Below are 57,671 nucleotides of genomic sequence, written 5' to 3'. Positions count from 1 at the left end.
GGTCGATCTTGCCCCGCAGCCGCGCGCGGCCCGTGGTGAGCTCGAAGGCCGGCTCGACCAGCAGCGCGTCGCCGGCGTCGGCGTAGTACGCCGCGAGACGCTCGATCATCTGCTCGGCGCGGCGCCGCAGCTGCAGCGCCGGCCAGCCCTCCCCCAGCGCGAGCTCGGGCCACCGCCGGTCCAGCTCGGCGCGCAGCCGGTGCAGCGGAGCGTCCGGCAGCGCCTCGGCGATCTCGTGGACGAGCGTGCCGAGCGTCTGGTGGGTCGCGTCGGGCGCGGTCGCTCCCGCGGACTCGAACGCCCAGCGCAGCGCACAGGTCGACACCGTCTCGACCTTCGACGGCGACACGGTGACCAGGTCGTCCGGCCCCCACAGGGGCGCGTCGCTGGAGGTGGCCGCGACGCCGTACCAGGTGCGGGGGTCGGCCTCCGCGACGCCCGACGCCGCGAGGTCGGCCAGCAGGGCGGCCGCGGTGCGGGTGCGCGGGGCCCGCGTGTCGTCCCCGGTCGCGGACGCGCCGTCGGCCGTCCCGGCCGCCTCTCCCCTGCTCACCGCCTGCACGAGCTCCGCGCGCGCCGCGGCCACGACGCCCCGCAGGTCGAGCGGCGGCCCCACGTTCACGCGCCGCGGGCCCTCGCCCCGGTGCTCCCCGCCCGGGCCGTCGGGCGGCGCGACCAGGTCGAGGAACGCCGACGGCGCGTCCTCGGCGTCCTCGACCGCCGTGACGATCAGCCGGCGCCGGGCGCGGGACACCGCGACGGCGAAGGCACGCAGCTCGTCGGCGAGGACCTGCCGCCGGGCCTCCGCGCCCACGCCCTGCGCGTCCTCGGACCGGCCGGCGAGCAGCTCGACGAGGGCCTGCGACCCCAGCAGGGAGTCGCGCAGCCGCAGGTCCGGCCACACGCCGTCCTGCACGCCCACGACCGCCACGACGTCCCACTCCCGGCCCGCGGCACCGGCCGGGGTGAGCGCCTCGACCGCGCGGGCCCCGACGGCGCCGGCGGCGAGCGAGTCGGCGGGCAGGTCCTGCGACGCCAGGTAGTCGACGAACGCCACGACGGGCGCGCCCGGCATCCGGTCGACGTACGTCTCCGCCGCACGGAACAGCGCCAGCACGGCGTCCAGGTCGCGGTCCGCGCGCACCCCCGCGGGGCCGCCCGACAGCGCCATGTCGCGCCAGCGGTCCGCCAGGCCCGTGGCCGCCCACACCGCCCACAGCACCGTCTGCGCGGTCGCGCCCGGTGCCGCGGCGGCCGCCCGGCCCGCCGCGAGGACGCGTGCGACGACGACCGGGCCGCGGCGCACCGGCGCGGGCAGCGTCTCGGCGCGCGCCGGGTCGTCGAGCACCTCGACGAGCAGGGCGTCGGACGAGCGACCGCCGCCGCCCGCGAGCTCCTCCGCGCGCAGGGCGCGGCGCAGCCTGCGCAGCGCGACCGCGTCGAGGCCGCCGACCGGCGACGTGAGCAGCAGGGCCGCCGTCTCGGCGTCCAGGGCGGAGGACGGCTCCCCGAGCTCGGCCGCGAGCATCCGGTCGAGGCCGCCGTCCCCGGCGCACACGCGCAGGGCCGCGAGCAGCGGCGCGACGGCCGGCTCGTCGCGCAGCGGCAGGTCGGAACCGAGCAGCGCGACCGGCACCGACGCGGCCACCAGGTCGCGCCGCAGCGAGGAGAGCCGGTCACCGCTGCGCGCGACGACCGCCATCCGCTCCCAGGGCGTGCCGTGCAGCAGGTGCTCGGCACGCAGCTGCCGGGCCACGAACGCGGCCTCCTGCGCCGGCCCCGCCAGCACCGCCGCCTCGAGCCCGACCGGTGCCGCGCCGGCCGCCGGCACGTCGCCCTCGCCCGCCGGGCCGTCTCCTACGGCCCCGTCGGCCTCGGCCGCGGGCGCGGCGTCGTCGTGAGGCCGCTCGTCGGCGCCGTCCGGGGCGCCGTCCGGGGCCTCGTCCGGGGCAGCCGCGGGCCGCGCCGACGCCCCGCGGTGCAGCGCGCCGGAGACCGTGGCGATGCGCGCGGTCACGGCGCGGGTGGCCTCGCGCAGCGGCTCCGGCTGGCGCCAGGCCGTGCCCAGCACGACGGTCCGGGCGTCGAAGGCCCCCACGGCGCCGGGCCGTGCGGGGGCGGACGCCCGGCCGACGAGGCCCGGCGCGGCACCGCGGAAGCCCTGCACCGCCGAGTCGGGGTCGGCCAGCAGGACGAGCCGGGCCCCGGTGTCGTGCAGCACGTGCAGCAGCCGGGCCGTCGCGACGGTCGCCTCCTGGTAGTCGTCGACCACCACGAGGTCCCAGGTGGGCCGCGGCACCTCGGGGAGCTCCTGCTCCCACGCCTCCAGCGCGTGCGCGGCCTCGTCCACCACCCCGGCCGGGTCGTACCGGGCGCCGGAGTCGGGCGTGCCGACCCGGAGGGTCGTGACGTCCAGGTACTCCTCGTACAGCTGCGCCGCCATCACCCACTCCGGGCGGCCGTGGCGGCGGCCCAGCGCGTCGAGGTCCACCGGACCCAGGCCCCGCTCGGCGGCACGCATCAGCAGGTCGCGCAGCTCCTGGCGCAACCCCCGCAGGCCGAGGGCCTCGGCGGGCAGGTCCGGCGGCAGCCGGAGGTCCGACCCCTCGCCGGACAGGTGCCCCTCCAGCAGCTCCGCGAGCACCAGGTCCTGCTCCGGGCCGGAGACGAGGGTGGGCACGGGCTCGCCGAGGGCCACCTCGCGGTGCCGCAGCACCGAGAACGCCGCGGACGCCGCGGTGCGCACCATCGGCGCGCCGATCGTGCGGCCCGCGCCGGCGGCGACCTCGTCGCGCAGCCGGGCAGCCCCGCGTCGCGACGCCGCGAGGACCAGGACGCGGGACGGGTCGGCGCCCGCCGCGACCGCCTCCACCGCGACGCTCCGCGCCACCGTGGTCCGCCCGGTCCCGGCAGCGCCGACCACGAGCGTGACGGGCGCGCTGCGGGCCGTCTCGACCGCGGCCGCCTGGGTCTCGTCCAGGACGAGCGCCGCGCCGTCGCGGGCGGGCGGCGGCGGGGCGAGGCGGACCGGTGCTGCGGATGTCACGGGGCCGATTCGACCACAGGCCTCCGACAGCCGCGGCCGGCCCGCGACCCCCTCGCGCCGCCTCGCTGGAGCGCCGGGCGCGTTCACCCTGCGCGGACGACGCCGCCGCAGCGGTCCGTCCTGCATAGGATCGGGGCGTCCCTACCACCCGGCGCCGCACACGGCGGCGTCGCTCGCGAAGGAGTCAACGTGGAGATCACGATCGGTGTGCAGAACCTGGCGCGCGAGCTGGTGGTCGAGACCGAACAGCCGGCCGACGACGTGGCGAAGGCCGTCCAGGACGCCCTCGCCGACAGCGGCACGCTGGAGCTCACCGACACCCGTGGCCGGCGCATCATCGTGCCGACGGCCACGATCGGCTACGTCGAGATCGGTGCCGAGGAGCAGCGCCCCGTGGGCTTCGGCTCGCTCTGACCACCGCGCACCGCCAGGTGCACGACGAGGCAGCGGCTCAGGCGGCCAGCCCGAGGCGGTCCATCCGCCGGGTGTGCTCGGCCGTCAGCCGCTGCAGGAGCCAGGCCAGGACGTCCGCGTCCTGACCTGGCTCCGTCGTCGTGCCGGGGGCGGCCGCCGCGTCGCCGGTACCGGCCGCGCGGGCCCGTGCTGCGAGCCGGGCCAGCCTCGGGTGCTCGCCGAGGACCGTCTGCACCAGCCCGAGCGCCTCGCCCACGACGCGGCGCCCCCACAGCGCCAGACGTGAGGCCAGCACGCTGTCGCCCGCCGCGGCGTCCGCGAGCAGGGTCGTGGCCCACCCGCCGGGAGCGGGCTCGTCGTACGCCCGGGCGAACGCGCCGGACCCGGCGCCGGACAGGCCCGCCGCGAGCTCGCGGCACAGGTCCTGGGCGACCCCGTGCCCCACGACCCCCTTCAGCAAGCCCTCGGACCAGCTCCCCGGCGACGTCCGGGCGTCGAAGTCGGCGAAGGCGCCGGCGAACGGCGTCATGACGGCCGCGGCGGACCGGCCGTCCGCCGCCACCAGGCCCAGCAGCCGACCCTGCCGCTCGAGGCTGCCGGCCGCCGCCTCGGCGAGCGTCTGGCGCGTCGCCAGGTCGACGGCGTCCACCGAACGGCTGGCCAGCAGCCCGAACGTCGCCAGCTCCGTGTAGGCGGCCAGCCCGACGAGCTCCTCGAGCAGCGCGTCGGGAGCCGCCGCGCCCGGGTCCTGCGGTCCCCCCGTCGTGCCCGTGCCTGACCAGGTCCCCGGTGTGCTGCGCTGCTCGTCCACGCGGTCAGGATAGGCGCCGCGCGCGACCCGCCGACGGCGGGCGGCGCCCGTCCGGCCCGTGCAGGGCCCGGTCGCGTACGATGGAGGGGTACTTCGGTTGCCCGGTCGTCACGTGCTGACCTGACCGCTCCGACCCGCGAGCCTCGTCCCGCGGTGCTCGTGCGACTTTCCTCCACGATCGGCTGCCGACCAACGCGGCGCTCCGCGCGACCGTCGTCGGCCCCGGCTCGACCGGTGGGCCCGGCGGCACGCGCGCGCCGACGAGCACACGAAGGCACCAGTGACCAGCACCGACATCACCACTGACCAGGCGGGCGCCACGCCCGACGCCCCCGACTACTCCAGCGCGGCCGCGATCCAGGCCCAGGACGTCAGCTTCGCCGACTTCGGGGTCCGCCCCGAGATCGTCGAGGCGCTGCGCGAGCACGGCATCACCCACCCGTTCCCCATCCAGGCGATGACCTTGCCCGTGGCCCTGCAGGGCCACGACATCATCGGCCAGGCCAAGACCGGCACCGGCAAGACGCTGGGCTTCGGCGTCCCCCTGCTGCACCGCGTCGTCGCGCCGGGCGAGCCGGGCTTCGACGAGCTGCCCGCCCCGGGCAAGCCGCAGGCCCTGGTCGTCGCCCCCACCCGCGAGCTCGCGGTCCAGGTCGCCAACGACCTCGCCACCGCCTCGAAGAAGCGCTCCGTGCGCATCGCCCAGATCTACGGCGGCCGCGCGTACGAGCCGCAGATCGAGATGCTCAACACCGGCGTCGAGGTCGTCGTCGGCACCCCCGGGCGCATGGTCGACCTGATGAACCAGGGCCACCTCAACCTCACGCGCGCCAAGACCGTCGTGCTGGACGAGGCCGACGAGATGCTCGACCTCGGCTTCCTGCCCGACGTCGAGAAGATCCTGGCGCGCACGCCCGCCGTGCGGCACACGATGCTGTTCTCCGCGACCATGCCCGGCCCCGTCGTCTCGATGGCCCGCCGCTACATGTCGCAGCCGACCCACATCCGTGCGGCCGAGCCGGACGACCAGGGCGCCACCGTCAAGAACACCCGCCAGGTCGTCTACCGCGCCCACGCGCTCGACAAGGTCGAGGTGCTCGCGCGGCTCCTGCAGGCCGAGGGCCGCGGCCGCACCATCGTCTTCGCCCGCACCAAGCGCACGGCGGCGAAGGTCTCCGACGAGCTGCGCGACCGCGGCTTCGCGGCCGGCGCCATCCACGGCGACCTGGGCCAGGGCGCCCGCGAGCAGGCGCTGCGCGCGTTCCGGCACGGCCACATCGACGTCCTCGTCGCGACCGACGTCGCGGCGCGCGGCATCGACGTCGACGACGTGACCCACGTCGTCAACTACCAGTGCCCCGAGGACGAGCGCACGTACCTGCACCGCATCGGCCGCACCGGCCGCGCGGGCAACAAGGGCACCGCCGTGACGTTCGTCGACTGGGACGACGTGCCGCGCTGGCAGCTCATCGACCGCACCCTGGACCTGGGCTTCCCGGAGCCGGTCGAGACGTACTCCAGCTCGCCGCACCTGTTCACCGACCTCGGCATCCCCGAGGGCACGAAGGGCCGCCTGCCCAAGGAGAAGCGCAAGCTCGGCGGGCTCGACGCGGAGGAGCTCGAGGACCTCGGCGAGACCGGCAAGCACGCGGGCGGCGGCGAGCGCGACCGCGGTCGCGGCGGCTCCCGTGACGGCGGCTCCCGTGGTGGGTCCCGCGGCGGCGAGCGTCGTGACGGCGACCGGTCGCGCGGCGGCCGCGGCGGCTCCGGCGGCTCCGACCGTGGCGGCCGTGGCGGGGACGCGTCGTCGCGACGCGACGACGCCCCGCAGGGCGGCGAGCAGGCCGACGGCGGCCAGCGCCGCCGGCGCAGCCGCAACCGCCGCCGCACGCGCGGCGGCGCCCCGGTCGAGGGCGGCTCGTCCGCCCCGCAGGCGCCCTCGGAGGGCTGACCCCGTTCGCCACGAGCGTGCTGACATGTTCCTCGAGACACCGTCGAGAGGAACATGTCAGCACGCTCGTTGCGTGTGGGCGGGGCCGCCTAGGCTGCCGGCATGCGCCTGACGTTCTCCGCACCCCTGTGGCAGTGGCAGGTGCGCAGCGACTCGTGGTGGTTCGTCACCGTGCCGCCGGAGGAGTCCGACACGCTCGCCGAGCTGCCGCTGCCCCCGCGCGGGTTCGGCTCGATCAAGGTGCGGGTCACGCTCGGCGCGACCACCTGGTCGACGTCCGTCTTCCCCAGCGACGAGCAGAAGGGTTACGTGCTGCCGATGAAGAAGGCCGTCCGCCAGGCCGAGGGCGTCGGCCCCGGCGACACGGTGCGGATCACGCTCGAGCCCGTCGGGCTCTGACCGCCCGGCCACGACGCCGGTGGGTGGTCCCTCAGCGCACGAACTCGTCGCGCCCGGCCACCCAGGCGGACACCGCCTGCGCCACCGACCCGGCCAGGAGCAGCAGCAGCGGCACGGTCCACGACCCGGTGACGTCGTGCGCGAACCCCAGGCCCAGCGGCCCGAGCGCGGCCAGCACGTAGCCGGCGGACTGCGCCATCCCGGAGAGCTCCGAGGTGCGCGCGGCGCTGTCGGCCCGCAGCACCATGAGGGTGAGGGCGAGCCCGATGCCCGACCCCTGCCCGAGCCCGAGCAGGACCGCCCAGACGATCGCGCCCCCGGGCGCGAGGGCCAGCCCCAGCAGCCCCGAGGCGATGAGCACGACCGACGTCAGGCCGATCGCCCGCTGCCGGCGCATGCGCCCGGCGAGCACCGGCGCCACGAACGAGCCGACGATCCCGAGCATGTTGGTCAGCGCGAGGATCCAGCCGCCGGCCGCGGCGCTGCGGCCCGACGCGACGAGGATCTCCGGCATCCAGGCGTTCATGGCGTAGAACGCCATCGACTGCGTGCCCATGAACACGGTCACCGCCCAGGCCAGCGGGCTGCGCCACACCGACCGGGCCGCGGCGGCGTCGACCGCGGCGTGCACCGGGGCGACGCGCGCGGACGGGTGCAGCGCCCGGGGTGCCCAGACCGCCGCACCGAGCACGGCGAGCAGGCCCCACGACGCGAGCGCCGCCCGCCAGTCGAGACCGGCGGCGGAGGCGAGCGGCACGGTGAGCCCGGCGGCGAGCGCCGCCCCGCCGGAGAGCGCCATCGAGTACAGGCCCGTCATCAGGCCGACCCGCTCGGCGAAGTCACGCTTGATCAGCGCCGGCAGCAGCACGTTGGCGAGGCCGATCCCGCAGCCCACGGCCAGCGTGCCCACCAGCAGGGTGCCCACGCCGGGCACGAGGCGCAGCGCGAAGCCCGCGCACAGCAGCAGGAGGCTGCCGAACATGGACCGCTCGAGGCCGAAGCGGCGGGCGAGCGCCGGGGCCACGGGGGCGAGCAGGCCGAAGCAGAGCACGGGCAGCGTCGTGAGGACGCCGCCGGCCGTCGCGCTCAAGTTCTCCTCGGCGAGGATCTCCCCGATCAGCGGCGAGACGGCGACGACGCCGGGGCGCAGGTTCAGGGCGGCGAGGACGATGGCGAGGGCGGCCCCGGCGCCGATCGGGCGGCGCATGCTCACGCGTCCTCCCCGGGGGCGTCGGCGACGAGGTGCGCGCGCACGGCGTCGATGGTCGCCGTCACGGCCCGCTCCGCGGCGTCCGGGTCGCCGGCCGCCACGGCGGCGACGACCTCCCGGTGCCCGGGGACGTCGCGGTGGTGGCGGCCGTGGGCGTCGGTGGCCAGGGTGCGGACGAGCACGTGGTCGAGCCCGTCGTACAGCTCGGTGAGCAGCGCGTTCCCCGCCGTCCGCACGAGCTGGGCGTGGAACGCGACGTCGGCCGCACGGAAGGTCCGGTCGTCCGCGGTGCGCGCCGCGGACTCCTGGTCGGCCAGCGCGGCCCGCAGGGCGGCGAGGTCGGCCTCGTCGTGCCGGGTGGCCGCGACGCGGGCTGCGCCCCGTTCGAGGAGCGAGCGCACCTCGAGCACCTGCAGCGCGTCGGCGGTCCGCGCCCGGCGGCCGAGGGCGGCGTCCAGCCCGCTGGCGGCCCGCACGTAGGTGCCGTCGCCGCGCCGGGGCGCGAGGATGCCGGCGTGCTCCAGGGCGCGCACGGCCTCGCGCACCGTGTTGCGACCGACGCCGAGCTGCGCCACCAGCTCGGGCTCGGCGGGGATGCGCGACCCGACGGGCCACTCCCCGCGTTCGATCAGGCCGGTCATCCGCTCGACGACGAGCTCGGAGACCTTGCGGGGCGCGGCGATCGGGGGAACGGGGGAATCGGGCACCGAAAGACCCTAACATCCCATGTTTCGGCTCCCCGGGGCGGCCGGCAGCCGCCGACGCCCCTACTGCGCCATCCTCACGAACTCGGTGACCGCCGTCGCGATCCCCTGGACCGCGATGGCCGCGAGCAGCAGCCCGGCGATGCGCGTGACCAGCGTGACGCCCGAGTCCTTGAGCACCCGGTGGATGACGTTCGCGAACCGCATCGAGAGGTACAGCGACAGGTGCACCAGCACGATCGCCACCGCGATCGCGACCAGCTGCGGCGCCCCGCCGTCGTCGGACACGCGCGTCTGCTGGACGAAGACCATGGTGGCGACGATCGCGCCCGGCCCCGCGAGCAGCGGCGTGCCCAGCGGCACCAGCGCGACGTTCACGCCCTTGTTGCCCGACGGCGCGGGCTCCTCCATCTTGCCGGTGAGCAGCTCCATCGCGACCAGGAGGAGCAGCAGCCCGCCCGAGGCCTGCAGCGCGGGCAGCGTGATCCCCATGTAGTGCAGCACCTGCTGGCCGAACAGCGCGAAGACGACGATGACGCCGAACGCGACGAGGATCGCCTGCCGCGCGGCACGGTTGCGCTGCTTGGCCCCCATCGCGGACGTCAGCCCCAGGAAGACGGGGACCGTGCCCGGCGGGTCCATGATCACGAACAGGGTGACGAACACCTCCGTGAAGAGCGCGACGTCCATCACCTGGTTCACGGCCGGACCACGGCCAGCAGCCCCCGGTCCTCGATGTCCGCCAGCACCTCGGGCGCGGTGGTGTGCTCCCCGATCCGGTTGAGCTTGCCGGTCCCGTGGTAGTCGCTCGAGCCGGTCACGAACAGCCCCAGCTCCCGCGCCAGGCCGCGCAGCCTGGCGCGGGTGGCGTCGTCGTGGTCCCGGTGGTCGACCTCGAGCCCCGCCAGGCCGGCCGCCGCGAGGTCCGCGATCGTCTCGTCGGTGACGACGCGCCCGCGCGCCCCCGCCCCGGGGTGCGCCAGCACGGGCACTCCCCCGGCCGCCAGCACCGCGCGCACGGCGTCGTCGGTGCGCGGCGCGTAGTGCGGCACGTAGTACCGCGCGCCGGGGTGCAGCATCGTCGCGAACGCCTCGTCGCGCGACGTCGCGACGCCCGCCGCGACCAGCGCGTCCGCCAGGTGCGGGCGCCCCACCGTGGCGTCGTCACCGGTCTGGGCGAGCACGTCGTCCCACGTCAGCGGGAAGTCCTCGCCGAGCCGCTCGGCCATCCGGCGCGCTCGCGTCAGCCGCGCGTCCCGCGTGCGCTGCCACTCGGCGCGCAGGGCGGCGTCGGCCGGGTCGTGCAGGTAGCTCAGCAGGTGGACGCTGATGCCGCCCTGCGGCGTCTGGACGCGGGTGGAGACCTCCGTGCCGCGCACGAGCGCGACCCCCGTGCGCCCGACCGCGGCGGCCGCCTCGTCCCACCCGGCCGTGGTGTCGTGGTCCGTGAGCGCCACGACGCCCAGCCCCGCCACGGCCGCGGCCTCCAGCACCTGCGCCGGCCGGTCCGTCCCGTCGGAGGCCCGCGAGTGGGTGTGGAGATCGATCACGCGCCAAGTGTAAGGACGCCGTCGTGAAGACGGCGCCACAACCTCTCCACCGGCCCCGCCGCACCTGCACGCGGCACGGCCCGAGGCGTGCGGGACCATCGTGGGGATGGACTCGCAGCCTGCCCTTCCCGCCCGCCCTCCCTCCTCCGCGCACGGCGTCGTCTTCGTGCACGGCATGCGCACGTCCTCCGCGATCTGGGAGCGGCAGCTCGACCACGTGCGCGACGCCGGCCACCACGCCGTCGCCGTCGACCTCCCCGCGCACGGAGCCCGGCACGCCGAGAGGTTCTCGATGCCGGGCGCGTTCGACGTGATCGACGACGCCGCCCGCTCCTTCGACCCGGGCACGCCGGTCGTCGTCGTCGGGCTCTCCCTCGGCGGGTACACTTCCCTCGCGTGGGCGGCGCAGCACGCCGCCGGCACCTCGCCGGGCACCGCGCCGCACCGCGCCCCGGACGCCGGCCGGCCACGCCTCGCCGGCGTCGTGGCGGCCGCCTGCACCGCCGACCCGAAGGGCAAGCCCGTCGCCCTGTTCCGCGACGTCGCCCGCGCCACGGTCGCCGGTCGCGCCGCCGTGCGGCGCGGGGCGAGGGACCTCGCCCGCTCCTGGCAGACGGCGCTCACGGGCGGGGGCGGGCCGGCGGGCGGCGCCGACCTGGGCGCCCTGCTCGGCGCGACGGCGGACCACGGACCGCGCGGCGGCACCCACCGCCCCGGCTGGGACGTCGTCACCGACGCCCTCACCCACCTCGCCGGGCGCTCGTCCGTGGCGCACCTGCGCGCCATCCGGGTGCCGGTGTGGCTGGTCAACGGGGCGCGCGACCAGATGCGCCTCGAGGAGTCGCGCCACCTGCGGGCCACCGAGCGCGGCTCGCTGGTCGTCGTCCCGCGGGCCGGCCACGACGTCAACTCCGACGCCCCCGAGGCCTTCAACCACGTGCTGACCCGCGCGCTGGCGGACTTCGCCCGCGCCTGACGTCCGAGCACGGCCCCGCCGATCCGGTGGGAGACTGGTGGACATGACCGACGCAACCCCTGTCGCCGAGACCGCAACCGCCGAAGAGATCGCCGAGCGGGTGAACAACCGCTCGCAGCGCCCCGACTCGGCCGCCTTCAAGGCGTTCATCACCTCGCAGTGGGGCCCGCGTCCCGACCTCGGCGTCGAGGCCGGAGCGGCCGCCCCGTTCACCGCTGAGCGGCGCGCGCAGCTCTCCGCCCGCTTCCCGGGCGTGCGGCTGGTCGTGCCGGCGGGCTCGCTCAAGGTCCGCTCGAACGACACCGACTACCGGTTCCGGCCGCACTCCGCGTTCGCGCACCTCACCGGCCTGGGGACCGACCAGGAGCCCGACGCCGTGCTGGTGCTGCACCCCACCGCCGCGGGCGAGGGCGACCCCGGCGCCGACGGCACGGGCAGCGACCACCACGCCGTCCTGTACGTGCGCCCGCTCGCCGCGCGCGACACCGAGGAGTTCTACGCCGACTCGCGCTACGGCGAGTTCTGGGTGGGCGCCCGCCCGTCCCTCGACGACGTCACGACGCTCACCGGCATCGAGGCGCGCCACGTCGACGAGCTGCGCGACGCCCTGGCCAAGGACGTGGGCGCCGACGGCGTGCAGGTGCTCGTCGTGACCGGCGCCGACGAGGCGGTGGAGACCCTCGTCGAGGCGATCCGCACCGAGGCCGGCGCGGAGGCGGAGGCTGCCGACGAGCAGCTCGTCGAGGCCGCCTCCGAGCTGCGCCTCGTCAAGGACGAGCTCGAGGTCGAGCAGATGCGCGAGGCCGTCGCCCGCACGATCGAGGGCTTCGAGCAGGTCGTGCGGTCGCTGCCGCGGGCCGTCGAGCACCGTCGCGGCGAGCGCGTCATCGAGACGACCTTCGACGCGCACGCGCGGCTCGAGGGCAACGCCGTCGGCTACGAGACCATCGCCGCCGCCGGCGAGCACGCCACCACCCTGCACTGGACGTCGAACGACGGCGTCGTGCGCCCCGGCGAGCTCGTGCTCGTCGACGCCGGTGTCGAGGTCGACTCCCTCTACACCGCGGACGTCACCCGCACCCTGCCCGTGGACGGCGAGTTCACCGACGTGCAGCGGCGCGTCTACCGGGCGGTGCTCGACGCCGCGGACGCCGCCTTCGCCGTCGCCCGGCCGGGCTCGAAGTTCCGCGACCTGCACGCCGCGGCGATGGAGGTCATCGCCGCCCGCCTCGAGGAGTGGGGCCTGCTGCCGGACGGCGTGACCGCCGAGGTGTCGCTGTCGGCCGAGGGCCAGCAGCACCGTCGCTGGATGGTGCACGGCACCAGCCACCACCTGGGCCTGGACGTGCACGACTGCGCGCAGGCCCGCCGCGAGCTCTACCTGGACGGCGTCCTCGAGCCGGGCATGGTCTTCACCATCGAGCCGGGCCTGTACTTCAAGTCCGACGACCTGGCCGTGCCGGCCGAGTACCGCGGCATGGGCGTGCGCATCGAGGACGACGTGCTCGTGACCGCCGACGGGAACGAGAACCTGTCCGCCGCGCTGCCCCGCACGCCGGAGGACGTCGAGGCCTGGATGGCCCGCCTGCGCGGCTGAGGCCTCGCGTCGGTTCGGCAGGACGGGCGTCGGTTCGGCAGGAGCTCCTGCCGAACCGACGCCCGTCCTGCCGAACGGATCCCGCCGTCCACAGGGTGTCCGTGGCCAGGCCCGGGCTCCGACATCCTCGGAGGGTGACCGAGGAGAACCGCATCGGCACCACCCGCGACCTCCCGCGTCGGATGCGCACCGACGCCGTCCGGGCAGGGAGGCTCGAACGCGTCCGCCGTGGCGTGTACCGGGCGGTCGAGGACGACCGTGACGAGCACGCGTCGACCGCTGCTCGGCGTCTCGCGGCCGACCGCGCCCGGGCCGTCCACCTCGGGCTCGCCGCCGCGCATGCCTTCAGCCACGAGACCGCTGCCCTGCTCCACGGCCTGCGCCTCTGGTCCCTGCCGCGATCGACCCACGTCGTGCAGGCCTACCGCCGTTCCGGTGCCGCCGCCGGCGACGTCCGACGCCACCGGGTCGCGCTGCCGGACGGCCACCGGACGACGGCGGGCGGCCTGCCGGTCACGTCGTTGGCGCGGACGGTCGTCGACTGCTCCCGCGCCATGCATCCGCTCGAGTCACTGGTGATCGCCGACCATGCGGTCGCGAAGGGTGTCGACCTCGCCGAGTGCGCCGAGATCCTGGCCGCGACGCGCCAGCGCAACGGCACCGCGCTCGCGCGGTGGGTGCTCGAGCACGCGGACGGGGGCGCGGACTCCGCCTGGGAGACCTGGCTGCGCTACGTCGCCCTGCGCGCCGGGCTCCCCCGCCCCGTCACCCAGGCGCCGCTCCCGACCGCCGGACGCGTGTACCACGCCGACCTCGGCTGGCCCGAGTGGGGCGTGTACGCCGAGTTCGACGGGCGGTCGAAGTATCGCGACGACGGGATCCGTCCGGGGCACGACGCGTCCGACGAGCTCTTCCGCGAGAAGCAGCGGTTCGACGCCATCCGCGCGACAGGGGTGAGTCCGGTGCGCGTCACCGCCACGGGCGGAGCGGGCGTCCGTCGCGTGACGGACCTGCTCGCCGCGCGGTTCCCGGAACCGGTCCGGCGCGGGTTCCGGGTCCACCGTCTGCTCCCTCCGCCGCCCTGAAGCACGGCCGGACGGTTCGGTTCGGCAGGGCGGGCGTCGGTTCGGCAGGTGCTCCTGCCGAACCGACGCCCGTCCTGCCGAACGGACCGCGTCGGGTCAGGGCTGCGGCGGGCGGTACGGGTCGTCCGGCTCCGTCGACCCCGTCTCGGGCTCGTCGGCCCGGCCGGGCTGCGCCTGCGCCGGCGGTGCCGGGTCGGCCTGGGGTGCGGCGGGCGCCTGGCCCTCCTGCCCGGGCTGCGCGGGCTCGGCCGGCGGGGCCGGCTGGGCAGCGGGGTCCGACGCCGGGCGCATCGCGCCGTACCGGGGCTCGCCGGTGGGGGTGGTCCAGCGCGGGTCGGGCGTGCGGGGTGCCGCGGGCGCGGCGCCGGTCGGGGGGGCTGCCGGGGCGCCGGGCTGCACGGGTGCCGCCTCCGTCGCGCCGACCGTCGTCCCGCGGCGGGCCTTGCCCAGCCCGCCCGGCGACTGCGTGAGCATCGAGCGCGCCTCGGAGGCCTGCTCGGTGGCGCACAGGATCGCGTAGGTCGACGCGACGATCTGCGACGACGACGTGAAGTCACGACGCCCGCCCGTGAACGCGTACGACAGCACCGAGAAGAGCAGGCCGAAGCCGGCGCCGAGCGCGATGCCGACGAACAGCACGCTGCTGCTGCCGGTGCCGCCGAACAGCGACAGCAGCAGCCCGACGAAGAACCCGAACCAGGCACCGGAGAGCGCGCCCGCGAGCGCCACCCGGCCGTAGCTCAGCCGCCCGGTGACCCGCTCCACCATGCGCAGGTCCGTCCCCACGATCGTCACGTGCTCGACGGGGAACTTGTTGTCCGACAGGTAGTCGACCGCCTGCTGGGCCTCGAGATAGGTGTCGTAGGCGGCGACCTCGTCACCGCGCGGCAGGGTGGGGACGCGGGGCACAGGATTCGGCCTGCTGAAGGTCATTCGCCCAGTCTGTACCACCCGGAGCGGAGTTACCACACACGGCCCCGCCGGGGGAACCCCCTGGTCGCACCGGCCGCGCCTCCCAGGACCGACGCCGGTGCCGCGCGTAGGCTGACCCGCGTGGACGCGACGAGCCCCCGCGGAGGTGCGCCGAAGCACGAGGTGTGCCGGAGCGAGGCACCGCAGCGACCACGCAAGGAGGGAACGCCATGAGCGCGGCAACCAGGATCTTCGTGGCGCGCCTCGCCGGCACCCAGGTCTTCGACCCGATCGGTGACGAGGTGGGGCGCGTGCGCGACGTGGTCGCCCTCGTCCGCGCGAAGGGCGCCCCGCGGGCGGTCGGCCTGGTCGTGGAGGTGGCCGGCCGGCGACGGGTCTTCCTCCCGCTGACCCGGGTCACGAGCGTCGACGCGGGTCAGGTCATCTCGACCGGCCTGCTCAACATGCGCCGCTTCGAGCAGCGGGCGATGGAGACGCTGGTGCTCGGCGAGCTCCTGGACCGCCGGGTCCGGCTGACGGACGGCTCCGGCGAGGCCACGATCGAGGACCTGTCGATCACGCGCCAGCGCACGGGCGACTGGCTGGTCGACCAGCTCTTCGTACGCCGCCGGCTGCCGGCCCGCGGGCTGTCGCTGCGGCGCCGCGGCGAGACGCTGATCGTGCCGGTGGACGCGGTGACCGGCCTGGCGGGGTCGACGCGCGAGGAGCAGGGCGCCGCCCGGCTGCTCGAGGCCTACGACGGCATGCGACCGGCCGACCTCGCCGACGCGCTGCACGAGCTGGGCGACACCCGCCGGCAGGAGGTGGCGTCGGCGCTCGACGACGAGCGGCTGGCCGACGTGCTGGAGGAGATGCCCGAGGACGACCAGGTGGCGATCCTGTCGCGGCTGACCTCGACCCGCGCCGCCGACGTGCTGGAGGCGATGCAGCCGGACGACGCCGCGGACCTGCTCAACGAGCTGCCCGGCGAGCAGGCCGCCCGGCTGCTGGAGCTGATGGAGCCCGAGGAGGCGAAGGACGTCCGGCGTCTGCTGTCCTACGACGAGGACACCGCGGGCGGGCTCATGACGACGGAGCCGGTCATCCTCGGCCCGGAGGCGACCATCGCGACGGCGCTCGCGCAGATCCGCAAGCAGGACCTGCCGCCGGCGCTGGCGGCCATGGTGTTCGTGGTGCGGCCCCCGCTGGAGACGCCGACGGGGCGGTTCCTCGGCGTCGCGCACTTCCAGCGGCTGCTGCGCGAGCCGCCCCACGCGTCGGTCGGCTCGGTCCTCGACACGGACACCGAGTGGCTCACGCCCGACGCCCCCGTGGGCCGCGTGACGCGCCTGCTCGCGGCGTACGACCTGCTCGCGCTGCCCGTGCTCGACGGCGAGAAGCGCCTGCTCGGGGCCGTGTCGGTGGACGACGTGCTCGACCACATCCTCCCGGACGACTGGCGCGAGCAGATCGACGAGGACCTCGAGGAGGTGCCGCGTGGCTGACCGCCTCGACCAGCCGAAGGAGATCCGCCGCTCCTTCATCCCGCGCCCGCAGATGGACCAGGACGCGGTCGGCAAGGCGACGGAGGGCATCGCCCGGTTCCTCGGCACCCCGCGCTTCCTCGTCTACCTCACGGTGTTCTGCGCGCTGTGGCTGGCCTGGAACGCCTGGGGGCCGGAGAGCCTGCGGTTCGACTCCGCGGCGAACGGCTTCACCGCGCTCACGCTCATGCTGTCGCTGCAGGCCAGCTACGCCGCCCCGCTCATCCTGCTCGCGCAGAACCGCCAGGACGACCGCGACCGCGTGATGGCCGAGCACGACCGGCAGCGGGGCGAGCGCAACCTGGCGGACACGGAGTACCTCGCCCGCGAGATGGCGGCGCTGCGGATCGCCCTCGGCGAGGTCGCGACGCGCGACTTCGTCCGCTCGGAGATCCGCAACCTGCTCGAGGAGCTCGACGAGCGCGACGCCCCCGGCGACGGGCCCCCGCGCGCCTGACGGGCCCGCGCGACGGGCGGGCCGCCGGGTGGACCGGGCCACCTAGGATCGGACCATGAGCACCGCCCCGGGCCGCACCGAGCTGGCCGACCGAGTCCGCACCGCGCTGGCGTCCGTCGTCGACCCGGAGATCCGCCGCCCGATCACCGAGCTGGACATGGTGCGCTCGGTCGAGGTGCACGACGACGCCGGGCCCGACGGCGCGCGGGTGACCGTCGGCATCGACCTCACGATCGCCGGGTGCCCGATGAAGAGCACGCTCGTGCGCGAGGTCACCGCCGCCACCGTGGCGGTCGAGGGGGTGTCGTCGGCCGACGTCGACCTGGGCGTCATGACGGCCGAGCAGCGCCAGGCGCTGCGCTCCCGCCTCCGCGGCGGGGCCGGCGACCCGGTCATCCCGTTCGCCCAGCCGGGCTCGCTGACCAAGGTGTACGCGATCGCCTCCGGCAAGGGCGGCGTCGGCAAGTCGTCGGTGACGGCGAACCTGGCCGCGGCGATGGCGGCGGACGGCCTCAGCGTCGGGGTCGTGGACGCCGACATCTACGGCTTCTCCATCCCGCGGATGCTCGGGGTGGACCGCCAGCCGACGCGCGTGGACTCCATGCTGCTGCCCCCGATCGCGCACGGGGTGAAGGTCGTGTCGATCGGCATGTTCGTGCCCGCGGGCCAGCCCGTCGTGTGGCGCGGGCCGATGCTGCACCGCGCCCTGGAGCAGTTCCTCGCCGACGTCTACTGGGGCGACCTGGACGTGCTGCTGCTCGACCTGCCCCCGGGCACGGGTGACATCGCCATCTCGGTCGCGCAGCTGCTGCCGGGCAGCGAGATCATCGTCGTCACGACGCCTCAGGCCGCGGCCGCGGAGGTCGCGGAGCGCGCCGGGTCGGTCGCCACCCAGACCTCCCAGGGCGTGGTGGGCGTGGTGGAGAACATGTCCTGGCTGGAGCAGCCGGACGGGTCGCGCCTGGAGGTCTTCGGTTCGGGCGGCGGCCAGCAGGTCGCCGACCGGCTCACCGCCGTCGTCGGCACCGACGTGCCCCTGCTGGGCCAGGTCCCGCTGGACGTCGCCGTCCGCACCGGGGGCGACGACGGCACGCCGGTCGTCCTTGCCGAGCCGGGCTCGGCGGGCGCGCGGGTGCTGCGCGACGTCGCGCGGTCGCTGTCGAAGCGGTCGCGCGGGCTCGCGGGGATGCGGCTCAACCTCGACCCGGTCTCCCGCTGAGAGGTTCGTCACCGGTTCTGGGGCTCTCCTTTGCCCGACGTGCGGGACGGCGCTACGGTCCTAGCGTCCCACCTCGCCCCGACCCGACGTCATGTCCGGGTCCCCGGGATCGTCGTCGCGGCCCCGCCGCCCCCGACCCCTTCGCCGGCGCGAGGCCGCCCGACGTAGGGAGATCATGACTGCCACCGCGGGAACGCGTGCCCAGAACCCGGAGAACGAGCCGACCGCCGCGCCGACCGGCGCGCCACCCGAGCCGTCGGGCGGCCGATCGTCGCTCAACAAGGTCGTCTTCGGCACCTCGGCAGTCCTCATCCTCGCCTTCACGATCTGGACGATCGCCGCACCGTCGTCGGCGGAGCACGTCATCGGCGTCGTCGTGGGGTGGATCTCCACCTGGTTCGGGTGGTGGTACTTCCTCCTGGCCGCCGCGATCCTCGTCTTCGTGATCCTCGTGGGGCTGTCCCGCTCCGGGAAGATCAAGCTCGGCCCGGACCACTCCAAGCCGCAGTTCAACCTGTTCACGTGGTCCGCGATGCTGTTCGCCGCGGGCATCGGCACGGACCTGATGTTCTACTCGGTGGCCGAGCCGGCGGCGCAGTACCTGGCCCCGCCGGTCGGCGACGGCAGCACCGTCGAGGCGGCTCGCCAGGCGGTGGTGTGGACGCTGTTCCACTACGGCCTCATCGGGTGGGGCATGTACGCGCTGGTCGGCATGGCGCTGGCCTACTTCACCCACCGGCGCGGCATGCCGCTGTCCCTGCGCTCCGTGCTGCAGCCGCTGTTCGGCGACCGCGTGTGGGGTCGCCTGGGCGACGTCATCGACGTCGTCGCGATCATCGGCGCCATCTTCGGGCTCGCGGCGTCGCTGGGCATCGGTGTGTCCATGCTCAGCCGCGGGCTGCACGAGCTCACGGGCATCCCGGACGGCACGGCCGTGCAGATCGCCCTCATCGCCGTGGCCGTCATCATGGCGACGGTGTCCACCGTCTCCGGCGTGGCGCGCGGCGTGCGTCGCCTGTCCGAGATCCAGGTGATCCTCGCGATCCTGCTGCTCGTGTACGTCACGGTCACCGGCCGGACGGACTTCCTGCTCAACGGCCTGGTCCAGAACCTCGGTGACTACGTGGCCCGGATGCCGGCGATGACGCTCGACATCATGGCGTTCGACGCCCCGCAGGAGTGGCTCAACGCCTGGACGCTGTTCTTCTGGGCCTGGTGGGTGGCGTGGGCGCCGTTCGTCGGCCTGTTCCTGGCGCGGATCTCCCGCGGCCGCACCATCCGCCAGTTCGTCGTGGGCACGCTGACCGTGCCGTTCCTGTTCGTGCTGGGCTGGGTGTCGGTCTTCGGCAACAGCACGATCGACATGATCGCGAACGGCGGCCCCGCCGGGGCGGCGTTCGGCGAGGCCACCACGACGGACTACGCGTACGGCCTCTTCGGGCTGCTCGAGCAGGTGCCGGCCGCGCCCGTGGTCATCGGCGTCGCGATCCTCACGGGGCTCCTGTTCTACGTGACGTCGGCCGACTCCGGCGCGCTGGTGCTGGCCGGCCTCAGCGGCCGGCCGCGCTACGGCACCGACGACCCGCCGCCGTGGCAGCGCACCTTCTGGTCGCTCGTGACCGGGCTCCTCACGCTGGCGATGCTGCTCGCGGGCGGGCTCCCGACGATGCAGAGCGCCACCCTGATCATGGGGCTGCCGCTGTCCTTCGTCATGGTCGCGATCATGCTGTCGCTGTACCGGACCCTGCAGTCCGAGAACCGCAAGCACGACACCCTGCGCGCCGTGCTCCCGTCCACGCTCTCCGGGCGCGCCACCACCGCGGGCGGCGCCGCGGCCTGGCGCCGGCGGCTGGGCCGGCTGGTGTCCCACCCCGGCCCCCGCGCGGCGCGCACGTTCGTCGAGGACGTCGTGCGGCCGGCGCTGACGGAGGTCACCGACGAGCTCACGCACCGCGGCCTCCTCGCCGACCTGGTCGAGCACGAGGGCCCCCGCGGGGTGCCGTGCCTGTGCCTCGCGGTCGACCACCCCGGCGCGGCGCCGTTCCGGTACCAGCTGGAACCGTCCGAGGCCCCGACGCCGTCGTTCGCGCGCATCCCGCAGGACGACGACACCTACCTGCGCGTCGAGGTCCACCTCACGGACGGCTCCCAGGGCTACGACGTGCTGGGCTGGACCAAGGAGCAGCTCATCGGGGACATCCTCGACCAGTACGAGCGGCACCTGGCCTTCCTGGAGGCCGACGAGCCCGCGGACGCCGCCCCCGACCCCGCCTGACGTCCGCGACACGAGCAAGGAGAGACATCGTGACGACCACACTCTTCGTCGACGGCGCCTGGGTGGCTGCCGCCGACGGTGCCACCCGGGAGATCCGCTGCCCCGCCGACGGGACCCTCGTCGGGGTGGTGTCGGAGGCCTCGGCCGCCGACACCGAGCGCGCGATCGCGGCGGCGCGACGCGCCTACGACGCCGGCCCGTGGCGCGACACCACCGCGCCCGAGCGCGGCGACCTGCTGCTGCGCGTCGCCGACCTGCTCACCGAGCGCAAGGCGGAGTTCGCGCGGGCCGAGTCCCTCGACACGGGCAAGCGCCTGGTCGAGTCGGACATCGACATGGACGACATCATCGCCTGCTTCCGATACTTCGGGAAGATCGCGGCGACCGACGCCGGCCGCCTCGTGGACGCCGGGAGCGCCGACGTCCTCAGCCGCGTCCAGCACGAGCCCGTCGGCGTGTGCGGGCTGGTCACGCCGTGGAACTACCCGCTGCTGCAGACGGCGTGGAAGGTCGCGCCGTGCCTGGCGGCGGGCAACACCTTCGTGCTCAAGCCGTCCGAGCTCACGCCCCACACGTGCATGCTGCTCATGGACGTGCTGACCGACGCGGGCGTGCCCGCCGGCGTCGCGAACCTCGTGCTCGGCGCCGGCCCGACCGCGGGCGGCCCGCTGTCCGAGCACCCCGACGTCGACCTGGTCTCCTTCACCGGCGGGCTCGTCACGGGGCGCCTCATCGCCGCGAACGCGGCGGCCACGGTGAAGAAGGTCGCGCTCGAGCTCGGCGGGAAGAACCCGAACGTCGTCTTCGCGGACGCCGACTTCGACGCCGCCGTCGACAACGCCCTCAACGCCGCGTTCGTGCACTCCGGGCAGGTCTGCTCGGCCGGCGCGCGCCTGGTGGTCGAGGAGCCGATCCACGACGCGTTCGTGGACGCCCTCGTGCGCCGGGCGCAGCAGATCCGCCTGGGTGGGCCGTTCGACGACGCCGCCGAGACCGGGCCGCTCATCTCGGCGGCGCACCGGGAGAAGGTCGACGCGTACGTGCAGCAGGCGGTGGCCGACGGCGCCGTCCTGCGCTGCGGCGGCGCGGCCCCCGGCGCCGAGCACGGCGAGGGCCTCACGGACGGCTTCTACTACCTGCCGACCGTGCTCGACGGCGTGCGCCGGGGCAGCGCGGCGGTGGTCGACGAGGCGTTCGGGCCCGTCGTGACGGTCGAGACGTTCACGACGGAGGACGAGGCCGTCGAGATCGCCAACGACACCACCTACGGTCTCGCGGGCGCCGTCTGGACCCAGGACGCCGGCCGGGCGCAGCGGGTGGCGAACGCGCTGCGGCACGGCACCGTCTGGATCAACGACTTCCACCCCTACCTGCCGCAGGCCGAGTGGGGCGGGTACAAGCAGTCGGGCACCGGTCGCGAGCTCGGCCCGTCCGGCCTGGCCGAGTACCAGGAGGTCAAGCACGTCTACCAGAACCTGCGACCGGCGGTGACCGGCTGGTTCCCCGACCACTCCGCCGAGCCCACGAAGGAGCGCTGAGGCACGTGACGACCACGTCGACCACTTCCACCGACACGTTCGACTACCTCGTCGTCGGCGGCGGGTCCGCGGGCGCAGCCGTGGCCGCGCGCCTGTCGGAGGACCCCGAGGTCACGGTGGCCCTGCTCGAGGCGGGCCCGTCCGACGTCGGCGACGACGCGATCCTGCGGCTCGACCGCTGGATGGCGCTGCTCGAGTCCGGCTACGACTGGGACTACCTCATCGAGCCGCAGGACCACGGCAACTCGCACATGCGCCAGGCGCGCGCCCGCGTGCTGGGCGGCTGCTCCTCGCACAACTCCTGCATCGCGTTCCACGCCCCGGCCGAGGACTTCGACCAGTGGGCGGCGATGGGCGCCGAGGGCTGGGAGGCGGAGGTCTCGCGCCCGTTCTACCGCAAGGTGGAGAACAACGACCAGCCCGGCGAGCACCACGGCCACGACGGGCCGGTGCGCATCCGCCAGGTGCCGCCGCACGACCCGTGCGGCGTCGCGCTGCTCGACGCCTGCGAGCAGGTCGGCATCCCGCGCGTGCAGTTCAACGAGCCGGGCACCGTGCTGCGGGGCGCGAACTTCTTCCAGATCAACTGCCGCGAGGACGGCGTGCGCTCGTCGTCGTCCGTGAGCTACCTGCACCCGGTCCTGCAGCGCGAGAACCTCACGATCCTCACCGACCACCGCGTCAAGCGGATCACGTTCGACGCGGACCGCCGGGCCACCGGGGTGGACGTGCTCGACCCGGACCTCATCCGCACCAGGCACGTCGCGGCGCGCCGGGAGGTGGTGCTGTCCGCGGGCGCCATCGACTCGCCGAAGCTGCTCATGCTGTCCGGCATCGGCCCCGCCGAGCACCTGCGGGAGGTGGGCGTCGACGTGCTGGTCGACTCCCCCGGCGTCGGCTCGCACATGCAGGACCACCCCGAGGGCGTCATCTCGTGGGAGGCGAAGCAGCCGATGGTGACCTCCTCCACCCAGTGGTGGGAGATCGGCATCTTCACCCGCACCCCCGCCGCCGCCGAGCGGGGCGACAACCGGCCGGACCTCATGTTCCACTACGGCTCCGTGCCGTTCGACATGCACACGGTGCGGCACGGCTTCCCCACCGCCGAGAACTCGTTCTGCCTCACGCCGAACGTCACCCACGCGCGCTCGCGCGGCACCGTGCGGCTGCGCAGCCGCGACTTCCGGGACAAGCCGAAGGTCGACCCGCGCTACTTCACGGACCCGCACGACATGCAGGTGATGGTGGAGGGCATCAAGCTCGCCCGCGCGATCGTCGCGCAGCCGGCGATGAGCGGGTGGGCGGGGCGCGAGCTGTTCCCCGGCCCGGACGTCAGCACGGACGAGGAGATCGCGGACTACGTCACCAAGACCCACAACACCGTGTACCACCCGACGGGCTCGGTCCGCATGGGTGCGGCCGACGACGCGAGCTCCCCGCTCGACCCGCAGCTGCGGGTCAAGGGCGTCACCGGCCTGCGGGTGGCCGACGCCTCGGTGATGCCCGAGATCACGTCCGTGAACCCCAACATCACGGTGATGCTCATCGGCGAGCGCTGCGCCGAGTTCGTCAAGGCGGAGCGCGCCGCCGTCTGACCGCGTCCGCACGCTCTGCGCACCGTGTCCGCGTGCCGGTCGTCGCCCTGACGGCGTCGGCCGGCACGCGATACTGGGGGCCATGACGTCCCCCGAATGGCTCGAGTCCTGGTCCGACGACGAAGGCGCCCGCCGGGTGCGCGACCTGTTCACCACGACGTTCACCCCTGAAGGCGCGGGCGACGCCGAGGGCGACGCCCGGCCCGACGGGGTCTGGTCCGCGCCGGGTCGCGTCAACCTCATCGGCGAGCACACCGACTACAACGGCGGCCTCGCCCTGCCCACCGCCCTGCCGCACCGCACGTACGTGGCGCTGCGGCGCCGAGACGACGACGTCGTGCGCCTGGGCTCCGCGCAGGCCCCGGGCGAGCTGTGGACCGCACGGCTGGCCGACGTCTCCCCCGGCGCCGTGTCCGGGTGGGGCGCCTACGTCGCCGGCGTCGCGTGGGCCCTCGACAAGGCGGGCCACGGCCCCGCGCAGGGGGGCGGCGGCTTCGACGCCGTCGTCGACTCGTGCGTGCCGTTCGGTGCCGGGCTGTCGTCGTCGGCCGCGCTCGAGTGCGCGGTCGCGGTCGCCCTCGACGACGTGCACGGGCTCGGTCTCGCGGGCGACGACGCCGGGCGGGCCGCGCTCGTGGACGCCTGCGTGCGGGCGGAGAACGAGATCGCCGGCGCCCCGACGGGCGGCATGGACCAGGCGGCGTCGCTGCGCTGCACGGCCGGGCACGCCCTGCTGGTCGACTCGCGGCCGGGGCTGTCGGCGCTGGAGTCCGGCACCTCGGTGCCCTTCGAGCTCGCGCCCGCCGGCCTCACGCTGCTCGTCGTCGACACCCGCGCCGAGCACTCCCACGTGGACGGCCAGTACGCCGAGCGGCGCGCCACCTGCGAGCGTGCGGCGGCGCTGCTCGGCACCGAGACGCTGCGCGACGTGGACGCGGACCGCCTGGACGAGACCCTCGCGGCGCTCGAGCCGCACGACCCCGACGGCGTGCTGCGCCGCCGGGTGCGCCACGTCGTGACGGAGATCGCGCGCACGGAGCGGTTCCGCGACCTCGTCAGCGAGGGCCGGGTGGGCGATGTCGGCCCGCTGATGGTCGCCTCGCACACGTCCCTGCGCGACGACTACGAGGTCTCCGCGCGCGAGCTCGACCTCGTCGTGGACTCGGCGCTCGGCGCCGGGGCGCTCGGCGCCCGGATGACGGGCGGCGGCTTCGGCGGCTCCGCGATCGCCCTGGTGGGGGCCGACGACGTCGACGCCGTGGTCGCCGCCGTGCAGGCGGCGTTCGACGACGCCGGCCTGCGTGCGCCCGGCTTCCTGCTCGCCCCGCCGTCCCAGGCCGCGGGCCGGACCGCCTGACGCCGGGGCCGCCCCGGCCCCGGCCCGGCCCCCGGCCGAGATGCTTGCCGGGGGCCTCCTGCTTACGGTGCGAAGGTCCCACCGCCACCCGGGCGGTCGGGGGCCGATCGTTCGAGGAGGAACGATGACCGCACGCAGAGCAGTCCTCAGGGCCGGGGCCGCCGGCCTGACGGCGCTGGCCGCGGCCGGCGCGGCCGTGAGCGCGATCGCCACCTACGACCCCCCGGACCGGTCCGGGGCGCACGCGAGCGACCAGCGGGGCCACGGTCACGGCCACGGCAAGGACCGCGCCCGGAACGTCATCTTCATCCAGGGGGACGGGATGGGGCTCTCCACGCGCGAGCTGATCCGGATCGCGACCGAGGGCAAGGACGGTCAGCTGGCCATGGACACCCTGGACCACGCGGGTTGGACGGCGACCGACTCCGCGGACCCCGAGGACGCCGTCACCGACTCGGCGGCCGGTGCGACCGCGTTCGCCACCGGGGTGCGCACGTTCAACGGCGCGGTCGGCGTCGACGCGGACGGCAACCCCGTGCCGACGCTGCTCGAGCGGGCCAAGGAGGCGGGCAAGGCGACCGGGCTGGTCTCGAGCGCGCAGGTCACCGACGCGAGCCCGGCGGCGTTCGGCGCCCACGTGACCGACCGGTACGACCAGAGCGAGATCGCCCGGCAGTACCTGGAGGAGTCGCAGCCCGACGTCCTGCTCGGGGGCGGCGAGGACTTCTGGTACCCGGCCGGCGACCCGGGCGCCTGGCCCGACAACCCGGCGGAGGACCCCGGCGAGGAGAGCAAGGGCACCGAGGGCAACCTCGTGGAACGGGCGCAGGAGCTCGGCTACGAGTACGTGAGCGACGCCGACGGTCTCGCCGCGGCCGACGGGGACCGCCTGCTCGGGCTGTTCGCGAACGAGGAGATGTTCCAGCAGGCCAACGAGGGCGAGGGCGACGTCTTCTCGCCCGCGGTGCCGCTCGTCGACATGGCGGCCAAGGCGCTCGACGTGGTCTCGGCCGACCGCGACGGGTTCTTCCTCTTCCTCGAGGAGGAGGCGATCGACGAGTTCGCGCACAACAGCAACGCCACCCGCACCGTCGAGGCCGGGCAGTCGCTGGAGGAGACGGTGGAGCTCGCGCTCGACTTCCAGGCCCAGCACCGCGACACGCTCGTGCTCGTGGTCGGCGACCACGCGACGGGCGGGGTCGCGATCGAGAACGTGGACGCCGAGGACGAGGGCGGCGCGGGCGCGACCGCCGAGGACGGCCCGTTCCCGGTGCCGGGCACCGACCTGGAGTTCACCGTCGACTGGACGACGGGCGGGCACACCGGCGAGGCGACGCCGATCACCGCGCAGGGCCCCGGCGCCCAGCGGCTCGGCGGCGCGCAGCTCAACACGGACGTGCACGACGCGGTGCTGCGGGCGATGTTCCCCCGCGGCCACCGCTGACCGCGGCGGGCACGGGACCGGTGGGAGCCGCCCAGGCTGCTCCCGCCGGTCCCGTACCCGCCACCGGTGGCACTGCTAGAGGTCGTAGGTGGCGACGACCGGGGCGTGGTCGCTCCACCGCTCCTCGTACGTGGGCGCCCGGTCGACCTCGACCTTCACGGCCCGCGGCGCGAGGGCGGCGTTGGCGAGCTGGTAGTCGATGCGCCACCCACGGTCGTTCACGTACGACTGCCCCCGCCACGACCACCACGTGTACGGGCCGGGGCCCTCCCCGCCGTGCGCCCGCCCGAGGTCCGCCCAGCCGAGCTCCCCGAGCCAGCGGTCCACGTAGGCCCGCTCCTCGGGCAGGAACCCCGCGTTCTTGAGGTTGCCCTTCCAGTTCGCGATGTCGACCTGCTGGTGCGCGATGTTGAGGTCGCCCGCGACGACGGCGGGCGCCTTGGCGGCGGCGAGCTCGGCCAGCCGGGCGGTCACCTTGTCCAGGTGCGCGTACTTGGCCGTCATCGTGTGCTCCTTGCCGGGGGCGTTGGTGCCCGAGTGCAGGTAGGCGGAGACGACCGTGAGCAGCCCGCCGCCGGGCAGCTCGACGTCCGCCTCGACCCAGCGGCCTGTGTCGACGGGCGGCTCGGGCTCCCCCGCCGGCCCGTGCGCGGCGAGGCCGGCGCGGACGGCGTGCAGCGGCAGCCGCGAGGCGACCGCGACCCCCGCGCGGCCCTTGATCTCGCTGGGCAGGTGCGCCACGTGCCAGCCCTCGAGGTACTCGCGGGTCAGCTCGTCGGGGGCACGGACCTCCTGCAGCAGCAGGACGTCGGGGGTACGGGCGGCGATCCAGGTGTCCATGCGGCGCCGGAAGGCGGCGCGGATCCCGTTGACGTTGGCGGTGGCGACGGTCAGCACGCCGCACATCCCATCACACGCCGGCGACAGCCTCCGAACCGCCGGCGCCGGGCGTCGTCGCGGCCGGGACGCGGACCCCGGCGCGGCTCACTCGCCGCGGTAGGCCGCCTCCAGCGCCGGGACGTCGATCTTGTGCATCTGGAGCATCGCGTTCATGGCCCGCTTGTTGGCGTCGGTGGTGTAGTCGCCGCAGAGCTCCTCGAGGCGCCGGGGCACGACCTGCCACGACACCCCGAACCGGTCCTTGCACCAGCCGCACGGCCCCGGCTCCCCGCCGTCGGACGTCAGCACCTCCCAGAAGTGGTCCACCTCCTCCTGCGTGTCGACGCGGAGGTAGAAGGAGAACGCCTCGTTCAGGGTGAAGCTCGGGCCGGCGTTCAGCCCGGTCACAGGGAGCCCGGCTACGGTGAACTCGACGATGAACGGTTCGCCGGCAGCGGCCCCCGGGACACCTTCCGGGGCGACCAGCACCGAGTCGACCGACGACCCCGGGACGTGCTCGGCGTAGAACCGGGCCGCCTCGTGGGCCCGGTTGTTGCTGAACCACAGGTGCGTGCGCGTGGTCACCATGACTGCTCTCCTCCGTCGGAGCACCGGCCCTCGTGGCCCGTGCTGACACCCTGTGCGACCATCGGCACGCGGCCGACTCATCGGTGTCGGTGCGACGCACCGGCGACGCGATCGACGAAGGTAGGGATCATGCCGCTTCCCGTCAGCCCCGAGATCCTGGTCGTGCTGGGGACCCGTCCCGAGGCGATCAAGCTCTTCCCGCTGATCCAGCTCCTGCAGGACCATCCGCGCCTGCGGCCCGTGGTGGTCTCGACCGGGCAGCACAAGGAGCTCGTCGAGTACGTGCTCGAGACCGCCGGCTGCGAGATCACCGCCGACCTCGGGGTGGGGCGCCCGGGCCTCGGGCTCAACCAGCTCACGGCGGCCGTCGTGTCCGGGCTCGACGACTTCGTCACCGGGCGGTACGGGCCGCCGCCGAACCACATCAGCGGCCGGGTCACCCGGGACCACTACCCGGCGGCCTGCGTCGTGCACGGCGACACCTCCAGCGCGTCGGCCGCCGCGGTCGCCGCGTTCCACCTGCGCATCCCGGTCGCGCACGTCGAGGCCGGCCTGCGGACCGGCACCACCCTGTCACCCTTCCCGGAGGAGCTGAACCGGCAGCTCATCGGCCGCATCGCGTCGTTCCACGCGGCGCCGACGCGCGCCAACGTGCAGAACCTGGTGCGCGAGGGCGTCGACATCGGACGCACGTTCGTCACCGGCAACACCGGCATCGACGCGCTGCAGTGGTCGGCCGCGCGCCAGGTGCCGTACGACCGCCCCGAGCTCGAGTGGCTCGAGGACGACACGACGTCGCGCGTCGTGACCGTCACCGCCCACCGGCGCGAGAACTGGGGCGAGGGCATCGCCGACATCGCGCGGGCGGTGCGCCGGCTCACCGAGACGCACCCGGACGTGCGGTTCGTCGTCCCCGTGCACCCGAACCCGGCCGTGGCGCAGACCGTGCGGGCGGAGCTCGACGACGTGCCCGCCGTCACGCTGACCAGCCCGATGGAGTACCGGCCGTTCGCGCGGCTGCTCGCCCGCTCCACGCTCGTGCTCACCGACTCGGGCGGGATCCAGGAGGAGGCGCCCGCCTTCGGCGTCCCGGTCCTCGTCGCCCGCTCGACGACGGAGCGCTCCGAGGGCGTGGAGGCGGGCACGCTCGAGCTCGTCGGCACGGACCGCGACCGCATCGTCGCCGCCGCCACGCGCGTGCTGGACGACCCGGAGGCGCGGGCCGCGTTCTCCCGCCAGCCCAACCCGTACGGCGACGGCCACGCCGCCGACCGCATCGTCGCCGCCCTCGAGCACCTCGTCTTCAACACGCCGGTGCCGCGGACGTCGGGGCCGGGCTTCGTCCGGTCCGAGGTGCTGGAGTGGGCAGGCTTCCACCGCACCGACGCGGTCGACGGCCCGACGTTCGAGCGCGAGAGCGTGACGACGGGCCACGAGCCCGCCGACCTGGAAGGCGTCGTCATCCAGCCGCTCACCGCCGACGGCCCTCCTGACACGGACGGTGGCGCGTGAGTCTCGCGGCGGGCGCGGTCGCCACGGGGGGACCGTGGTGGGACCCGTACCGCGGGATGCCGCCGGCGGTGCAGGTGCTCATGTGGTTCCTGCTCGCCCTGACGCTGGCCACGTTCTGCGTGATCGTCTGGCTCGTCGTCCGCGCGTGGTTCGAGCGTCGGCGCCAGCGCAAGGCGGTCGAGACGGCGCACGAGGAGGACTACCTGTGGGTCTTCGTCGTCCCCGCGCTCAACGAGGAGGTGACGATCGCCGACAGCGTGAGCCGGCTGGTCGCCGTCGAGGCGACGCACAAGGCGATCGTCGTCGTCGACGACGGGTCGGACGACCGGACGCCCGAGGTGCTCGCCGGGCTGCGGGCCGAGGTGCCCGAGCTGCAGGTGCTGCGCCGGGAGCTGCCGAACGCCCGGGTGGGCAAGTCCGCCGGGCTGGACGACGCCTGGGAGTTCGTCCACGACACGGTGCTGACCGGACGGTACGCGACCTGGCCGACGGCGCGGGTGATCGTGGGGGTCGTGGACGCGGACGGGCGCATCCCGCCGGACGCGCCGCACGCGCTGGCCGGCGCCTTCAGCGACGAGCGGGTGGGCGGCGTCCAGGCGCTGGTGCGCATCTACAACCGCGGGCACTACCTGACCTGGGGGCAGGACGTCGAGTTCGGCGTGATGGCGTACGTGTACCAGCTGGGCCGCTCCGCCTGGGGCACCGCGAACATGGGCGGCAACGGCCAGTACGTGCGGCTCGCGGCGCTGGACGACGTCGTGGAGACCGAGGGGCTGCCCGCCGGCGTCGCGCGGGGGCCGTGGCGCGACCGGCTCACGGAGGACCAGGACATCGGCGTCCGGCTGATCCACGCCGGGTGGCGCGGGCGCCAGACCGTCCTCACCACCGTCGACCAGCAGGGCGTGACGAGCCTGCGCCGGCTGTTCAAGCAGCGCGTGCGCTGGGCGCAGGGCAACTGGCAGGCGTTCGGCCTGCTGCGTCGCTCGCTGCGGGCGCCCGTGTCGGTCGGCGCCCGGATCGACCACGTCGCCTACCTGCTGATGCCGCTGCTGCAGCTGCTCATGGGGCTCGGGCTGGTGCTGTCGCTGGTGTTCTGGATCTTCGGCGACGTCCCGTTCCACTCCGGCTGGTGGCCGTCGCTGGTCTTCTTCGCGACGATCGCCCTGGTGCCGAGCTTCCTGTCCCTGCTCATGACGAACGAGCCGGGGCGCCACCCGCTGCTGCGCGCGGTGTTCGGGCTCTTCCCGTACATGCTCTACACCTGGCTGCTGTGGCCCGTGGTCACGGTCTCGCTCGTGCGCGAGCTGCTGGGGCGGCGCACCTGGACCAAGACCGACCGCGAACCCCTCGACGCCCACCTGCCCGACGACGTCGAGCAGCCCGCCGAGCCCACCACCTGAGGCCTGATCCTGAGCCGTGCGAGTCCCGGCGTCACGACGCCGCCAGGCGCGCCTTCTCGTGCTCGACGTCGAACGTCGCGGCGGGCCACCGGGGGTCGATCTCCTCCAGGGCGTCCAGGAGGAGCGCCTGCACCGCCAGGCGGGCGTACCACTTGGCGTTCGCGGGCACGACGTACCAGGGCGCCCGGTCGGTGGACGTCCGCTCGAAGACCATCTGGAAGGCGTCCATGTACCGCGGCCACAGCAGCCGCTCGTCGACGTCGCCCGGGTGGTACTTCCAGTGCTTGTCGGGCCGCTCGAGCCGCTCGCCGAGCCGCGCCTTCTGCTCCTCGGGCGAGATGTGCAGCATCACCTTGACGATCCGCGTGCCCTGCGCCACGAGCTCCGCCTCGAACGCGTTGATCGCGCCGTAGCGGCGCTCGATCTCCGCGGGCGGGGCGAGCTCGCGGACCTTCCCGATGAGCACGTCCTCGTAGTGGGAGCGGTCGAAGACGCCGATGTACCCGGCCTCGGGGACCTCCTTCTCGACACGCCACAGGAAGTCGTGCGCCAGCTCCTGCGGCGTCGGCTTCTTGAACGCGACGAGGTGCACGCCCTGCGGGTCGGTGGCGCCGATGACGTGCCGCACGATGCCGCCCTTGCCCGCGGAGTCCATCGCCTGCAGCACGAGCAGCACGGCCGGCGCCGACGGGTCCTGCCGGCTCTGGGCGTACAGGCGCTCCTGCAGGTCGTCGAGCTCCTGCTCCCCGGCGAGCAGGTCGGCCGCGCCGTCCTTCTTCTTCCCGTCGTAGCCCGGCTTCGCGTCCGGGTCGACGTCCGCGAGGCGGAACCCCCTCCCCACCCGCAGCAGCTCGCCCGGCTCTCCCGACCACCCACGCTGGCTCCTCGCGACCATGGGCACATCATGGCCGAGACGCCAGGGCCCGGCCCCGCGAGAGAGAAACTGCCCGGCGAGAGAGAGGACGCGCCGCGCCGAGACGGTGGCCTGGACCTCTGTCTCGCGCGGCGCGTCCTCTGTCTCGCGGGGACGTGCGCTAGCTCGCCGCGGCGCGCTCCGCGGCCTCCACCGCGTTGCGGAACAGCATGGCGATCGTGGTGGGCCCCACGCCGCCGACGCGCGGTGTGATCGCACCGGCAACCTCCGCGCACGACTCGTCCACGTCCGGCAGCAGCTTGCGACCCTCGTACCGGACACCGCCGCCGACCACGGTGACGCCCGGCGTCAGGTGCTCGGGCTGCAGGATGCCCGGGACGCCGGCGGCCGCGATCACGATGTCGGCCCGCCTGGTGTACTCCGGCCAGTCGGGCACCCCGGTGTGGACCACCGTGACCGCCGCGTTGGCCGTCGGGCGCTTCTGCGAGAGCAGCAGGGCCAGGGGCCGCCCGAGCGTCGTGCCGCGGCCGAGGATGCAGACCTCGCGTCCGGCGACCGGGATGCCGTAGTGCGCCAGCAACGTCTCGATCCCCGCCGGCGTTGCCGGCACCGGGCCCGGCATCCCGAGCGCGAGGCGCCCCATGTTCACCGGGTGCAGGCCGTCGACGTCCTTGTCCGGGTCCAGCGCGAGCATGGCCGCGTCGAAGTCGATCTGCGGGGGCGGGGGGTTCTGGATGAGGACGGAGCCGACGTCGTCGGCGTCGTTCATCTCCCGCACCGCCGCCAGGACGTCCGCCTGGGCGGCGTCCTGCGGGAGGTGGATGTGCGGCGAGGTGAACCCGAGCTCGTTCGCCTTGTCCATCTTCATCCGGATGTACCCGGCGCTCGCCGAGTCGTCCCCGACGAGGATCGTGCCCAGCCCCGGCCGGTGCCCCGCCGCGACGAGCGCGTCGATCCGCGGACCGAGGTCCGCGAAGACGGCGTCGGCGACCGGCTTGCCAGGCAGCAGCCGCGCGGTCACTGCTGCAGCCCGGAGTAGAGCGGGAAGTCGGCGGTGAGCTTCGCGACGCGGGCCGCGAGCGCCTCGACGTCGGCCGACGCGCCGTCGCGCAGCGCGGCGGCGATGATGTCGGCGACCTCGGTGAACTCGACGTCGCCGAACCCGCGGGTGGCGAGCGCCGGCGTGCCGATCCGCAGGCCCGAGGTGACGCGCGGCGGGCGCGGGTCGAACGGCACGGCGTTGCGGTTCACGGTGATGCCGGCGTCGTGCAGGAGGTCCTCGGCCTGCTGGCCGTCCAGCGACGAGTTCCGCAGGTCCACCAGCACGAGGTGCACGTCCGTGCCCCCGGTCAGGACGGACACGCCCTGCGAGGCGACGTCCGGCTGGGAGAGGCGGTCGGCGATGATCCGGGCGCCACGCAGGGTGCGCTCCTGACGGTCCTTGAACGCGTCGGTGCCCGCGATCTTGAACGCCACGGCCTTGGCCGCGATGACGTGCATGAGCGGGCCGCCCTGCTGCCCGGGGAACACGGCGGAGTTGATCTTCTTGGCGAGCTCCTCCTTGCTCAGGATGAAGCCGGAGCGTGGCCCGCCGATGGTCTTGTGCACCGTGGAGGAGGTGACGTCGGCGTGCGGCACGGGCGACGGGTGCAGGCCCGCGGCCACGAGGCCCGCGAAGTGGGCCATGTCCACCCAGAGCTTGGCGCCGACCTCGTCCGCGATCTCGCGGAACGCGGCGAAGTCGAGCTGGCGCGGGTAGGCGGACCAGCCGGCGATGATGACGTCCGGGCGGTGCTCGAGGGTGCGCTTGCGCACCTCGTCCATCTCGATGCGGTGCGAGGTCGGGTCCACGCCGTACGCGCCGACGTCGTACAGCTTGCCGGAGAAGTTGATCTTCATGCCGTGCGTGAGGTGCCCGCCGTGGGCCAGCTCGAGCCCGAGGATCTTGTCGCCCGCGTTGATGAGCGCGTGCAGCACGGCCGCGTTGGCCTGCGCCCCGGAGTGCGGCTGGACGTTCACGGCCTCGGCGCCGAACAGCTCCTGGGCGCGGGCGATCGCGAGGTTCTCCGCGATGTCGACCTGCTCGCAGCCGCCGTAGTAGCGACGCCCCGGGTAGCCCTCGGCGTACTTGTTGGTCAGGACGGAGCCCTGCGCCTGCAGCACCGCGCGCGGGACGAAGTTCTCGGACGCGATCATCTCGAGGGTGTCGCGCTGGCGGGCCAGCTCCCCCTCGAGGACGGCGGCGATCTCCGGGTCGAGCTCGGCCAGGGGCGCGTTGAACGTGGGGTCGGGAGTGCTCATGCGGCGTTCTCCTGCTGTGTCGGACGGCGGTCGACCGGCAGCGGCCGACCTCGGGTGGTCGGGCAATGTCGTCATCGAGCGAACGGGCCCAGGCGAACGACCCGTCGTCTGCACAGCGTGCCGCTCCCCGGTGGTGATCCACCTGTACGCCAGTCGCGACCCCGCGATCCTAGCCGATCGGCGTCGGCTCAGGCAGGGGCGCCCGCCTCCGCCACGATCTCCTCGGAGCCGCCGGCCTGCACGTCGACCACGACCTCGCGCCCGCCCGCGGCCTCGCCCGTGGACTCGCGCCCGACGATGCGGGAGTCGGGGATCACCCGCCGGTACGGGCCGCCCTCCCCGGCGATCCGCTCCACCAGCAGGTCCACCGCCGTGCGGGCGATCTGCTCGCGGCCCGGGTCCACGGACGTGATGGTCGGCACCGAGTACCGGACGTCGTCGATGTCGTCGAAGCCCATCAGCGCGACGTCGCCCGGCACGTCGAGCTGACGGGCGTGCAGCACGTGGAGCGCGCCCAGCGCCATGGCGTCGTTGAGGGCGAACACCGCGTCGATCTCGACGCCCGAGTCGAGCAGGCGGGCCATCGCGTCCGCGCCCGTCGAGCGGTGCCACAGGCCCGCCTCGCCGACGAGCGCCGGGTCGAAGGGCAGCCCGGCCTCCGCGAGCCCCTGCCGGTAGCCCTCGGTCCGTAGGGCGGCCGAGCCCACCCGCTCGCCCTCGTGCGCGCCGAGCACGGCGATCCGGCGCCGGCCGAGGCCCGCGAGATGGGCCGTGGCGGCTCGTGCCGCGGCGACGTTGTTCATCGTGACGTGGTCGGCCGGCGCGTCGAAGATCCGCTCACCGAGCACGACGAGCGGGCGCTCGGCGGACAGCAGGCCGACGTCCTCCGGGCCGAGCGCGAGCGGGGAGAAGATCAGCCCGTCCGTCATCTGCCGCCGCTGCCCGACCAGCACCTCGATCTCGCGCTCGCGGCCCGCGCCGGTCTGCTCGATGAGCACGGTCAGCCCGCGGGTCTCGGCGGCCCGGATGACGGCGTCCGCGAGCTGGGCGAAGTACGGCAGCGACAGCTCGGGCACGGCCAGCGTGATCATGTCCGTGCGCCGGGTGCGCAGGTTCCGGGCGGAGACGTTGACCCGGTAGCCGAGGTGCGCGATGGCCTCCTCGACGCGCTCCCGCGTCTGCGGACGGATGTGGGGGTAGCCGTTGACGACGTTGGAGACCGTCTTGATCGAGACGCCCGCGCGCTGCGCCACGTCGTGCATCGTCACCGGCACGCCGCACCCCGTCCCGACCGACCTGCGTCGCCGACGACCACGCCCGCCCCTCTCCTCGTCACGTCCACAGGGTAGGGCACCGCCGGGCGCCGCCCCCGCCCGGCGCCCTACTTGATCGAGCCGAGCGAGAGCCCGCCCTGCCAGTACTTCTGGAGGCCGAGGAACGCCACGATCAGCGGCAGGATCGACACGAGCGCGCCCGTGGTGATGAGGTTCCAGACCTGCTCGCCGCCGGCGCCCGCGTTCGACAGCCCCTGCCACTGGTTGAGGCCGACGGTGACGGGCAGCAGCTGCGGGTCGCGCAGCACCGCCAGCGGCAGGAAGAAGTTGTTCCACGTCGCGACCGTGGTGAGCAGCAGCACCGTGACGAACGCCGGCCGCAGCAGCGGCAGGGCGACCCGGGAGAACAGCCGCAGCTCGCCGGCGCCGTCCACCCGCCCGGCGTCGAGCATCTCGTCGGGGATGGCGTCGACGGCGTACACGCGCACGAGGTAGACGCCGATCGGGCTGAGCAGGGACGGCAGGACGACCGCCCACATCGTGTTGATCATCCCGAGCTGGCTGAGCAGCACGAACGTGGGGATGGTCAGGGCCGTGAGCGGCACCATGACGGAGCCCAGCAGCAGGGAGAAGTACAGGTTGCGGCCGCGGAAGCGGTACTTCGCGAGGGCGTACCCGGCCAGCACCGCGAGCACCGTGGAGCCCACCCCGCCGGCGAGCGCGTACACGAAGGAGTTGCGCATCCACGTCCAGTAGATGCCGCCCTGGTAGGTGAAGAGCTCCTTGACGTTGTCCCACAGCGCGAACTCGTCGTTGAACCACAGCGCGCCGCCGGACCCGACGAACAGGCCGCTGTTCGTCTTGGTCGACCCCACCACCAGCCACCAGAGCGGCACGATGAAGTACACCGCCGCGAGGAGCAGGAACAGGTGGGAGCCGATCCTGCGCGGCCCGTGCTGCCCGCCGGCGCGGCGGCCGGCGCGGCGGCTGGCACGGCGGTCAGCGCCGCGGGAGGAGGTCTGCGTCGTCGTCGCCGTCGTCATCACTTCAGTCCGCTCTGCTTGCGGGTCGCGTACAGGAAGAGGTACGACCCGATGAACACGAGGATCCCGAGCGCGAACGCGATCGTGGAGGCGTAGTTGAACTGGCTGTAGGAGAACGCCATCGAGTACGCGTACATGTTCGGGGTGTAGGTGGTGGGGATCGCGCCCTGGGCGACCGACCGCAGCACGGTCGGCTCGGTGAAGAACTGCAGCGTGCCGATGAGGGCGAACACCACGATCATCACCATCGACGACGCGATCATCGGGACCTTGATCCGCAGGGCGATCGCCCAGTTGCCGGCGCCGTCGAGCCTGGCCGCCTCGTACACGGTCGGGTCGATCGCCCGCAGCGCGGCGTAGACGATGATCATGTAGTAGCCCACCCACTGCCAGGTCACGATGTTGACCAGCGAGCCGAAGATCAGGTCCCGGCTGAGGAAGTCGGGGGCGTCGAGCCCCACGAGCCCGAAGACGTCGGTGGCCGGGCCGAAGCGCGGGCTGTACAGGAAGCCCCACATGAGCGCGCCGATGACGGCCGGGATCGCGTATGGCACGAAGACCAGGAGCCGGGAGGCCCGCGAGAGCCGGGTGGCGAGGGTGTCGAGCACCAGGGCGATCGTGACGGCGAGCCCGATCTGGATCGGCACCATCACCAGCACGAACTTGCCGACCCGGGCCATGCCGGACAGGAAGTCCGTGTCCGTGAAGACCCGGGCGTAGTTCGCGAAGCCGGTGAAGATGCTCTCGCCGCCGGTGGCGATCCCCTTGGTGTGCAGGCTGAGCCAGAACGCGTACGCCAGCGGCACCAGGAGGAACAGCACGAACACGACGGTGAACGGGGCCAGGAACAGCCACCCCCACCACTGCCGCTTCGTGTCCAGGAGGCTCGGGCCGCGCTGCTCGCCGGGTCCGGCGGGACGTCGGTCGGTGGGTCGGTCGGCGGACGTCATCGGATCGTGAACCCCTGCTGCTCGGCGTACCGGACCAGGCTGTCCTGGAGGGTGGCGAGCGCGTCCTCGGCAGTCGCGGGCCCCTCGACCATGTCGTAGAGGGCCATGGTCTGGCGGTCGTACGCGTACACCTGGAACGGGCTGAACGTGAAGCCCGGGTACTGCGCCGCCGCGTCGAGGAACACGTCGCGGTTCACCTGCTGCCCGCCGAAGAACGGGTAGCGCCGGTCGGTGAACCAGTCCGCGTCGAGGGCGAGGTTCCACAGCGGGAACAGCCCGGCCTCCTCGACGCCGACCTTCCAGGTCGCCTCGTCGTCGAACAGCTCCATCGCGACGGTGGCCGCGGCCTCCTCGTCGGTGGCCTGCGACGTGACCGCCAGCGCCGAGCCGCCCTGGTTGACCTGCACCGGGTCGTCGGGGTCCCACTGCGGCAGCGGCGCGGCCTTCCACTCGGCGCCGGAGTCGGCGTCGGACAGGCCCTCGAGGTAGCCGGGGCCCCAGGCCGCGGCGATGTAGACGGCGTAGGTGCCGTCCACGAGAGACGTGTTGTAGTCGGCCGTGCTGGCGTCGTCGGTCGAGACCAGGCCGCGGTCGACGAGGTCCTCCCAGTAGGACAGGACGTGCCGCGCCTCCGGGGTGTCCACGTCGATGCCGATCTCGTCGGGCCGCGAGCTGTCGTAGTCGAACGGCGCCCACCCGGCCTGCGCGAACAGCGCGTAGTTGAAGGCGTTGCCGTTCGTCGCGTAGTTCGTGATGTACCCGTCGTAGCCGGCGTCGCGCAGGTCCTGCGCAGCCTGCGCGAACTCGTCCCAGGTGGTCGGCGGCTCGACGCCGTGCTCGTCGAAGATGTCCGCGCGGTAGAGCATGCCGACCGGGCCGCCGTCGACGGGGATCGCGTGGACCGACCCGCCGTTCGACACGTCGGACCAGGCTCCGGGCGGGAACTGCTCCTCCAGCTCGCCCGCGCCGTACGGCGCGAGGTCCGCGAGCCCGTCGAGGATCGTGTACGTGGGCAGGATCTCCGACTCGAGCTGGATCACGTCCGGCGCCCCCGTCCCGGCCTCGAGGGCGGTGGAGAACTTGCCGTACTCGTCCGCCCCCTGGCCGGCGTTGGTCCAGCAGATCTGGACGTCGTCGTGCCGGGAGTTGAACGTGTCCACCATCTGCTCGACGGCGGGATACCACGCCCACATCGTGACCCGGGTGGCGTCGGGCTCCTGGATCGTGTTGGTACAGGTCGCGGCGGCCGACCCGCCACCACCACCGCCGCCGCTGCTGTCGCCCTGGGCGCACGCGGCGAGCGCCAGCGTCACCAGGCCCGTCGCCGCGGCGGCCACGCCGCGGCGCATGCTCCTGCGCATGCCGATTCCTCCTCGAGTCGGGCGGGTCAGCACGTCCTGACCCAGGCCACACGTCTTCTTCAACGTTGTAACGCTGGGCATTTCTACACGGGATGACGCAGGTCACACAACCCTCGCCGCCGACCCGCGCTCTGGGCACGCCCCCGGAGGGCGACGGCGGCGCTGGTGCCGCGGCGCCTGACGTGATTGACTTCTTCATCGTTGTAGAGCAGCAACGCCATCGAGTTCGACGAGGAATGACGAAGGAGACGTAGTCCCCATGCCCAGCGCCGCGCACCCGTCCGCCGCCCGCATCACCCTGCACCCCGACTTCCGCCGCGGCACGGTGGACCGCCGCCTGTTCGGCTCGTTCGTCGAGCACCTCGGCCGCGCGGTCTACACCGGCATCTACGAGCCCGGCCACGACGCCGCCGACTCCCACGGCTTCCGCCGCGACGTGGCCGACCTCATCCACGAGCTCGGGGTGCCCATGGTGCGCTACCCCGGGGGGAACTTCGTCTCCAACTACGTGTGGGAGAACGCCGTCGGCCCGGTCGAGCAGCGCAAGCCGTTCCTCGACCTCGCCTGGCGGACGGTCGAGCCCAACCTCGTCGGCACGGACGAGTTCCTGCAGTGGGCCGAGCGCGAGGGCGTCGAGCCGATGATGGCGGTCAACCTCGGCACCCGCGGCGTCGACGCCGCGGCCGCGCTCGTCGAGTACTGCAACGGCGAGGCCGGCACTAGCTGGGCCGACCTGCGCATCGCCCACGGCCGCGCCGAGCCCTACGGCGTGAAGCTCTGGTGCCTGGGCAACGAGATGGACGGCCCGTGGCAGATCGGCCACAAGGACGCCCACGAGTATGGCAAGCTCGCCGCCGAGGCCGGCAAGGCCATGAAGCTCGTCGACCCCTCGATCTCGCTGGTCGTCTGCGGCTCGTCCAACATGCAGATGGACACCTTCGGCGCGTGGGAGCGCACCGTCCTGTCGTACACGTACGACCTCGTGGACCACATCTCCATGCACGCCTACTACGAGGAGCTGGGCGGCGACCGCGCGTCGTTCCTCGCGTCCGGCACCGCGATGGACCGGTTCATCGACCGCGTCGTCGCCTCCGCCGACGCCGTCGGCGCCGAGCGGCGCAGCGACAAGAAGATCACCATCAGCTTCGACGAGTGGAACGTCTGGTACAACGAGTCCCGCTTCGGCGGCGAGGAGAACCTGCCGATCCAGCGCGACGCCCCGCGCATCATCGAGGACGTCTACTCCGGGCTCGACGCCGTCGTCGTGGGCGACCTCATGGTCACGCTGCTCAACCACGCCGACCGCGTGCCCGTGGCGTGCCTCGCGCAGCTCGTCAACGTCATCGCGCCGATCATGACCGAGCCCGGGGGCGAGGCCTGGCGCCAGCCCACGTTCCACCCCTTCGCGACGACGGCCCGCCTCGCGCGCGGCTCGGCGCTGGACGTGCGGGTCGACGCGCCGACGTACACCACCCCGCGGCACGGCGACGCCCCGCTGGTCACCGCCGCCGCGACGGTGGACGACGACGGCACGCTCGCGCTCTTCCTCACCAACCGCTCGGACCAGGCCGTCGAGGTCGACCTCGCGCACGCCGGGGCCACGCTCGGGCTGGCCGAGGGCTGGCAGATGGTCGCGGACCACGAGCCCGCCGTCGAGGGGCCCGAGCACGCGGCGAAGGTCGCCGAGGCCTGCTGGTCCGGGGTCGACGTCGCGTCCGTCGTGGCACCCGCTCAGGGCGGCGCCACCCGCGTGCGCCTCGCCCCCGAGTCGTGGACCGCGTTCGCCGGGACGCTCGCCCGCGGCTGACGCCCGAGCACCCGCCTGCGAGCTCGCCTGCGGTGCACGCACGGGGTCGGTGCCGCGTTCCGGCCGGGACGCGGCACCGACCCCCTGTTCGCCGTGCGTGCCGTGCTCGTCGTCGCCCGCGCCGCGGTGTGTCCGGTGGCCGGCGCGGGGAGCCACGGGCACTGTGCTCCTATGGGCGAGCCCCCGTCGAGAACCCGCGCGTCGTGGCGCTGGGCGCTGGCCGCGGCGACCGTGGCGGGCGTGGCGGTCGCCGGCGCGCTCGGAGCCTACGCGGACGCCCACCCGGGCGACGACGCGACGCTGCTGACCCTGTGGTTCCCCACGATGCTCGAGATGAAGTCGTGGCTGGCCACCGGCGCGGCCGCGCTCCTCGTGGTCCAGCTCGTCTCGGCGCTGGCGATGTACGGGCGACTGCCCGGCGCACCCGCCGCGCCCGGCTGGGTCGGCCTCCTGCACCGGTGGAGCGGCGTCGCGGCGTTCGGCCTCACGCTGCCGGTCGCCTTCGCCTGCGTGTGGTCGATCGGGTTCGAGGACGAGCCCGCCCGGGTCCTCGTGCACTCCGTCGCGGGCTGCCTGTTCTACGGGGCGTTCACGGTCAAGATGCTCGCCCTGCGCGTGCGCGGGCTGCCGCCCGCCGTGCTTCCGCTCCTGGGCGGGCTCGTCGTCGCGCTGCTCGCGCTCGTCTGGTCCACGTCCGCCCTCTGGTACCTCACCGGGGGCGTGTCGTGAGCACCGGCGGCCCCTCCCCCACGCGTCGTGCAGTCCTGGAGGGCCTCGGCGTCGCCGTCGTGGGCGGCGTCGCCGGGTTCGCGTGGTTCAACGCCGTCGGGCCGCCGCCCGAGGACGAGCGGGACCGGCTGGAGGACGAGCGGGACGACGTCGAGGACCGGCTGGAGGACGAGCGGGACGACGTCGAGGACCGGCGCGAGGAGGAGCGGGAGCGGCTCGAGGACCTGCAGGACGACGACGGACCCGGCCGAGGGAGCAGGTGACATGGCCGACGACGGCACCGGAGACGGGGGACGCCGGACGTCGCCGGGTCGGCGGCGGTCGCTGGCGCAGCGGCTCCCGACGCTCACGCTGATCACCCTCGCCGCCGCGACCGCCGGAGCGATGCTGGCGGCACTCCGCTGATGCGCGAGCGTGTCGGGGCGCGACGTCAGGCCGGCGCGAGCTCCCGCCCGCCGTCGGACGTCACGCCGTAACGGCGCACCACCCGGCTCACGGTCGTGCGCGACGCCGAGACCCGGTCGGCGATCTCGCGCTGGGTGAGCCCTTCTGCGGCGAGCTCGACGATGAGGCGGTCGCGCTCGGACGCGTACTGCTCGTCGTCGGACGGCGCGGCCTGCTCCGCCCCGCCGACGGTCTCGCGGCCCGCCTCGGCTCCGGCTCCGTACCCGGCGGCCGGGTCGTCGTCGCCCGCGCCGTCCTCGGCCGGACGCGGCGTGGCCGCCGCGCCACCGTGCGCGGTGAGGAACGCGGACCGCTGAGCCGTCGCGCTCAGGGCCGGGTCCTTCGGTGCCAGCAGGTCGAAGACCTCGACGCGGCGCGTGTGCCCGGTCTCCGGGAGCGGTTCGAGCGCCCACGCCGGCTCGCCCGGCCGCTCCGCCACGGGCTGCCCGGCCTCGCGCTCGTCACCGGGTCCCGCGTCCACGGCCTCGGCCTCGGCCTCGGCCTCGGACCGAAGGTACTCCGCCTCGTCGTCGGGCCCGGCGTCGGCGTGCTCGGCCGGCCCGGCCTCGACGGCGTGCTCGGCCTCGACGGCCGGGTGGTCGGCCGGCGGATCGGAGGTCAGCGCGTCGTGGAGCGCCTCGGCGAACGGCTCGGCCTCGTGGCTCTCGACGTCGTGGCTCCCGACGTCCGGTCGCGGCTCGTCGCCGGCAGCCGGCGCACTCCCGTGCACCGGCGTCGAACCGCCCTCGACCCGCGGCACGTCCGGGACCGGCCGGTCCAGCCGGAGGTGCTCCGCGGCCGGCGGGGCACCGGCGGCGACGAGGGTCGCGAGCTCCGCCGAGTCCGCCACGCCCCGGCTGGTGCCCCGCTTGACGGAGCTGGCGCCGATGGAGTCCAGGCGGTTGCCGTGCCGCTCGGCGGCCTCGAGCCGTTCTACCCAGACCTGCATGCGCCGCTCGAAGTCCTCCACGGTGAGCAGCTTGAGCGCGCCGTCGCGCGCACCGCGCTGACGGCGGTGCGCCGTGCGCACCTTGCGCATGCCGTGCCGCGACCCGGTGTTGTCGAGCCGGGCGTCGCGCCACTGCTCCAGGGCCACGACGTACTGGTGCACGCGGCGCTCGCGGCGCCGCTCGTCGAGGGTGTGCCCGGTGACCATGTGGCGCTCGCCCACGAGCGCGAGGTGCCACATGAGAGCCGCCACCAGCGGGGGCACGAACCGGAACGCGACCATGTACGGCGTGCTCTCGTCCGGCACGGCGATCTCGTGGAGCGCGGCGAAGACGCCGGAGGTGCCCGACAGCACCCACGTCAGCGTGAGCAGCACCCCGTACGGGCGCCCCTCGAGCGCGGCGTTGCGGGCCATCAGCGCGACGGCGACGAGGCTGACCTCGAGGAAGCCGGCGAGGGCGTACGCCTCCGCCGGCGACATGTGCGCGACCTCGAGGCCGAACAGGACCATGCCGCTGTAGGCGAGCGCGGTCGCGATCGTCGCCGCCACCACGACGGCCACCATCGGCAGGTGTCGGCCGCGGTAGCGCGCCCTCCGCGTGCTGTCGCCCGCGGACGCGTCGGCCTGGCTCACATGTACCTCCGAGGTGTGGGTGTCACCCGATAGTCGATCATCCGGACGAAACGGAAGTCTACGTCCGGACCGGGTGGAAACCGGCCCGCTCGGAGGGGCGGCTCAGGTGCGCCGGACGGCCAGCAGCCGCTGCAGCACGACGAACACGAGCAGCAGCCCGCCGATGACGATCTTGGTCCACCAGGAGCTCAGGGTGCCCTCGAACGTGATGATCGTCTGGATGAGGCCGAGCACGAGCGCGCCGAGCACGGAGCCCAGCACGAAGCCGGTCCCGCCGGTGAGGATGGTGCCGCCGATGACGACGGCCGCGATCGCGTCCAGCTCCATCGCGACGCCGGTCAGCGAGTACCCGGAGCGGGAGAACATCGCGAACAGCAGCCCGCCGAGCCCGGCACAGGTGCCGCTGATGACGTAGACCAGCACCTTCGTGCGCGTCACGGGCAGCCCCATGAGGCGCGCGGAGGCCTCCCCGCCGCCGATCGCGTACACGGTGCGCCCGAACTGGGTGTAGTGCAGCAGGTAGAACGCGACCGCGACCACCACGAGGGCGATCACGACGCTCGACGTCACGCGCCACTGGCCCGCGACCCACGTGTCCCACCCGGCGAGCGCCACGAACGTCTCGTCGGTGATGGGGATGGACTCCGGGGCGATGAGGAAGCACAGCCCGCGGGCGAAGAACATCCCGGCGAGGGTCGCGATGAACGGCTGGACCTCGAAGACGTGCACCATCGCGCCGATGAGCAGCCCGATCACCGAGCCGATGAGGACCACGAGCGGGACGACGACGCCCGCCGGCAGCCCCGCGTTCAGCAGGTAGGCCGCCGTCACGCTCGACAGCGCGAGGACGGCGCCCACCGACAGGTCGATGCCGCCGGTGAGGATGACGAAGGTCATGCCGACGGCGAGCACGATGAGGAACGAGTTGTTGATGAAGAGGTTCGCCAGCACGCCGACCGACAGGAAGTTGTCGTACCGCGCGCCGCCGACCACGAGGATCAGTGCGAGGACGACGAGCGTCCCCACGACCGGCAGATAGCGCCGGTCGATCCGCCACCCGCGGGCCCGGCCGCGCGTCGGGGCGCCGCCGGGCCCCTGGGCACGGGCGGCACGTCCTCGAGGAGCCACGGTCGTCATCGGGCCACCACCTTCGGTTCCGGAGCGACCCGGCGGGTCCGCTCGGCCAGCTTGCGGCGCATCACCGGCGACTGCAGCAGCGTCACCGCCGCGACGACGAGCGCCTTGAACAGCGGGGTCACCAGCGGCGAGATGCCGAGGTTGGTGACCGTCAGGCTCAGCGTCGCGATGATGAGGACGCCGACGAAGGTCCCCGACAGGGAGAACTTCCCGCCGGCGAGCGACGTGCCGCCGATCACGACCGCGAGGATCGCGTCGAGCTCGATGAACAGCCCGGCGTTGTTCGCGTCCGCCGCCATGACGTTCGAGGCCAGGACGAGGCCCGCGAGCCCGGAGAACAGCCCGGAGAGCGCGAACACGGTCCACACGATGGTCCGTGCCTGGACGCCGGCCAGCCGGCTCGCGGACGGGTTGATGCCCACCGCCTCGACGAGCATGCCGAGCGCGGTGCGGCGGGTGAGGACGGCGACCAGCGCGAAGACGCCGAACGCGACCAGGGTCGCCACCGGCAGGCCGAGCCAGAAGCCCGCGCCGAGGGTCTTGAACGGCGCGCTGGTCACGGTGGTGATCTGCCCCTGGGTGATGAGCATCGCGATCCCCCGCCCGGCGGTCATGAGGATGAGCGTCGCGATGATCGGCTGGATCCCGACGACCGAGACCAGGAAGCCGTTCCACGTGCCGAGCGCGAGGGCGAGCACGAGCGCGATCCCCATCGCCGTCAGCGCGGTCCCGGCCGAGCCGGGGTCGGGCGAGCGGGCGATGTACGTCAGCGCGACGGCGCCCGCGATGGCCACGACCGCCCCGACCGACAGGTCGATGCCGCGGGTCGCGATCACGAGGGTCATGCCGAGGGCGACGAGCATCAGCGGGGCGCAGTTGCGCAGGATGTCGATCGGCGAGCCGAAGAGGTGCCCGTCGAGGATCGAGACCCGCAGGAAGCTCGGCCGGAACACCGTGTTGACCGCGAGCAGCAGGACGAGCGCCGCCACCGGCCAGAACAGGTGGTGGCGGACGACCGTGCCGAGCCGTCCGGAGGACGGGGCACGCGACGGCGCGGGGCTGGTGGCGGACATCAGTGGTCTCCTCCGCTCGCGATGAGCTCGACGACGTCGTCGACGCCGACGTCGGGCCCGTTGGTCAGCTCGCCGACCTTCTCCCGGTCGCGCATCACCGCGACCCGGTGGCTGAGGCGCAGGACCTCCTCCAGCTCGGCGGAGATGAACAGCACCGCCATCCCGCGGGCCGCGAGGTCGGCGACGAGGCGCTGGATCTCGGCCTTGGCGCCGACGTCGATCCCCCGGGTGGGCTCGTCCAGCAGGAGCAGCTCGGGGGCGGTGGCGAGCCACCGCGCGAGCAGCACCTTCTGCTGGTTGCCGCCCGAGAGGTTGCGCAGCAGCGCGTCCGGGTCGGCGGGCCGGATGTTCAGCGCCCGCACGTAGCGGTCGACGATCTCGTCGACCTGCTTGCCGGGCAGCCGGCGCAGCCAGCCGCGGTCGGCCTGGAGCCCGAGCACGATGTTCTCGCGCACGGTGAGGTCGCCGACGACGCCCTCCCCCTTGCGGTCCTCGGACGAGAACGCGATCCGGTGGCCGATCGCCGCCCGCGGGTTGCGCAGCCGGGCCGGGCGCCCCTGGAGCTCCAGCGAGCCGGAGTCCGCCCGGTCCGCGCCCGCGAGCAGCCGCGCGAGCTCGGTGCGGCCGGAGCCCAGCAGGCCGGCGAGCCCGACGACCTGCCCCGGGTACACCTCCAGGTCGAACGGGCGCACGCCGCCCCGGCGCCCCAGCCCGACCGCACGCACGAAGGGGGTCGAGCCCTGGGCGGGGTCGACGGTGTGCTCCGTGCGCACCTGCAGGTCGTCGAGGACCTCCATCGTGCGGCCGATCATCCGCGACACGAGCTCGGCCCGCGTGATCTCGGCGGTCGGGAACTCGCCGACGCGGGCGCCGTTGCGCAGCACGGTCATGCGGTCGGAGATCTCGTAGACCTGCTCGATGAAGTGCGAGACGAACAGGATGGCGACGCCGCGGTCCCGCAGCCCTCGCACGACGGTGAAGAGCCGGGCCACCTCGTCGGCGTCGAGGCTCGACGTCGGCTCGTCGAGGACGAGGACCTTCGCGTCGACCACCATGGCGCGGCTGATCGCGACGAGCTGCTGCACGGCGATGGAGTGCGAGCCGAGCGACGAGGAGGGGTCGATGTCGAGCCCCATCGTGGCGAGGTGCTCGGCCGCCCGGCGCCGCGTGGCGCGCCAGTCGATCGCCCCGAACCGTCGCGGCTCGTTGCCGAGCATGATGTTCTCCGCGACCGTGAGGTTCTCGCAGAGGTTGACCTCCTGGTACACCGTCGCGACCCCGGCGGCCTGCGCCTCCCCCGGCCCCGAGAAGCGTTGGGGGGCACCGTCGACGAGGATCTCGCCGGAGTCGATGCCGTAGACGCCCGTGAGCGCCTTGATCAGGGTGGACTTGCCGGCGCCGTTCTCGCCCATGAGGGCGTGCACCTCGCCGGCGAAGAGGCGGAGGTCGACCTGGTCGAGCGCCTTGACGCCCGGGAACTCGATGGAGATCCCGGTCATCTCGACGACCGGTCGCCCCGCCGCGTCAGAGCTCGTCATCGTTGACCTTCCGTGGTGTGGCCAGGGTCCGTCCTGTCAGGAGCCGTGCTGCCGGTCCGTGCTGCCGGTCCGTGCTGCCGGTGCCGTGGCGGGCGCGACGTCGTGCCGCGCCCGCCACGACCGTGCGGGACCGTCAGTACTGCCGGTCGGGCAGCGCCTCCTTGGCGGCCTCCTGGTCGAACGCCTGGTCCTCGACCACGATGCGCTTCTGGACCTCCTCGCCCGCGACGACCTTCTTCGCGATCTCGGCCAGGTCCGGGCCGAGCAGGGGGTTGCACTCGACGATGTAGTTGATCTTGCCGTCGGCCAGGGCCTGCATGCCGTCCTTGACGGCGTCGACGGTGATGATCTTGATGTCCTTGCCGGGGACCTTGCCGGCGGCCTCGATCGCCTCGATCGCGCCGAGCCCCATGTCGTCGTTGTGCGCGAACACGAGGTCGATGTCGTCGTACTTCTGCAGGAAGCCCTCCATCACCTGCTTGCCCTCGGTGCGGGTGAAGTTGCCGGTCTGCGAGTCGATCATCTCGATGTCGCTGCCCGCGATCGCGTCGGCGAAGCCCTGCTGCCGGTCGATCATCGGGGCGGCGCCGGTGGTGCCCTGCAGCTCGACGGCCTTGAACCCCTCGCCGTCGTACTGCTCGACCGCCCAGTCGCCGGCCATCTCGCCCTCGAGGACGAAGTCGGACCCGATGAACGACTCGTACAGGGACTCGTCCTCGCTGTCGACGGCGCGGTCGGTGAGGATCACCGGGATGCTCGCCGCCTTGGCCTCCTCGAGCACGGCGTCCCAGCCGGTCTCGACGACGGGCGAGAACGCGATGACGTCCACGCCCTGCTGGATGTAGGACCGGATCGCCTGGATCTGGTTCTCCTGCTTCTGCTGCGCGTCGGAGAACTTGAGGTCGAACCCGTTCTCCGCGGTGAGGGTGTCCTGGATCGACTTGGTGTTGGCCGCCCGCCAGCCGGACTCGGCGCCGACCTGCGAGAACCCGATCGAGATCGTCTCGGTGGCCGCGTCGTCGCCCCCGCCGCCGTTCTCCTCGGCCTGGGGTGCCTGCTCGCTGCTGCACGCCACGAGCGCGGTCGTCGTGAGTGCCGCAAGGACGGCCGCACCGGCACGTCGGAAGTTCCTGCCCATGTTCTCCTCCTTGAGACGCCGGCCGACCGGTGCTTCCGGTCCGTGGGTCAGCTCTGACCCTCCGGCAGGGACTGCGTTGTGACCGTTAACATAGTGGGTGTTGTGACCGGTCACAACGGGCGCTCCGCCGATTGGACGTCACGATCACGTAACGTCGCGCCCGCCGGCCCCGTCGGCGGCACCGGCGCCGTCGTCGTCACCGGGGGCGAGCTCGTCGAGGTCCGCGGCGATCATCTCGACGATCGTGTCGACCGTGACCCCGGGTCCGTTGCTCAGCTCGCCGATCTTCTCGCGGTCCTTGAGGACCACGATCCGGTCGCTCAGGCGCACCACCTCCTCGAGCTGGGAGGAGATGAAGACGACGGCCACCCCCTCCCCCGCCAGCCGGGCGACCCGGCGCTGGATGTCGAGCTTGGCGGCGATGTCGATGCCGCGCGTCGGCTCGTCGAGGATCAGGACGTGCGGCCGGGTCGCCAGCAGCCGCGCCACCAGGACCTTCTGCTGCGTCCCTCCCGACAGCTCCCCGGCCGGGCGGTCCAGGTCGTCGCGCGACAGGTGCAGGGCGTCGAGATAGGTGTCGACGACCGCGTCCTGCTCGCCCCGGGACAGCGGCCGGGACCATCCCCTCAGGGCCTGCAGCGCCAGCACGATGTTCTCCCGCACCGTCAGCCCCGCGACGATGCCGTCCTCCCGCACGTTCTCGCTCGACATCGCGATCCGGTACCGCAGCGCGGCCCCCGGGCTGCGCAGCTGCACGCGGGCACCGTCCAGCCAGAGCTCGCCGCGGTCGGCACGCTCCACCCCGCTCATCAGCCGGGCGAGCTCGGTGCGCCCCGAGCCGCGCAGGCCGGCGAACCCGACGACCTCGCCCCGGGCCAGGTCGACGTCCGTGGGCTCGAGGCTCCCGCGGCGGCCGATGGACGTCGCCCGCAGCGTCGCCTCGCCCGACCCCGCGTAGTGGTGCGCGAGCCGCTGCGAGTGCAGCGCCTGGAGCGCGTCGATGTCCTCGCCGATCATCTTCGAGATCAGCTCCGCACGCTCGACCTCCGCCGTCCGGTACTCCGCCACGACCCGGCCGCCGCGGAGCACCGTCATCCGGTCGCTCACCTCGAACACCTGCTCGAGGAAGTGCGAGACGAAGAGCACGGCGACGCCCTGGTCCCGCAGCCGGCGCACCACCCCGAGCAGGCGGGCGGCCTCTGCCGCGTCCAGGCTCGACGTGGGTTCGTCGAGCACGAGCACGCGCGGCTCGAGGACGATCGCACGCGCGACGGCCACGAGCTGCTTCGTCGCGGGCGACAACGCGGCCAGCGGTGTCCGGGGGTCGACGTCCTCGATCCCGAGGGTGGCGAGAGCGGCCGAGGCGCGCTCCCTGTTCGCCGCCCAGTCGATGCCGAACCAGCGGCGCACCTCGTGGCCGATCATGACGTTCTCGGCGACGGTCAGGTGGGGGCTCAGGTGCGACTCCTGGAAGACGGTCGCGATGCCCTCCGCACGGCTCTGGGCTACGCTCGTCGGCGTGCGCGCGGCGCCGTCGACGAGGACGTCGCCCGAGACGATCGGCACCGTCCCCGTGAGCGCCCCGATCAGGGTGGACTTGCCCGCGCCGTTCTCCCCCATGATCGCGTGCACCTCGCCGGGATGCAGCGTCAGGTCCACGTCGTCGAGCACCCGCACCCCGCCGCGCTCCACGGTGATGCCGTACATCTCGACGACGGGAGCCGCCCGATCCGTCCGCGACGACATCAGTCGGTCTTCCTCGGTGGTGCGCTCGACGAGCGCGTGACGATCTGGGCCGGGATCCGCGTGACGGCAGGGATCTCACGTTCCTCGATCGCGGCCCGCAGGACGTCGACGACCGCGACGCCGAGCGCGTCGAAGTTCTGGCGCACGGTGGTCAGCGGCGGAAGGACGTGCCGCGCGAGCGGGATGTCGTCGAAGCCGACGACGCTGAGGTCGTCCGGCACCGAGAAACCCCGGTCGTGCAGGCCGTGCACGAGGCCGACCGCCATGTCGTCGTTGGCGACGAAGATCGCGGTGTACTCGGGCAGCTCGCGGATCCCGCGCGCGAAGTCGTACGCGAAGTCGGCCGTCCAGTCCCCCACGACGATGGGGCGCTCGCGGAGGCCCCACGACTTCGTGCGGGCGTGGAACGCGCGTTCACGCGTCCGGGCGTCGAGCCAGTCGAGCGGTCCGGCGAGGTGCAGGATGTCCCGGTGCCCGAGCGAGACGAGGTGGTCGACGGCGAGCGCCGTGCCCGCCTTCTGGTCGACGGTCACCGTGAGGAACGTCGGGTCCTTGTCGGGCTTGACCACGAGCACCGGGACACCGACGGCGATGTGGCGCAGCGCCGCGATCGACGACGACCGGGGGGCGACGACGCAGAGCGCGTCGACGCCCAGCGCGATGAGGTGGTCGACGGCCTCCTGCGGGGTGATCTCCTCGCCGGCGCGCAGGAGCATCGAGCTGACCTCGTAGCCCGAGGCGCGGGCGGCGGACTCGACGGCGTACAGGGTGCTGGTCGGCCCGAACGTCACCGCGCTCTCCACGAGGACGCCGATGCGGCGGCTGCGCTGCGTGGCCAGCGCCTGGGCGGTCCGGCTCGGGCGGTAGCCGAGCTCTTCGATGGCCTCCTGGACGCGGCGGCGGGTGGCGTCCCGGATGTGCGGGTGGTCGTTGAGCACCCGCGAGACCGTCATGTACGAGACTCCGGCGCGCTCCGCGACCTGCCGGATGTTCGGCTTGTCGGCGCCGGGACTCGCCATGCGGGGCCTCCATCGGACTCGTGCGCCAGGGGCCGGAGGGCCGGCGTCTCGGCGGCGTCAGCCTACCGAACCGCCGGCACGGTGCCGGCACGGTGCCGGCACGGTGCCGGCACGGTGCCGGCGCCGTGCCGGCGACCGTGTTCAGAGCCCCTGGGCGACGCGGTAGTACACCTGGTTCCAGCGCACCTGGTCGGCGAAGCCGCGGCGCGTGGTGCTCTCGTCGATGACCAGCAGCTCGGTGCGCGCGATGTTCGCGAAGACCTCGAACGCCTCGACGCCGGCCGCCGTCGACATCACCGTGTGGTGCGCTCCCCCGGCCGTCAGCCACGCCTCGGCCGACGTGCTGAAGTCGGGGCGTGGCGCCCAGACCGCGCGGGCGACGGGCAGGTTCGGCAGCTCGTGGGCGGGCGCCACGACGTCGACGACGTTCGCCGTGAGGCGGAACCGGTCGCGCATGTCGGCGAGCGACACCACGACGGCGCCCTGCGTGGCGTCCGCGTCGAAGACCATCCGCACCGGGTCCTCCCGGTCGCCGATGCCCAGCGGGTGGATCTCCACCCGGGGCTTCGACGCGGTCAGGGACGGGCAGATCTCGAGCATGTGCGCGCCGAGGATGAGCTCCGAGCCGGGCGTGAGGTCGTAGGTGTAGTCCTCCATGAGGGAGGCGCCGCCGGGCAGCCCCTCGCCCATGACCTTCGCCGCGCGGACCAGGACGGCGGTCTTCCAGTCGCCCTCGGCGCCGAAGCCGTAGCCCTTGCTCATGAGCCGCTGGACGGCGATGCCGGGCAGCTGGCGCAGGGCGCCCAGGTCCTCGAAGTTCGTGGTGAAGGCCTTGGCGCCGCGCTCGGTGAGGAACGCCTCCATGGCGATCTCCTGGCGCGCCGCGTAGCGCAGCGACTCGTGCCGCTCGCCGCCCTTCCGGAGCTCGGCGACGACGTCGTACAGCTCCTCGTACTCGGCGACCACCGCGTCGACCGCGGCCTCGTCGACGGCCTCCACGGCCGCGACCAGGTCGTTCACGCCCCACGTGCTCACCGAGACGCCGAAGCGCAGCTCCGCCTCGGTCTTGTCGCCCTCCGTGACGGCGACGTTGCGCATGTTGTCGCCGAAGCGCACGAGCTTGAGCTCGTGGGTGGCGGCCCAGCCCGCGGCGCCGCGGACCCAGGTGCCGACGCGGCGCGTCACGGCCGGGTTGGACACGTGGCCCACCACGGTGGTGCGCGCGACGCCCAGGCGCGTGGCCAGGTAGGCGTACTCGCGGTCGCCGTGCGCTGCCTGGTTGAGGTTCATGAAGTCCATGTCGATCTCCGCCCACGGGAGCTCGACGTTCGCCTGCGTGTGCAGGTGCAGCAGCGGCTTGCGCAGCGCGTCCAGGCCGGCGATCCACATCTTCGCCGGGCTGAAGGTGTGCATCCAGGTGATGACGCCGAGGACGTTGTCGTCCGCGTTCGCGTCGAGCATCGCCCGGCGGATCGAGCCCGAGTCCTTGAGCACCGGCTTCCAGACCACGCGTGCGGGCACGTCGCCCGAGGCGTCCAGCGCGCGGGCGACGGCCTGCGACTGCTCGGCGACCTGATCCAGCGTCTCGGGACCGTAGAGGTCCTGGCTGCCGGTGAAGAACCAGACCTCGCGGTCCGCATAGGGCTTGCTCATGGGGGTGTCTCCTTCGGTGCCTCGAGGCTCAGTGCCGGCCGAGGCTCAGTGCTGGCCGTAGACGTTCTGGTAGCGGTCGTAGAGCGAGTCGACGTGCTCGGCGGCGATCGGGAGCGGCTCGCCGAGCTGGCGCGAGACGTGCACCGTGCGGGCGACCTCCTCGCACATCACCGCGGCCTTGACCGCGGCGCGCGCGTCCTTGCCGATGGTGAACGGGCCGTGGTTCTGCATGAGGACCGCGGGGCTGCGCGAGGAGCGCAGCGTCTCGACGATGCCGCGGCCGATCGAGTCGTCGCCGATGATCGCGAACGGCCCGACGGGGACCGGCCCGCCGAACTCGTCGGCCATCATCGTCAGCACGCAGGGGATCTCCTCGCCGCGGGCGGCCCACGCCGTGGCGTAGGTGGAGTGCGTGTGCACGACGCCGCCGACCTCGGGCATGTGCCGGTAGACGTACGCGTGCGCGGCGGTGTCCGACGACGGCGAGCGGTCGCCCTCCACGAGGGCGCCGTCGAGGTCGCAGACGACCATCGCGTCCGCGGTGATGTCGTCGTAGGAGACGCCCGACGGCTTGATGACCAGGAGGTCGGCGGAGCCGTCGGGGGTGCGCTCGTCGCGGACGCGCTCGGAGACGTTGCCCGCCGTCCACACGACCAGCTCCCAGCGGGGCAGCTCGGCGTGCAGGGCGGCGACGCGCTCCTTGGCGGCGTCGACGGCCGCGCGCAGCGCGGCGGGGACCTCGGTGGGGGTGCTCATGGGTTCTCCGGGGACGGTGGTGGTGAGTAGGTCGGTGCGGGCGTGAGGGGGCGTCAGAGGGCGTCGACGGCGGCGCGCTGCACGGCCAGGCCGGCGGAGTACCGCTCGAGGAAGGCCTGGAACCCCGCCACGTCGGCGGCGTCGGGCTCGGCGACGTCGAGCGCGGCGTCCGCGAACACGCGCTCGGACAGGTACGCGTCGAGGCTCGCGCCGGCGGCGCCATCCTGCCCGGCGGTCTCGACGGCGCGCGAGTACGCGGCCAGCACGGCGATGCCCCACGCGCCGCCCTCGCCGGCGGTCTGCCCGACGGCGACGGGCGCCCCGACGGCGGCGGCGAGGAGGCGCTGGGCCACGCCGGCCGTCCGGAACATGCCGCCGTGCGCGAACATCGTGTCGATCGCGACGCCCTCGCCGGCCAGCACGCGCATCCCGAGGGCGAGCGTGCCGAACGCACCGTAGATCTGCGTGCGCATGAGGTTCGCGAGCGACAGGGTGCTGTCGGGGGTCCGCACGACCAGCGGTCGGCCGGCGTCGAGCCCCGTGATCGGCTCACCGGCGAGGTAGTTGTACGCGAGCAGACCGCCGCCGTCGGGCGCGCCGTCGAGCGCGGCGGCGAAGAGCGCGCCGAACACGGCGTCGGCGTCGCTGGGGTGCCCGAGCGCGGCGGCGAACTCGCCGAAGACGCCCGCCCACGCGTCGAGCTCGCTCGCGCCGTTGTTGCAGTGCACCATCGCGACGAGGTCGCCGGCGGGGGTGGTGACGAGGTCGAGCTCGTGGTGCACGCTGGTCAGCGGTTCCTCGAGGACGACCATCGCGAAGATCGAGGTGCCGGCGCTGATGTTGCCGGTGCGGGGCGCGACCGCGTGGGTTGCGACCATGCCGGTGCCCGCGTCGCCCTCCGGCGGGCAGAGCAGGACGCCCGGCTGCAGCTCGCCCGTGGGGTCGAGCAGGGCCGCGCCCTCCGGCGTCAGGCGGCCGGCGTCCGCGCCCGCCACCAGCACCTCGGGCAGCAGCCCCTCGACGCGCAGGCCCGGCCGCTTCGCCGCCGCGAGGTGGCGGAACTGCTCGAGCATCCGCGCGTCGTAGTCCTTGGTGGCCGGGTCGATCGGGAACATGCCGGAGGCGTCGCCGACGCCGAGCACGTGGCGCCCGGTCAGCGCGCGGTGCACGTACCCGGCGAGGGTCGTGAAGGACGCGACCTGTGGCACGTGCGGCTCGTCGTCGAGGATCGCCTGGTAGAGGTGCGCGATCGACCAGCGCAGCGGGATGTTGTACCCGAACAGCTCGGACAGCTCGGCGGCCGCGGGCCCGGTGTTGGTGTTGCGCCAGGTGCGGAACGGCACGAGCAGCTTCCCGGCGGCGTCGAACGCCAGGTAGCCGTGCATCATCGCCGACACGCCCAGGGCGCCGAAGGTCGTGGGGCGCACCCCGTGCCGCGCCTCGACGTCGGCGACCAGGGCGGCGTACGCGCCCTGCAGCCCGGCGTGGACGTCGTCGAGGGAGTAGGTCCACAGCCCGTCCGACAGCTCGTTCTCCCAGGCGTGGGAGCCGCTGGCGATCGGGGTGTGGCCCGGCCCGACGAGGCAGGCCTTGATGTTGGTGGAGCCGAGCTCGATGCCGAGCGTCGTGTCCCCGGCGCGGATCGCGGCCCGGATCTCGTCGCTCGTGGCGTCCCCGGGCCGTCCCAGCTGCGTCATTCCTGCTCCGTCCTCGTCCGTCACCGGCGCCCGCTCGCACCGCTCGTCCTGTCCGTGCCCGATGTTAGCGCTCACATCACGTCGATCACAGTCCGCCTGCTCAGCCGCCCCGTGCCGCGCGCGGGGGCCCGGTGCTCGAGCGCACCACGAGGTCCGGGGCGATCCGCTCCGTCGCGACCCGGCGCCCGGCCAGCGCCCCCACGACCAGCGCGACGCTGCGCTCGCCGAGGACGTCGAACGGCTGGCGCACCGTGGTCAGCGGCGGGACGAAGTAGGCGGCGCCCGCCACGTCGTCGAAGCCCACCACCGACACGTCCTCCGGCACCGACACCCCGCGCTCCCAGAACGCACGCAGGATGCCGAGGGCCAACTGGTCGTTGCCCGCGAGCACCGCCGTCGGGCCCTCGCCGGCCGCGACCGCCTCGGCCAGGTCGCGGCCCGCCGCGTACCCGTCCTCCGCCGCCCACGAGCACACCCGCGGACGCGCTGGCCGCACGCCGCGCGCCTCCAGCGCCTCGCGCCAGCCCGCCGCCCGCTCCCGCGCGTCGAACCAGTCCTGCGGCCCGGCGACGTGCAGCACGTCGCGGTGGCCGAGGTCGAGCAGGTGGTCGGTCGCGGCCCGCGCCCCGGCGCGCTGGTCGACGGCGAGCGAGAGCGTGGTCGGCCCGTCCGGCGTCGTCCCCGTGCCCGCCGGCAGCCGCTCGAGCGCCGCCACCACCAGAACCGGCACCGGCGCGCGGAAGGACTCCACCGCCGCGGCGACGTCGTCCTGCGGGGCGATGACGACGATGGCCTCCACGCCCTGGTCCATGAAGTGCTCCAGCGCCTCGTGCATCGCCGCGGCGTCGTAGCGGCGCAGCGTCGCCACGGAGACGAAGTAGCCCTGGTCGCGCGCGGCGCCCTCGATGGCGATCAGCGTGCTGGTGGGCCCGAACAGCGGGGACCCGGTGGTCACCACCCCGAGCGTCGTGGACCGCGACGTCGCCAGCGCGCGCGCGGCGCTGTTGCGCCGGTAGCCGAGGCTCGCGATGGCGGCCAGCACCCGTTCGCGGGTCTCGCCGCGCACGCTCGGGTGCCCGTTGAGCACGCGGGAGACGGTCTGGTGGGACACCCCGGCGACCGCGGCGACGTCGGACATCGACGGCCGCCTGCCGGGACGTGGCCCGCGGCCGCTCACCTCAGCGCGCGTCGTCCGCGGCGGCACCGTCGGCACCGTCGGCCCCCGCCGCCTCGTTGCGCGCGTCGACCTCGCCGAGCACCCGGCGCAGGTAGGTGAGCGTGAGCTTGCCGGCCGCACGCTCGTACTGCTCCGTGTACCCGTGCTTGGTGTACATCGCGAGGTTGTTCTTGGAGTCCTTGCCGGTGAACGCCCAGACCTCGGTGACCTGCTCCGGGAGGAACTGCAGGATGGCGAACATCAGCGACGTCCCCACGCCGCGACCCTGCTGGTCGGGGGCGACGGCGAGCCGGCCGAGCGTGGCCTTGGGCCCCTCGATCTCCAGCCGCAGCGAACCCACGAGCCGGTGGGCCTCCCACGCGCCGACCGTCACCACGTCGTCGCGGGCCATGTCGTCGCGCAGCTCGTGCAGCGTCTGCGTCAGGGGCGGGATGTGCGGGTCGTCGTACAGCTGCGCCTCGCTGACGAAGGCCGCCCGGCGCAGTGTCAACAGCTCGCCCGCGTGGTCGTCGTCGACCAGCGCGATCCGCAGCGCGTCGTCGCCGCCCTCGTTCCGGACGTCCTGGGCGTCGGTGCCGGGTGCCTCACTCATGGGGACATCGTTGCAGACGGTCGCGCCGGGCGCCGTCGCCCACCCCGACGCCCCTCGCGGCCGACGGGCATCACGGGCGTGACCAACCTCGGGGCGTATGAGCACGTCTGGCATCACGGCGACCGGGCCATCGCCGGGAACCGACCCCTGGACGTCCACCTCGGCTACGCCGACCCGGTGATCCTCAATTTTCCCGAGACCCAGAGTCTCGGCCAGAAGCTCGACGCGGCACACACCCATGAGTCAGTCAACCGGCGCGACCCCGACGCGCCGCCGTCGAACGCACCATCTCCCACCTCAAGAACTGGAAGATCCTCGCCACCGGATGCCGCGGGCGCCTGACCGAACTACCCGCGTGATCCGCATCGTCACCAACCTCGAGCTCTACCGCCTCGGCTGGTAACCGTGAATAGCCCTCTCAAGGTCATATCATAGACAATAGAGTCGATGGCGATAGCGAACCCGATTGCCGCCAAACCCCAGCTGCCCACGCAGATTGCACCGGCCGCACGAGTAATGCCCCTCTTCTTGTCGGCGTCGCGGGTAAACACCGCCGCTGAGTTCAGGAACCGCTCCTCAATCCCAGCACGGTCAGCCCACAGGCAGATTGTCATCCATGTGTAGATTCCAGACGCAACGATGACAACCGCTGCAACCACGAGCATGACAATTGGATCGTCCCTCAACCCCATATCGACTCGCGCCGCATACTCGAGACATGATCGTTGGCTTTTCCGCTCGCCCAGGCGAACGCAACCCCTCCCACCAGAGCACCAACTCCAGCGCCAACCACGGCACCCAACGGTCCGCCAAAAGCTCCAATACCTGCTCCCAGTTTTGCCCCGAGCGCTGCACCAGCAATGCCGGCAGCGACATCGACTCCCGCCTGAACGCTTGCTAGCTGGACGTCGCCACCATTCTCGTACGAGTACTTTTCCAGTCCGGCGCCATACCCGAGTAGCGCTCCAGCAACACCTGCACGCTTGACGAAGGGGTTCGACGCAAACCTTGTCGCACCGCGGACGAAGGTACTGTTCCGAAGGGCGCTCCATCTCGCCCGATCCGCGGCACGCCGAGCGGGATTTCCGCTATTGAGCTTCAGCTTCGACTTCTCGTGCCTTTTCTGCTCCCAGGTCGCCCCCGCAAGATCGCTCGCGGCACCCGCCCGTGCCGCAGCATCCCCAGCAGCCTTGCTCCAGCTTCCAACCCGCGTCCTATTCGTATGAATGCTGGTCGTCGCGTTCTTCTGGCGCGAGAAATAGTTGTACGCGCGCTTGGTGTAGCTCACGCGGACTCTGACGGGATGCCCGCCCCTAC

General features: G+C 73.8%; 50 protein-coding genes and 1 riboswitch (1 of these 51 running past the window's edge). Of the genes, 21 read left to right on the top strand and 29 right to left on the bottom strand.

Translation table 11 applies throughout. The features are described from left to right. A protein-coding gene (locus IEW03_RS10000) for a UrvD/REP family ATP-dependent DNA helicase (RefSeq protein WP_188523547.1) crosses the window boundary here: on the bottom strand, positions 1–3,046 show its 5' portion. Its footprint begins 392 nt before the window's first position; 3,046 of the gene's 3,438 nt are visible here — the first part of the coding sequence; its start codon is at positions 3,044–3,046; the stop codon falls past the left edge of the window. A 189-nt stretch (positions 3,047–3,235) separates the two neighbouring features. On the opposite strand from IEW03_RS10000, the gene IEW03_RS09995 reads away from it, so the two are divergent. Continuing rightward, positions 3,236–3,460, top strand: coding sequence for a DUF3107 domain-containing protein (locus IEW03_RS09995; protein ID WP_188523546.1), 225 nt, complete (start codon positions 3,236–3,238; stop codon positions 3,458–3,460). A 37-nt stretch (positions 3,461–3,497) separates the two neighbouring features. Here the strand turns inward: IEW03_RS09995 and IEW03_RS09990 are convergent, their stop codons facing one another. Beyond that, entirely contained in the window at positions 3,498–4,271 is a 774-nt protein-coding gene (locus IEW03_RS09990; protein ID WP_188523545.1) for a ferritin-like fold-containing protein, read from the bottom strand. 280 nt (positions 4,272–4,551) lie between these two features. On the opposite strand from IEW03_RS09990, the gene IEW03_RS09985 reads away from it, so the two are divergent. Further along, on the top strand, positions 4,552–6,222 hold the full coding sequence (locus IEW03_RS09985) for a DEAD/DEAH box helicase (RefSeq protein ID WP_188523544.1): 1,671 nt from the start codon (positions 4,552–4,554) through the stop codon (positions 6,220–6,222). A 102-nt stretch (positions 6,223–6,324) separates the two neighbouring features. Then, entirely contained in the window at positions 6,325–6,621 is a 297-nt protein-coding gene (locus IEW03_RS09980; RefSeq protein WP_188523543.1) for a DUF1905 domain-containing protein, read from the top strand. A 31-nt stretch (positions 6,622–6,652) separates the two neighbouring features. Here IEW03_RS09980 and IEW03_RS09975 read toward each other — a convergent pair whose 3' ends face one another. The 4 genes from IEW03_RS09975 to IEW03_RS09960 are packed head-to-tail and all read right to left on the bottom strand — an operon-like array spanning position 6,653 to position 10,085. Beyond that, positions 6,653–7,828 (bottom strand): CynX/NimT family MFS transporter, encoded by a 1,176-nt coding sequence (locus IEW03_RS09975; protein ID WP_188523542.1) that lies wholly within the window; start codon positions 7,826–7,828, stop codon positions 6,653–6,655. A 2-nt stretch (positions 7,829–7,830) separates the two neighbouring features. Continuing rightward, entirely contained in the window at positions 7,831–8,538 is a 708-nt protein-coding gene (locus IEW03_RS09970; protein ID WP_229737896.1) for a FadR/GntR family transcriptional regulator, read from the bottom strand. 60 nt (positions 8,539–8,598) lie between these two features. Next, entirely contained in the window at positions 8,599–9,237 is a 639-nt protein-coding gene (locus tag IEW03_RS09965; RefSeq protein ID WP_188523541.1) for a MarC family protein, read from the bottom strand. After that, on the bottom strand, positions 9,234–10,085 hold the full coding sequence (locus IEW03_RS09960; protein WP_188523540.1) for a PHP domain-containing protein: 852 nt from the start codon (positions 10,083–10,085) through the stop codon (positions 9,234–9,236). The genes IEW03_RS09965 and IEW03_RS09960 overlap by 4 nt, the downstream gene beginning before the upstream one ends. A 106-nt stretch (positions 10,086–10,191) precedes the next feature. Between IEW03_RS09960 and IEW03_RS09955 the strand changes: the two genes are divergently transcribed. The 3 genes from IEW03_RS09955 to IEW03_RS09945 all read left to right on the top strand — a co-directional run bounded on the left by IEW03_RS09955 (position 10,192) and on the right by IEW03_RS09945 (position 13,743). Then, positions 10,192–11,061, top strand: coding sequence for an alpha/beta fold hydrolase (locus IEW03_RS09955; protein ID WP_188523539.1), 870 nt, complete (start codon positions 10,192–10,194; stop codon positions 11,059–11,061). Positions 11,062–11,104: 43 nt separating this feature from the next. Next, positions 11,105–12,658: an aminopeptidase P family protein gene (locus IEW03_RS09950; protein WP_188523538.1), complete on the top strand. Its 1,554-nt coding sequence runs from the start codon at positions 11,105–11,107 to the stop codon at positions 12,656–12,658. A gap of 134 nt (positions 12,659–12,792) precedes the next feature. Further along, positions 12,793–13,743 (top strand): type IV toxin-antitoxin system AbiEi family antitoxin domain-containing protein, encoded by a 951-nt coding sequence (locus IEW03_RS09945; RefSeq protein WP_188523537.1) that lies wholly within the window; start codon positions 12,793–12,795, stop codon positions 13,741–13,743. A gap of 96 nt (positions 13,744–13,839) precedes the next feature. Here the strand turns inward: IEW03_RS09945 and IEW03_RS09940 are convergent, their stop codons facing one another. Continuing rightward, the gene (locus IEW03_RS09940; protein ID WP_229737895.1) at positions 13,840–14,676 is read right to left on the bottom strand and encodes a YflT domain-containing protein; all 837 of its coding nucleotides are present in this window, start codon (positions 14,674–14,676) and stop codon (positions 13,840–13,842) included. A 209-nt stretch (positions 14,677–14,885) separates the two neighbouring features. On the opposite strand from IEW03_RS09940, the gene IEW03_RS09935 reads away from it, so the two are divergent. From IEW03_RS09935 to IEW03_RS09905, 8 genes are all read left to right on the top strand, one after another. Next, positions 14,886–16,160 (top strand): magnesium transporter MgtE N-terminal domain-containing protein, encoded by a 1,275-nt coding sequence (locus IEW03_RS09935; RefSeq protein ID WP_188523536.1) that lies wholly within the window; start codon positions 14,886–14,888, stop codon positions 16,158–16,160. Continuing rightward, positions 16,153–16,656, top strand: a complete 504-nt coding sequence (locus IEW03_RS09930; RefSeq protein ID WP_188523535.1) for a DUF1003 domain-containing protein — start codon at positions 16,153–16,155, stop codon at positions 16,654–16,656. Before IEW03_RS09935 ends, IEW03_RS09930 begins: the two co-directional genes overlap by 8 nt. A 55-nt stretch (positions 16,657–16,711) precedes the next feature. Next, positions 16,712–17,875, top strand: coding sequence for a P-loop NTPase (locus IEW03_RS09925; protein WP_188523534.1), 1,164 nt, complete (start codon positions 16,712–16,714; stop codon positions 17,873–17,875). A 175-nt stretch (positions 17,876–18,050) separates the two neighbouring features. After that, positions 18,051–20,150, top strand: a complete 2,100-nt coding sequence (betT, locus tag IEW03_RS09920) for a choline BCCT transporter BetT (RefSeq protein ID WP_188523533.1) — start codon at positions 18,051–18,053, stop codon at positions 20,148–20,150. Between the two features lie 29 nt (positions 20,151–20,179). Then, on the top strand, positions 20,180–21,688 hold the full coding sequence (locus IEW03_RS20380) for an aldehyde dehydrogenase family protein (RefSeq protein ID WP_229737894.1): 1,509 nt from the start codon (positions 20,180–20,182) through the stop codon (positions 21,686–21,688). 5 nt (positions 21,689–21,693) lie between these two features. Beyond that, positions 21,694–23,283, top strand: a complete 1,590-nt coding sequence (locus IEW03_RS09915; RefSeq protein ID WP_229737893.1) for a GMC family oxidoreductase — start codon at positions 21,694–21,696, stop codon at positions 23,281–23,283. A gap of 82 nt (positions 23,284–23,365) precedes the next feature. Continuing rightward, positions 23,366–24,640, top strand: a complete 1,275-nt coding sequence (gene galK, locus IEW03_RS09910; RefSeq protein WP_188523532.1) for a galactokinase — start codon at positions 23,366–23,368, stop codon at positions 24,638–24,640. A 124-nt stretch (positions 24,641–24,764) separates the two neighbouring features. Beyond that, entirely contained in the window at positions 24,765–26,084 is a 1,320-nt protein-coding gene (locus tag IEW03_RS09905; RefSeq protein ID WP_188523531.1) for an alkaline phosphatase, read from the top strand. Between the two features lie 75 nt (positions 26,085–26,159). Here IEW03_RS09905 and IEW03_RS09900 read toward each other — a convergent pair whose 3' ends face one another. Together IEW03_RS09900 and IEW03_RS09895 are read right to left on the bottom strand one after the other, a co-directional pair. Further along, a complete protein-coding gene (locus IEW03_RS09900) occupies positions 26,160–26,981 on the bottom strand; it encodes an exodeoxyribonuclease III (protein WP_188523530.1) in 822 nt (273 codons plus the stop codon). Positions 26,982–27,068: 87 nt separating this feature from the next. Beyond that, entirely contained in the window at positions 27,069–27,551 is a 483-nt protein-coding gene (locus IEW03_RS09895) for a VOC family protein (RefSeq protein WP_188523529.1), read from the bottom strand. A gap of 129 nt (positions 27,552–27,680) precedes the next feature. On the opposite strand from IEW03_RS09895, the gene wecB reads away from it, so the two are divergent. Both wecB and IEW03_RS09885 read left to right on the top strand, forming a co-directional pair. Further along, positions 27,681–29,063 carry a non-hydrolyzing UDP-N-acetylglucosamine 2-epimerase gene (gene wecB, locus IEW03_RS09890; protein ID WP_188523528.1) on the top strand — a complete coding sequence of 461 codons (1,383 nt, stop codon included), beginning with the start codon at positions 27,681–27,683 and terminating at the stop codon, positions 29,061–29,063. Beyond that, positions 29,060–30,463, top strand: coding sequence for a glycosyltransferase family 2 protein (locus IEW03_RS09885; RefSeq protein ID WP_188523527.1), 1,404 nt, complete (start codon positions 29,060–29,062; stop codon positions 30,461–30,463). Before wecB ends, IEW03_RS09885 begins: the two co-directional genes overlap by 4 nt. 31 nt (positions 30,464–30,494) lie before the next feature. On the opposite strand, the gene IEW03_RS09880 is transcribed toward IEW03_RS09885, so the two are convergent. From IEW03_RS09880 to IEW03_RS09850, 7 genes are all read right to left on the bottom strand, one after another. After that, positions 30,495–31,358: a PPK2 family polyphosphate kinase gene (locus IEW03_RS09880; RefSeq protein ID WP_188523526.1), complete on the bottom strand. Its 864-nt coding sequence runs from the start codon at positions 31,356–31,358 to the stop codon at positions 30,495–30,497. A 139-nt stretch (positions 31,359–31,497) separates the two neighbouring features. Then, positions 31,498–32,358, bottom strand: a complete 861-nt coding sequence (locus IEW03_RS09875) for a bifunctional 5,10-methylenetetrahydrofolate dehydrogenase/5,10-methenyltetrahydrofolate cyclohydrolase (protein WP_188523525.1) — start codon at positions 32,356–32,358, stop codon at positions 31,498–31,500. Continuing rightward, the gene (gene glyA / locus IEW03_RS09870) at positions 32,355–33,638 is read right to left on the bottom strand and encodes a serine hydroxymethyltransferase (RefSeq protein WP_188523524.1); all 1,284 of its coding nucleotides are present in this window, start codon (positions 33,636–33,638) and stop codon (positions 32,355–32,357) included. Before glyA ends, IEW03_RS09875 begins: the two co-directional genes overlap by 4 nt. Before the next feature lie 79 nt (positions 33,639–33,717). Beyond that, a riboswitch (ZMP/ZTP riboswitch) is annotated at positions 33,718–33,805 on the bottom strand. Between the two features lie 21 nt (positions 33,806–33,826). After that, positions 33,827–34,912, bottom strand: coding sequence for a LacI family DNA-binding transcriptional regulator (locus tag IEW03_RS09865; RefSeq protein WP_229737892.1), 1,086 nt, complete (start codon positions 34,910–34,912; stop codon positions 33,827–33,829). Between the two features lie 107 nt (positions 34,913–35,019). Continuing rightward, positions 35,020–35,955 carry a carbohydrate ABC transporter permease gene (locus IEW03_RS09860; RefSeq protein ID WP_188523523.1) on the bottom strand — a complete coding sequence of 312 codons (936 nt, stop codon included), beginning with the start codon at positions 35,953–35,955 and terminating at the stop codon, positions 35,020–35,022. Next, the gene (locus IEW03_RS09855) at positions 35,955–36,905 is read right to left on the bottom strand and encodes a carbohydrate ABC transporter permease (protein ID WP_188523522.1); all 951 of its coding nucleotides are present in this window, start codon (positions 36,903–36,905) and stop codon (positions 35,955–35,957) included. Before IEW03_RS09855 ends, IEW03_RS09860 begins: the two co-directional genes overlap by 1 nt. Beyond that, positions 36,902–38,266, bottom strand: a complete 1,365-nt coding sequence (locus IEW03_RS09850) for an ABC transporter substrate-binding protein (protein WP_188523521.1) — start codon at positions 38,264–38,266, stop codon at positions 36,902–36,904. Before IEW03_RS09850 ends, IEW03_RS09855 begins: the two co-directional genes overlap by 4 nt. Positions 38,267–38,525: 259 nt before the next feature. Between IEW03_RS09850 and arfA the strand changes: the two genes are divergently transcribed. The 4 genes from arfA to IEW03_RS09830 all read left to right on the top strand — a co-directional run bounded on the left by arfA (position 38,526) and on the right by IEW03_RS09830 (position 41,207). Then, the gene (arfA, locus tag IEW03_RS09845) at positions 38,526–40,073 is read left to right on the top strand and encodes an arabinosylfuranosidase ArfA (protein WP_188523520.1); all 1,548 of its coding nucleotides are present in this window, start codon (positions 38,526–38,528) and stop codon (positions 40,071–40,073) included. Between the two features lie 171 nt (positions 40,074–40,244). Continuing rightward, positions 40,245–40,802, top strand: a complete 558-nt coding sequence (locus tag IEW03_RS09840; RefSeq protein ID WP_188523519.1) for a DUF6529 family protein — start codon at positions 40,245–40,247, stop codon at positions 40,800–40,802. Further along, on the top strand, positions 40,799–41,065 hold the full coding sequence (locus IEW03_RS09835; RefSeq protein WP_188523518.1) for a hypothetical protein: 267 nt from the start codon (positions 40,799–40,801) through the stop codon (positions 41,063–41,065). Before IEW03_RS09840 ends, IEW03_RS09835 begins: the two co-directional genes overlap by 4 nt. A 1-nt stretch (position 41,066) precedes the next feature. Continuing rightward, on the top strand, positions 41,067–41,207 hold the full coding sequence (locus IEW03_RS09830) for a hypothetical protein (RefSeq protein ID WP_188523517.1): 141 nt from the start codon (positions 41,067–41,069) through the stop codon (positions 41,205–41,207). Between the two features lie 25 nt (positions 41,208–41,232). Here IEW03_RS09830 and IEW03_RS09825 read toward each other — a convergent pair whose 3' ends face one another. From IEW03_RS09825 to IEW03_RS09770, 12 genes are all read right to left on the bottom strand, one after another. After that, positions 41,233–42,828: a helix-turn-helix domain-containing protein gene (locus IEW03_RS09825; protein WP_188523516.1), complete on the bottom strand. Its 1,596-nt coding sequence runs from the start codon at positions 42,826–42,828 to the stop codon at positions 41,233–41,235. A 102-nt stretch (positions 42,829–42,930) separates the two neighbouring features. After that, on the bottom strand, positions 42,931–43,965 hold the full coding sequence (gene yjfF / locus IEW03_RS09820; protein ID WP_188523515.1) for a galactofuranose ABC transporter, permease protein YjfF: 1,035 nt from the start codon (positions 43,963–43,965) through the stop codon (positions 42,931–42,933). Further along, complete coding sequence (locus tag IEW03_RS09815; RefSeq protein ID WP_188523514.1) at positions 43,962–45,038, bottom strand: ABC transporter permease; 1,077 nt, start codon at positions 45,036–45,038, stop codon at positions 43,962–43,964. The genes yjfF and IEW03_RS09815 overlap by 4 nt, the downstream gene beginning before the upstream one ends. Continuing rightward, positions 45,038–46,576: a sugar ABC transporter ATP-binding protein gene (locus tag IEW03_RS09810; RefSeq protein ID WP_188523513.1), complete on the bottom strand. Its 1,539-nt coding sequence runs from the start codon at positions 46,574–46,576 to the stop codon at positions 45,038–45,040. The genes IEW03_RS09815 and IEW03_RS09810 overlap by 1 nt, the downstream gene beginning before the upstream one ends. Before the next feature lie 133 nt (positions 46,577–46,709). After that, complete coding sequence (locus tag IEW03_RS09805; RefSeq protein ID WP_188523512.1) at positions 46,710–47,714, bottom strand: ABC transporter substrate-binding protein; 1,005 nt, start codon at positions 47,712–47,714, stop codon at positions 46,710–46,712. Between the two features lie 144 nt (positions 47,715–47,858). After that, the gene (locus IEW03_RS09800; RefSeq protein ID WP_229737891.1) at positions 47,859–49,421 is read right to left on the bottom strand and encodes a sugar ABC transporter ATP-binding protein; all 1,563 of its coding nucleotides are present in this window, start codon (positions 49,419–49,421) and stop codon (positions 47,859–47,861) included. A 38-nt stretch (positions 49,422–49,459) separates the two neighbouring features. After that, positions 49,460–50,479, bottom strand: a complete 1,020-nt coding sequence (locus IEW03_RS09795) for a LacI family DNA-binding transcriptional regulator (protein WP_188523510.1) — start codon at positions 50,477–50,479, stop codon at positions 49,460–49,462. 141 nt (positions 50,480–50,620) lie between these two features. Further along, positions 50,621–52,132 carry an L-arabinose isomerase gene (gene araA / locus IEW03_RS09790; RefSeq protein WP_188523509.1) on the bottom strand — a complete coding sequence of 504 codons (1,512 nt, stop codon included), beginning with the start codon at positions 52,130–52,132 and terminating at the stop codon, positions 50,621–50,623. A 45-nt stretch (positions 52,133–52,177) separates the two neighbouring features. Then, positions 52,178–52,888: an L-ribulose-5-phosphate 4-epimerase gene (locus IEW03_RS09785; protein WP_188523508.1), complete on the bottom strand. Its 711-nt coding sequence runs from the start codon at positions 52,886–52,888 to the stop codon at positions 52,178–52,180. A 53-nt stretch (positions 52,889–52,941) separates the two neighbouring features. After that, positions 52,942–54,585, bottom strand: coding sequence for a xylulokinase (locus IEW03_RS09780; RefSeq protein ID WP_188523507.1), 1,644 nt, complete (start codon positions 54,583–54,585; stop codon positions 52,942–52,944). 100 nt (positions 54,586–54,685) lie between these two features. Further along, positions 54,686–55,723 (bottom strand): LacI family DNA-binding transcriptional regulator, encoded by a 1,038-nt coding sequence (locus tag IEW03_RS09775; RefSeq protein ID WP_188523506.1) that lies wholly within the window; start codon positions 55,721–55,723, stop codon positions 54,686–54,688. A gap of 40 nt (positions 55,724–55,763) precedes the next feature. After that, entirely contained in the window at positions 55,764–56,354 is a 591-nt protein-coding gene (locus IEW03_RS09770; RefSeq protein WP_188523505.1) for a GNAT family N-acetyltransferase, read from the bottom strand. A 78-nt stretch (positions 56,355–56,432) separates the two neighbouring features. Here IEW03_RS09770 and IEW03_RS09765 point away from each other — a divergent pair, with 78 nt between their 5' ends. Then, positions 56,433–56,696 carry a hypothetical protein gene (locus IEW03_RS09765; RefSeq protein WP_188523504.1) on the top strand — a complete coding sequence of 88 codons (264 nt, stop codon included), beginning with the start codon at positions 56,433–56,435 and terminating at the stop codon, positions 56,694–56,696. Positions 56,697–57,036: 340 nt separating this feature from the next. On the opposite strand, the gene IEW03_RS09760 is transcribed toward IEW03_RS09765, so the two are convergent. Further along, positions 57,037–57,642: a hypothetical protein gene (locus IEW03_RS09760; RefSeq protein ID WP_188523503.1), complete on the bottom strand. Its 606-nt coding sequence runs from the start codon at positions 57,640–57,642 to the stop codon at positions 57,037–57,039. Positions 57,643–57,671 lie beyond the last annotated feature (29 nt).

Source organism: Isoptericola cucumis (assembly GCF_014635665.1).
GTDB lineage: Bacteria > Actinomycetota > Actinomycetes > Actinomycetales > Cellulomonadaceae > Isoptericola > Isoptericola cucumis.
The sequence above is the reverse complement of the archived record's forward strand: the minus strand, read 5'-3'. Positions and strand labels throughout refer to the sequence as shown.

Bases quoted from the DNA above. Each gene is read 5' to 3' on its own strand.
- IEW03_RS09980 (WP_188523543.1), top strand. From the start codon at position 6,325: ATGCGCCTGACGTTCTCCGCACCCCTGTGGCAGTGGCAGGTGCGCAGC.
- IEW03_RS09975 (WP_188523542.1), bottom strand. From the start codon at position 7,828: ATGCGCCGCCCGATCGGCGCCGGGGCCGCCCTCGCCATCGTCCTCGCC.
- IEW03_RS09955 (WP_188523539.1), top strand. From the start codon at position 10,192: ATGGACTCGCAGCCTGCCCTTCCCGCCCGCCCTCCCTCCTCCGCGCAC.
- IEW03_RS09950 (WP_188523538.1), top strand. From the start codon at position 11,105: ATGACCGACGCAACCCCTGTCGCCGAGACCGCAACCGCCGAAGAGATC.
- IEW03_RS09940 (WP_229737895.1), bottom strand. From the start codon at position 14,676: ATGACCTTCAGCAGGCCGAATCCTGTGCCCCGCGTCCCCACCCTGCCG.
- IEW03_RS09935 (WP_188523536.1), top strand. From the start codon at position 14,886: ATGAGCGCGGCAACCAGGATCTTCGTGGCGCGCCTCGCCGGCACCCAG.
- IEW03_RS09925 (WP_188523534.1), top strand. From the start codon at position 16,712: ATGAGCACCGCCCCGGGCCGCACCGAGCTGGCCGACCGAGTCCGCACC.
- betT (WP_188523533.1), top strand. From the start codon at position 18,051: ATGACTGCCACCGCGGGAACGCGTGCCCAGAACCCGGAGAACGAGCCG.
- galK (WP_188523532.1), top strand. From the start codon at position 23,366: ATGACGTCCCCCGAATGGCTCGAGTCCTGGTCCGACGACGAAGGCGCC.
- IEW03_RS09905 (WP_188523531.1), top strand. From the start codon at position 24,765: ATGACCGCACGCAGAGCAGTCCTCAGGGCCGGGGCCGCCGGCCTGACG.
- IEW03_RS09895 (WP_188523529.1), bottom strand. From the start codon at position 27,551: ATGGTGACCACGCGCACGCACCTGTGGTTCAGCAACAACCGGGCCCAC.
- wecB (WP_188523528.1), top strand. From the start codon at position 27,681: ATGCCGCTTCCCGTCAGCCCCGAGATCCTGGTCGTGCTGGGGACCCGT.
- IEW03_RS09880 (WP_188523526.1), bottom strand. From the start codon at position 31,358: ATGGTCGCGAGGAGCCAGCGTGGGTGGTCGGGAGAGCCGGGCGAGCTG.
- glyA (WP_188523524.1), bottom strand. From the start codon at position 33,638: ATGAGCACTCCCGACCCCACGTTCAACGCGCCCCTGGCCGAGCTCGAC.
- IEW03_RS09860 (WP_188523523.1), bottom strand. From the start codon at position 35,955: ATGACGACGGCGACGACGACGCAGACCTCCTCCCGCGGCGCTGACCGC.
- IEW03_RS09855 (WP_188523522.1), bottom strand. From the start codon at position 36,905: ATGACGTCCGCCGACCGACCCACCGACCGACGTCCCGCCGGACCCGGC.
- IEW03_RS09850 (WP_188523521.1), bottom strand. From the start codon at position 38,266: ATGCGCAGGAGCATGCGCCGCGGCGTGGCCGCCGCGGCGACGGGCCTG.
- arfA (WP_188523520.1), top strand. From the start codon at position 38,526: ATGCCCAGCGCCGCGCACCCGTCCGCCGCCCGCATCACCCTGCACCCC.
- IEW03_RS09840 (WP_188523519.1), top strand. From the start codon at position 40,245: ATGGGCGAGCCCCCGTCGAGAACCCGCGCGTCGTGGCGCTGGGCGCTG.
- IEW03_RS09830 (WP_188523517.1), top strand. From the start codon at position 41,067: ATGGCCGACGACGGCACCGGAGACGGGGGACGCCGGACGTCGCCGGGT.
- yjfF (WP_188523515.1), bottom strand. From the start codon at position 43,965: ATGACGACCGTGGCTCCTCGAGGACGTGCCGCCCGTGCCCAGGGGCCC.
- IEW03_RS09815 (WP_188523514.1), bottom strand. From the start codon at position 45,038: ATGTCCGCCACCAGCCCCGCGCCGTCGCGTGCCCCGTCCTCCGGACGG.
- IEW03_RS09810 (WP_188523513.1), bottom strand. From the start codon at position 46,576: ATGACGAGCTCTGACGCGGCGGGGCGACCGGTCGTCGAGATGACCGGG.
- IEW03_RS09805 (WP_188523512.1), bottom strand. From the start codon at position 47,714: ATGGGCAGGAACTTCCGACGTGCCGGTGCGGCCGTCCTTGCGGCACTC.
- IEW03_RS09800 (WP_229737891.1), bottom strand. From the start codon at position 49,421: ATGTACGGCATCACCGTGGAGCGCGGCGGGGTGCGGGTGCTCGACGAC.
- IEW03_RS09795 (WP_188523510.1), bottom strand. From the start codon at position 50,479: ATGGCGAGTCCCGGCGCCGACAAGCCGAACATCCGGCAGGTCGCGGAG.
- araA (WP_188523509.1), bottom strand. From the start codon at position 52,132: ATGAGCAAGCCCTATGCGGACCGCGAGGTCTGGTTCTTCACCGGCAGC.
- IEW03_RS09785 (WP_188523508.1), bottom strand. From the start codon at position 52,888: ATGAGCACCCCCACCGAGGTCCCCGCCGCGCTGCGCGCGGCCGTCGAC.
- IEW03_RS09780 (WP_188523507.1), bottom strand. From the start codon at position 54,585: ATGACGCAGCTGGGACGGCCCGGGGACGCCACGAGCGACGAGATCCGG.
- IEW03_RS09775 (WP_188523506.1), bottom strand. From the start codon at position 55,723: ATGTCCGACGTCGCCGCGGTCGCCGGGGTGTCCCACCAGACCGTCTCC.
- IEW03_RS09770 (WP_188523505.1), bottom strand. From the start codon at position 56,354: ATGAGTGAGGCACCCGGCACCGACGCCCAGGACGTCCGGAACGAGGGC.